The organism is Pseudomonas sp. IT-P171 (assembly GCF_949767765.1).
In the GTDB taxonomy this organism is placed as follows: domain Bacteria; phylum Pseudomonadota; class Gammaproteobacteria; order Pseudomonadales; family Pseudomonadaceae; genus Aquipseudomonas; species Aquipseudomonas fluorescens_B.
In genome coordinates, this window is sequence record NZ_CATKQN010000009.1 from 57,672 (window position 1) to 114,495 (window position 56,824).

The window sequence follows — 56,824 nt, forward strand, 5'->3', positions numbered from 1 at the left end:
CGCCAGGCGCCAACCAATGCGGCCAATCCCAACACCAGCGGCGTCCAGAAACCGCTGTGCGCCAGCGGTTTCAATCCTTCGCTGGCCAGCGGCCCGAGCAGATCCGGCCCTGCTAACAGAAACGCCGTGCCGCCAATCACCTGCAGCAGCAGGCCGAAGACAAAACTTACGCGCTGCTTCAGATACAGGCTCAGCCAGATGATAAACAAACCACTGGCCGCCCACACCGCGCTCGCGGTTTGCCATGGCAGCACGAACAGCACCGCCAGATTGATCAGCACCAGACCGGCCAGCAACACCACCGACAAACCGCGCAACAGCCGAACGTCGCTACGCACCATGTCGTCTCGCGCTGCCAGCAGCATGCCGGCGATCAACGCCAGACCGATCAGGGACGCGCTGAGCAAGCCGCTCCAGCCTGCACTGAACACCGCGCCGGACTCACCGCTTGCGCCTTGCAGTCGCAACAGGAACAACGCGCCCCCCAGCAACTGCACGGCAAACGCGGTAAACAGGAAGGCGCGCGATTGCAGGCGCAGGCCGACAAACAATGTCGCCAGACCGGCCAGCGCCCAACTGATCGCCGTACCGTGGGTGAAGAAAAACAGCGGCGCCAGCAGATAGAGAAAGGTCAGGCCGAGGCACGCCAACACCGGCAAGCTTTTGCGCTCCCACTCCGACGTTTGCTCGGGCAAGGCGTTGCGCAATTGGTAGAAGCTGAACAGCAACGCCACACCGAGCATCAACGCGCCCAGCGGCGCGCCGTCGAGCAGGCTGCTTTCGCCGATCCGCAACTCGCTGAGAAACGCCAGCGCCGACCCCAGTTGCAGCAGCAAGGCAAATGCACGGGCCAGTGGTCGTTGCTGGCGCAGGCCGAGCCAGAAAATCCCGGCGCCTTCAACGGCCCAGGCGGCGGAGGTCCAACGCGCATCGAGGCCCAATGGAATCGCCAGGCTGGCGAAGATCACGCCCAGCGCCAGACAGGTTTCCGCCAGCAGCAGCGCCCGTCCTCCCATCAGCAGACGCGCAAGTCCCATGTAGATCATGCCCAGCGCGAGGGCGCTGAAAGCGGCGGCGAATTCCAGGTGCTGCACCAGCGCGAACTGCAAGCCGAAACCCACCAGGGGCGGGCCGAACAGCATTGTGCCGTCGACGTAATCACCTTTACGCGCCGACCAGCGCAGCAGTGCCTCACGGCTGTCGTCCTCGGGCGCGTCGCTCATTTCCAGCAACTTGCGCCGTGTGAACAGCAGGCCGATGGCCAGGTACATCAGGAAAAACAGAATCAGAAACGGTTCGGTGCTCCACAGCAATTCCGGCGTGTAGGAGCGCAGGCCCCAGGCGAAACCGATGCCGAAGGTGCCGACGAAGCCGATCAGGTTGAGCAGCCGCCAGGCCTTGAACCAGGCGATGGCGAGGATGCCGGCATTGAGCAAGGCGAAGTAGCTGAACAGCGCGACGTGGTTGCCGGCGCCGGTAGACGTCAGGATCGGCGCGGCGAAACCACCCAGCGCTGCGGCGCAGGCCAATGCCAGCGAGTCCTGAGTGATGGCCAGAATGGCCGAGAACACCGTTACCACTACCAGCAACCCAAGCGCCGCCGTCGGATCGAGCAATGGATGCAAACGCATGGCCGCAAACACCGTCAGGTACAACACGGCAATCCCGGTGCCTTGCAGCATCAACGCATAGTGATTGTTGCGATGACGCAGCCACCAGCCCAGACCGAGCAGGCCCAACGCCGCCACTGCCACACCGGCGTAACGCAGCTCAATCGGCACCACCATGCCTTCGGTGGCATAACGCAGCAGAAACGCCAGACCGAGGAACAACAGCACCACGCCGACCCGCAGCACGGTGTTGCCTCCGAACAGCCAGTTGCGTGCGCTGCTGATGGCCCGTTCGATGAAATTTGGGCCGCGCGGAGCGACGGGTTGCTGCGGCTCGCGGGCGACTGGCTCGGCTTTCCAGACATCGTCGGGCAAGGGACGACTGGCTTGCGTCGCCGTCGCGGTGATCGGTTCGAATTCGGGGGGAAGCTCCCAGACCATCTCCGGAGCCGAGACCGGGATTTCTTCGAGAATGAATACAGGAGAGGGGCCGGGGTCGCTGGCAACCGGTTCCTCGGCAACCGGCTCGCTGGCTTCGGGTGTCTTGACGCCAGACACCTCCAGCAAGGCCAGGCGCTGCTGGACCGCATGCAGCGCTACTTGCGCCTGTTCCAGCAGAAGGCGCTGTTCCGCCGCTTGTGTGCCCAAACGACCGATGCGAACGGCTTGGCCGATCCCCAACCCGAGCAACGCGCCCAACAGCGCGTCGCTGAACGACTCGTCGAGTATCCAGCCCAGCACCAGCCCAATCAGCATGAACATCCATTGCATGGTCGATATCCCTAAGCGCAGTGGCCAATCCGAGAAGATTAGCGCAGCCCGTACAGCAAAGATCGCAGCCTTCGGCAGCTCCTAAACCGACCGCGTTCACCCAATGTTAGGTGAACGCCGACTGTAGGAGCTGCCGAAGGCTGCGATCTTTTCCGGCGCGCCAGTATATCGAGCCGATTGAAGACTTACTCCAATGCCTTCCAGATATCCGTGGCGTACTCGCGAATAGTCCGGTCAGAGGAGAACCAGCCCATCCGGGACGTGTTCAACACCGCTGAACGCCACCATTGGTTCGAATCGTGCCAATGGGCTTCCACACGCATCTGCGCCTCCCAGTAGGAATCGAAATCGGCGCAGACCAGGAAGCGGTCGTAGTCAATCAGCGAATCGATCAAGCCGGTGTAGCGGGACGGATCGTCCGGCGAAAACACTCCGCCGCGAATCGCTTGCAGCACGTCATTCAGTCGATGCGACGCGGCAATGTCCGGCACCGCGCTGAACTCGTGGTTCTGCTTGCGAGCTTCAACCTGCTGCGCGCTGAGGCCGAAGATGAACATGTGCTCGGCGCCGATGCGTTCGCACATTTCCACGTTGGCGCCGTCCAGGGTGCCGATGGTCAGCGCGCCGTTGAGGCCGAACTTCATGTTACTGGTGCCCGAGGCTTCAAAACCTGCGGTGGAAATCTGCTCCGACAAATCCGCCGCCGGAATGATGCTCTCCGCCAGGCTGACGTTGTAGTTGGGCAGGAACACCACTTTGAGCAAACCGCGCACGGTCGGGTCGTTGTTCACCACCCGGGCGATGTCGTTGGTGAGTTTGATGATCAGCTTGGCCTGGTGATAACTGGCGGCGGCCTTGCCGGCGAAGATCTTCACCCGTGGCACCCAGTCGATTTCCGGCTCGGCGCGGATCGCCTGGTACAGCGCGACGGTGTGCAGCAGGTTGAGCAACTGGCGTTTGTATTCGTGGATCCGCTTGACCTGCACGTCGAACATCGCTGCCGGGTTGACCGCGACCCCAAGCCGCTCATGAATGATGTACGCCAGGGCTTTCTTGCTGTGCAGGCGCTGCTCGGCGAACGCTTTGCGGAACGCGGCTTTTTCAGCGAAGGGTTCCAGATCGAGCAAGCGCTCTTCCGGGTTATCCAGAAGATCAGGGCCGAGGGCGTCGACCAGCATCGAGGTCAACTCCGAGTTGGCCTGATACAGCCAGCGGCGGAAGGTGATCCCGTTGGTTTTGTTGTTGATCCGTTCCGGGTAGATCTTGTGCAGTTCGGAGAACACGGTCTTGCGCATCAGCTGCGTGTGCAGCCCGGACACGCCGTTGACGCTGTGGGAGCCGAGAAACGCGAGGTTGCCCATGCGCACGCGGCGTCCGTTGTCCTCTTCGATGAGCGACACTGCACGCAGCACGTCGAAATCGTGAATGCCTTTGGCCCGCAGCGAGTCGATGTGCTGAGCGTTGATCAGATAAATGATCTGCATGTGCCGCGGCAGCATCCGCTCCATCAAACCGACCGGCCAGGTTTCCAGCGCCTCCGGCAACAGCGTGTGGTTGGTGTACGAGAGCGTGTCGACGGTGACCTGCCATGCAGCGTCCCACGCCACGTCGTAGACATCGACCAACTGACGCATCAGCTCGGCAACGGCAATGGACGGGTGAGTATCGTTGAGCTGGATCGCCGCGTGATCGCCCAGGGTCAGCACCGAGGTGTGCATGTTGCGATGGCGGCGCAGCAAATCCTGGAGAGACGCCGCGACAAAAAAGTATTCCTGACGCAGGCGCAGCTCCTGGCCGGCTTCGGTACTGTCCGCCGGGTAGAGCACGCGGGAAATACTTTCCGCCCGGGCCACTTCCGCGACCGCGCCCAAGTGGTCGCCGGCATTGAAGCGCTCAAGGTGCAAATCTTCCATCGCACGGGCACGCCACAAGCGCAGCGTGTTGACGCTCGCCCCGCGCCAGCCGACCACCGGGGTGTCATACGCAATGGCGCGCACGGTTTCAGCCGGGGACCAGACTTGCCTGGATTTGCCGCTGTCGTCGGTGACGGTTTCAACGCTGCCGCCAAAGCCGATCGGGTAAACGACTTCGGGGCGCTCGAATTCCCATGGGTTACCGAAATCCAGCCAATGCTCGGTCTGTTCCTGCTGCCAGCCATCGACAATCGCCTGACGGAACAAGCCGTGTTCATACCGAATGCCGTAGCCGTGGCCGGCGATGCCGAGGGTCGACATACTTTCCATGAAGCACGCCGCCAGACGACCGAGGCCACCGTTACCCAGGGCCGCATCAGGCTCCAGCAGGCGGATGCGCTCGATGTCGACGCCGAGTTCGGTCATGGCCTCGCGGGCAACGTCCAGCAGGCCGAGGTTGCTCAGGCTGTCGTAGAGCAGCCGGCCGATGAGAAATTCCAGGGAGAGGTAGTAAACCCGCTTCTGACCTTTGCGGTAGATCTGCCGGGTGTGATCCATCCAGTGCTCGACCATGTGATCGCGCGCGGCCAGCGCAATGGCTTCGAACCAGTCGTGGTCGAAGGCGTGATCCGGGTCTTTACCCACCGCGTAGGTGAGTTTGGTCAAGACGGCGTCGCGAAATGCGGCCACCTCTGCTTCGCGAACAAGTGGTTCTTGAGTCATCGATAAGACCTCGAGCGAGCGTGAAGTAGTTGAGCCTAGACGGTCAGACAGACGGCGTGGGCTCTGGTTCGGCAGTTTTTCCTGTTAGTGCGAGATAGGCCGGCATTACATTGTCGTGTGCCTGAATCAATGCAGGGGCCGTGCCGGATTAACGGTGTTTATTTCACGACCAAGAAAAAATCTGGCGAAAGGTTGTTCAAAAATCCACCAGTCCCGGTATGATCGCGCGCCCTGATACACACGCTGGTAACAACTGATGATGAAGCCCAACCTGATCGCCGCCGCAGAAATCGATCGTCTCGATACCTGGGCCAAATATTCTGCGCCGATGTGCGGCTCGTGTGTATCCAGCTGCTGCACCCTGCCGGTCGAGGTCAAGATCAAGGATCTGATCCGCATCGGTATCGTCGACGAGTTCGAGCGCGGCGAACCGGCGAAGAACATCGCCAAGCGGTTGCAGAAGGAAGGGATCGTCGAGCGCTACAGCCAGAAAACCGAGATCTTCACCCTCCAGCGCATGAGCAATAACGATTGCCTGTACCTGGATCGTAAGAGCCGTCTGTGCACTATTTATGAAAAGCGCCCGGATACTTGCCGCAATCACCCGAAAATCGGACCGCGGCCGGGGTATTGCGCTTACAAGCCAAAGGAAGTGGCGCGCGAGACCAGCAGTAGCCGTCGTACCCTCGAAAAATTTTGATCCTCAGCCTGTGAACTGTGGCGAGGGAGCTTGCTCCCGCTTGAGTGCATAGCACTCAGAAAATCAGCTAGCTGCAAAACTCTGGGGCCGCTACGCAGCCCAGCGCGAGCAAGCTCGCTCGCCACAGTGACCGCACAAACCCCGGACAAACAAAAACGCCCCCGACCTTGCGGTCGGGGGCGTTTTTTTAAGCCTTAACTAAGTCGAAACTCAGTTGCCGCTTTTCTTGGCAGCGCGGGTACGCTCGCTTTCGCCCAGGATCTTCTTGCGAAGACGGATGGACTTAGGAGTGACTTCGCACAGTTCGTCTTCTTGCACGAACTCAAGCGCTTGTTCCAGGGTGAAACGGATAGGCGGAACCAGAGCGATGGTTTCGTCTTTACCCGAAGCACGCATGTTGTCGAGCTTCTTGCCTTTGGTTGGGTTGACGCCCAGGTCGTTGTCGCGGCTGTTGATGCCGACGATTTGACCTTCGTACACGTCTTCACCGTGACCCAGGAACAGTTTGCCGCGAGCTTGCAGGGTTTCCAGCGAGTAAGTCAGAGCCTTACCGGTAGCAACCGAAACCAGCACGCCGTTCTGACGGCCGGACATGTCGCCGGACTTCATCACGTCGTAACGGTCGAAGATCGAGGTCAGGATGCCTGCACCGGAGGTCAGGGTCAGGAACTCGTTACGGAAGCCGATCAGGCCACGGGCCGGGATGTTGTACTCAAGGCGCACACGGCCCTTGCCATCCGGAACCATGTTGGTCAGGTCGCCCTTACGGATACCGATCTGCTCCATGATCGAACCTTGCGATTCTTCCGGCAGGTCGATGGTCACGTTTTCGTACGGTTCGTGCTTGACGCCGTCAACCATGCGGATGATCACTTCCGGACGACCAACACCCATTTCGAAGCCTTCGCGACGCATGGTTTCGATCAGTACCGAGAGGTGCAGCTCACCACGGCCGGAGACTTTGAACTTGTCAGCCGAGTCGCCTTCTTCAACGCGCAGAGCAACGTTGTACAGCAGCTCTTTGTCCAGACGTTCCTTGATGTTACGGGAAGTCACGAACTTGCCTTCTTTACCGCAGAAAGGCGAGTCGTTTACCTGGAAGGTCATGGAAACGGTTGGCTCGTCAACGGTCAGCGGCTTCATCGCTTCGACGTTCAGTGGGTCGCACAGAGTGTCGGAGATGAACAGCTGGTCGAAGCCGCTGATGCAGACGATGTCGCCGGCAGCTGCTTCTTCAACGTCGATACGGTGCAGGCCGTGGTGACCCATCAGCTTCAGGATACGACCGTTACGCTTCTTGCCGTCGGCGTCGATAGCGACAACCGGAGTGTTCGGCTTGATGCGGCCACGAGCGATACGGCCAACGCCGATAACACCCAGGAAGCTGTTGTAGTCCAGAGCAGAGATCTGCATCTGGAACGGACCGTCACGGTCGACTTTCGGCGCAGGTACGTTGTCGACGATCGACTGGTACAGCGGGGTCATGTCTTCAGCCATGTCGGTGTGTTCCAGACCGGCAATACCGTTCAGGGCCGAGGCGTAGACGACTTTGAAGTCCAACTGTTCTTCGGTGGCACCCAGGTTGTCGAACAGGTCGAAGATCTGGTCCAGAACCCAATCCGGACGCGCGCCTGGACGGTCAACCTTGTTGATGACCACGATCGGACGCAGGCCGGCTTCGAAAGCCTTCTTGGTCACGAAACGGGTTTGCGGCATAGGGCCGTCTTGAGCGTCAACCAGCAGCAGAACGGAGTCAACCATCGACATTACGCGTTCAACTTCGCCGCCGAAGTCGGCGTGGCCCGGGGTATCCACGATGTTGATGTGGTAGCCGTTCCAGTTGATGGCGGTGTTTTTCGCCAGAATGGTAATACCGCGCTCTTTCTCCTGGTCGTTGGAGTCCATCACGCGCTCGTCGTTGAGCTCGTTGCGCTCCAGGGTGCCGGATTGACGCAAGAGTTTGTCTACCAGGGTGGTTTTACCATGGTCAACGTGAGCAATGATGGCGATGTTGCGTAGATTTTCGATCACTTGTGTATCTCGATCAGAGGATTCGGTGTGCTGACAAGTCTTGGCAGCGATTAACAGTAGAGTCAGGCCTTGCCGTTACAGCTTGACGGCAGAGTCGGGGGGCCGGTGACGCAGGCCACAGGCAAACAGCCCCGGGCTCTTAGCTCGGTCGATAAACGCGCACATTGGCATGCCCCTCACTGAGCAAATGGTGGGCATGCAGGCGACTCATCACGCCTTTGTCGCAATACAGCAGGTACTGGCGAGTAGGGTCCAGTTCCTTGAAACGAGCGTTCAATGCATAAAACGGCATCGCTTGTACCTCAATGCCAGCGAGTTCCAGCGGCTCGTCTTCAGCGGCATCCGGGTGTCGGATATCGATGATGATCTGGCCCGCCAGTGCTTCGCTGACTTCTTCGATCTGCAAGTCCTGGCCCAATTCGTCGATCACGCGATCGATCGGCACCAGTTTGGCGTTCTCGAGCGCACGCTCAAGGACCGCCATGTCGAATTCTTTCTCTTCATGCTCCACGCGCGGACGCTTGGCGTGGGTCTTGGGGTTCACCGAAATGACCCCGCAATACTCCGGCATGTGCTTGGCGAAGTCGGCAGTGCCGATTTCGTTGGCCAGGTCGATGATGTCCTGCTTGTGACTGGCGATCAGCGGACGCAAGACCAGCTTGTCGGTCACGCAGTCGATCACGGACAGGTTCGGCAGCGTCTGGCTGGAAACCTGGGAAATCGCTTCACCGGTGACCAGCGCTTCGATGTCCAGCCGATCGGCAATACGGGAAGCAGCGCGCAACATCATACGCTTCAAAACTACACCCATATGACTGTTATCGACTTTCCCGAGAATTTCTCCCAGTACTTCCTCGAACGGCACACTGACAAATAACACGCGTTGGGAGCTGCCGTACTTCTTCCAGATGAAGTGCGCCACTTCCATGACGCCCAGTTCATGGGCCCGCCCGCCCAGATTGAAGAAGCAGAAATGGCTCATCAGGCCACGGCGCATGATCTGGTAGGCCGCAACAGTGGAATCGAAGCCGCCGGACATCAGCACAAGCGTCTGTTCCAGGGCACCCAGCGGATAACCGCCGATGCTGTTGTGCTGGCTGTGGATCACAAACAACCGTTTGTCGCGAATTTCGATGCGAACTTCGATTTCCGGCTCTTTCAGCGAGATTCCGGCGGCGCCGCACTGACGACGCAGTTGGCTGCCGACGTATTTCTCGACATCCATCGAACTGAATTCATGCTTGCCGGCGCGTTTGCAGCGCACCGAAAAAATCTTCCCGGCCAGCGAATCACCGAAGTGCAGCTTGCACTTGGCGACGATGTCATCGAAGTCGCCCAACGGGTACTCGTCGACCTGCAGGAAATGCGCGATGCCCGGCATGCAGCTCAGGCGCTCGGTCATGTCCTTCAGGACTTTAGGCTCAGTAACGCGGGTTTCAAGCTCGAGATTGTCCCACACACCGTTCACCACCACGGCCGGGTCCAGGTCACGGAGCACGGTGCGGATGTTTTTGGCCAACTGGCGGATGAAACGCATCCGTACCGGGCGGCTCTTGATGGTGATCTCGGGGAAGACTTTTACGATTAGTTTCATGAAAACAGCGCGCGCTGGGCCAGCCGAAAAAGGGGGGCGCGGATTATAGCGGAAATTGCTCAAGGTTTAACCAGTTAATGTGCAGAAGGTTTTCAGCGCACCAAAACGGGTCGTTTATTGGTTTCGACGCTACATTGTAGGGCGACATTTTGCCCCTCAATGCGATTTGTGCCTTTATAAGCGTGATATTGGGGCAAAAAACCCATGCTGGGGCACTGGCATGCAATTTGCTCCCTTGTGAGGCAGGTTGCCTTGGCAGAGTATTCGCGCCGGCATCACCCACATTCTAAGGGCATCCACTACTAAGCCCGAAGCCACCCGGAGGACACTATGTCGAAGTCGGTTCAACTCATCAAAGATCATGACGTCAAGTGGATTGATCTGCGCTTCACGGACACCAAAGGCACTCAGCACCACGTGACCATGCCGGCTCGCGACGCGCTGGATGAAGCTTTCTTCGAAGAAGGCAAAATGTTCGACGGTTCCTCCATCGCTGGCTGGAAAGGCATCGAAGCCTCCGACATGATCCTGATGCCGGACGACAGCACTGCCGTCCTCGACCCGTTCACCGAAGAGCCGACCCTGATCCTGGTTTGCGACGTGATCGAGCCTTCGACCATGCAAGGCTACGACCGCGACCCACGTGCGATCGCCAAACGCGCCGAGGAATACCTGAAGTCGACCGGTATCGGTGACACCGTATTCGTTGGTCCGGAACCAGAATTCTTCATCTTCGACGAAGTGAAGTTCAAGTCCGATATCTCTGGCTCCATGTTCAAAATCTTCTCCGAACAAGGTTCGTGGATGTCCGACCAGGACGTGGAAGGCGGCAACCGTGGCCACCGTCCAGGCGTCAAAGGCGGCTACTTCCCTGTTCCGCCGTTCGACCACGACCACGAAATCCGTACCTCCATGTGCAACGCCATGGAAGAAATGGGCCTGGTCATCGAAGTTCACCACCACGAAGTGGCGACTGCCGGTCAGAACGAAATCGGCGTGAAGTTCAACACCCTGGTCGCCAAGGCTGACGAAGTTCAGACCCTGAAGTACTGCGTACATAACGTTGCTGACGCATACGGCCGCACCGCGACCTTCATGCCTAAGCCTCTTTACGGCGACAACGGTTCGGGTATGCACGTTCACCTGTCCATCGCCAAAGATGGCAAGAACACCTTCGCTGGCGAAGGCTATGCCGGCCTGTCCGACACCGCCCTGTACTTCATCGGCGGCATCATCAAGCACGGCAAGGCCCTGAACGGCTTCACCAACCCGTCGACCAACTCCTACAAGCGTCTGGTCCCAGGTTTCGAAGCTCCGGTAATGCTGGCCTACTCGGCTCGCAACCGTTCCGCTTCGATCCGTATTCCTTACGTGTCCAGCCCACGCGCTCGCCGTATCGAAGCCCGCTTCCCGGATCCAGCAGCCAACCCATACCTGGGCTTCGCTGCACTGCTGATGGCTGGCCTGGACGGCATCCAGAACAAGATCCACCCTGGCGACGCAGCTGACAAAAACCTGTACGACCTGCCGCCTGAAGAGGCGAAAGAGATCCCACAAGTTTGCGGCAGCCTGAAAGAAGCCCTGGAAGAGCTGGACAAAGGTCGCGCGTTCCTGACCAAAGGCGGCGTGTTCTCCGATGACTTCATCGACGCTTACATCGCGCTGAAAAGCGAAGAAGAAATCAAGGTCCGCACCTTCGTACACCCACTGGAATACGAGCTGTACTACAGCTGCTGATCCGGTAGCGCTGCGGCACGCGGCGTGACAAAAAGAGGCCTCCTTCGGGAGGCCTTTTTTGTGCCCGCAATTCAGCGGCAACGCCCTACTCCTGTGGTGTTTGAGGGATCTCGAAAATCATTCCCGGATGTTTACAGCTTGGGCCAACCGCCGCCACTGACCTATGCTGCAATCCAACGCTTTCGTTTCTGGTCGATTTTATGGGTCGTGGTTTTCTATTGATGCTGCTGTTGATCGCCCTGCCCGCCGCAGCGCAGATCTATAAGTACACCGACGCCGCCGGGAACACCGCCTACAGCAATCAGCCGCCTGACGGCGTGAAGGCGGAGCCGGTCGAGTTACCGCCGCTCAATAGCGTCGAGAGCCAGACACCTGCCGCCCCACCTGTCGAAGCCACCAGCCGCGAACAGCCGCGCAGCGCCTACGAGGTGCTGGAGCTGACCAACTTGCCGACCACCGAGGCGCTGCGCGCCAACAACGGCACCTTCACCGTCAACGTGCTGATCAAACCCCGCCTGCAAGGTCCGCATTTATTCAGGTTGTTGCTGGACGATCAGCCTTATGGCCAGCCGAGCAACGTGCCGATTCTGCAACTGGTCAACATTGATCGCGGCACTCACAGCCTCGCGGTCCAGGTGATCGAGGGGGAAAACGTCGTCCAGCAGAGCCCGGTCCTGACCTTCACCGTCCAGCGAGTGCACAAGCCGTGAGGGGGTGGCTGTTGCTCGCCTGCCTGGTCGTACTGCCCGTGTCGGCCGAAGTCTTCACCTACATCGACGCCCAGGGCAATCGGGTCTTCACTGACCAGCCCGGCTCCCGCAACGCCAAACGCGTGCCGCTGGCGACGAGCAACAGCATGTCCGCCAACCCGACCGGCGCAGCGCCAGTGATTGCCGGAAAAAAAAACGAAACCAAGCCGCTGTTCCGCTACGAACTGCTCAGAGTGCTGGTGCCCGAGCCCGACGCCACGGTTCGTAGCAGCGCTGGCGAGCTGATCGTCAGCGTCACCAGCGAACCCGGCTTGCAACGGGGTCATCGATACCGTTTGTTGCTGGACGGGCAGCCCACCGCAGAACCCGGCCCGAGTCCGGTATTTGCCTTGAGCAACATCGACCGTGGCAGCCATAACCTGTCGGTAGAAATTCTCGATGAGCGCGGCCGCATCGTCGAGCGTACGGCCAATCAGCCGTTTCACATGCTGCGCATCTCCCTCGCGCAGAAACGCCAGGTCAAACCCTGCACGCTGACCGACTACGGCCAACGACCGGAATGTCCGCTCAAAGACAAACCCGGAGAAGAAAAAAATCCCTTCCTGCGCTTCTTCTAACGCCATTCAGCTTTGCGCACTATATTGGTGCAATAGCTTGCACCGTACCCACATTCCAACCCATTTTGGTTCGAAAGTACCCGCAAAAGCTGGCAGAACGCCACGCAAACGAGCGTCAAACGCCCGTTTCAGGCCTTTAACGCTTCTTTTCGGAGCCTTGGTTTGGTTTTTGCATTTTCCTCGCATCAGCGCTTTATTCATGCGCGCGCCCTGCTCCAAAAGAGGTCCCGATGACCATTAGCGACGCACTACACCGTTTGCTACTCGACAACCTCACCACCGCCACCATTCTGCTCGATGCCGAACTGCGCCTTGAGTACATGAACCCGGCGGCAGAGATGCTCCTGGCCATCAGCGGTCAGCGAAGCCATGGGCAGTTCATCAGCGAGTTGTTCACTGAATCCACCGAGGCGTTGAATTCCCTGCGTCAGGCGGTCGAGCAGGCGCACCCGTTCACCAAGCGCGAAGCGATGCTCACGGCCCTCACCGGCCAGACGCTGACCGTCGATTACGCGGTAACACCGATCCTGGCCAACGGCGCCACCATGCTGCTGCTGGAAGTCCATCCACGAGACCGCTTGTTGCGGATCACCAAGGAAGAGGCGCAGCTGTCGAAACAGGAAACCAGCAAGATGCTGGTGCGCGGCCTCGCTCACGAAATCAAGAATCCGCTGGGAGGGATTCGCGGCGCAGCCCAGTTGCTCGCCCGCGAACTGCCGGAAGAGAGCCTGCGCGATTACACCAACGTCATCATTGAAGAAGCCGACCGCCTGCGAAACCTCGTGGACCGCATGCTCGGCTCCAACAAACTGCCTTCGCTGGCCATGTGCAACGTCCACGAAGTGCTGGAACGTGTCTGTCATTTGGTCGAGGCGGAAAGCCAAGGCTGCATCACGCTGGTGCGCGATTACGACCCGAGCATTCCCGACGTGCTGATCGACCGCGAGCAGATGATTCAGGCCGTCCTGAACATTGTGCGCAACGCGATGCAGGCCATCAGCAGCCAGAACGAGCTGCGCCTGGGCCGCATCACTTTGCGCACCCGCGCCATGCGCCAGTTCACCATCGGCCACGTGCGCCATCGCCTGGTGACCAAGATCGAAATCATCGACAACGGTCCCGGCATTCCTGCAGACCTGCAGGAAACCATCTTCTTTCCCATGGTCAGCGGCCGTCCGGACGGTACCGGGCTGGGCCTGGCCATTACCCAGAACATCATCAGCCAGCACCAGGGCCTGATCGAATGTGACAGCCATCCAGGCCACACCACCTTCTCGATCTTTCTGCCACTGGAACAAGGAGCCACATCGACATGAGCCGTAGTGAAACCGTGTGGATCGTCGATGACGACCGTTCTATCCGTTGGGTCCTGGAAAAAGCCTTGCAACAAGAAGGCATGACCACGCAAAGCTTCGACAGCGCCGATGGCGTGATGAGCCGTCTGGCGCGCCAGCAGCCGGACGTGATCATCTCCGACATCCGCATGCCGGGGGCCAGCGGTCTGGACCTTCTGGCGCGGATTCGCGAGCAACACCCACGGTTGCCAGTGATCATCATGACTGCGCACTCCGATCTGGACAGCGCTGTCGCGTCCTATCAGGGCGGTGCGTTCGAGTACCTGCCCAAGCCGTTCGACGTGGACGAAGCCGTGTCGCTGGTCAAGCGCGCCAACCAGCACGCCCAGGAACAGCAAGGCCTGGAAGTCCCGGTTGCCCTGACCCGCACACCCGAAATCATCGGTGAAGCGCCGGCGATGCAGGAAGTGTTTCGCGCCATCGGGCGCCTGAGTCACTCCAACATTACCGTGTTGATCAACGGTGAATCGGGCACGGGTAAAGAGCTGGTGGCCCACGCCCTGCACCGTCACAGCCCACGGGCGGCTTCGCCGTTCATTGCGCTGAACATGGCGGCGATTCCGAAGGATCTGATGGAGTCCGAACTGTTCGGCCATGAAAAGGGTGCGTTCACCGGCGCGGCCAATCTGCGTCGCGGACGGTTCGAGCAGGCGGACGGCGGCACGCTGTTCCTTGATGAAATCGGCGACATGCCGGCTGACACACAAACCCGTTTGCTGCGCGTGCTGGCCGACGGCGAGTTCTATCGCGTCGGCGGTCATGTGCCGGTGAAGGTTGATGTACGAATCATCGCCGCGACGCACCAGAATCTGGAAACCCTGGTGCACGCCGGGAAATTCCGTGAAGACTTGTTCCACCGCCTCAACGTGATCCGCATTCATATACCGCGGCTGTCGGACCGTCGCGAAGACATCCCGACGCTCGCCAAGCACTTCCTCAGCCGCGCCGCGCAAGAACTGGCGGTAGAGCCGAAGCTGCTGAAAAGTGAAACAGAGGAATACCTGAAGAACCTGCCGTGGGGCGGCAACGTGCGTCAGCTGGAGAATACCTGCCGCTGGATCACGGTGATGGCTTCGGGTCGCGAAGTGCACATCAGCGACCTGCCGCCGGAGTTGCTGAGCCTGCCCCAGGATTCAGCGCCAGTGACCAACTGGGAACAAGCGCTGCGTCAGTGGGCTGACCAGGCGCTGGCTCGCGGTCAGTCGAGCCTGCTCGACACGGCAGTGCCGGCCTTCGAACGGATCATGATCGAAACCGCACTCAAGCATACCGCTGGCCGCCGCCGCGATGCCGCCGTTTTGCTGGGTTGGGGGCGTAATACCCTGACGCGCAAGATCAAGGAGCTGGGGATGAAGGTGGATGGCGGGGATGATGATGAAGGAGAAGAGGGTTAACCGGCTGTTAGTACTTCGCTGCCAGTGAGATCCAATCGCGGGCTTGCCCGCGATGCTTTTGGCGGCCGAATGCACCGCCGCAAGGCACCGTGAACCGCAATCGCGCACGCCAACTGATCCGAAATCCTGCCTTCGTTCGCAATCGAACCCTTATCGAAAAAACACGAAAGCCCCGTAATACGGGGCTTTCGGCGTTTCAATCAGTGTTTCTGTTTCAACTTGTTAAAACCTGGCACGCCCCCTGCAATAGTCCATTCAGTGATTCAGTTCACTACCCGGTTTCGGGGACCTTGGTACAGGCAGGCCGGGGATTCCCCTCTTTACATCGGGCTCATACCGCACTTGCGACGAGCCCAAACAGTTTTGGGGCCCTTGATACAGGCAGGTCAGGGGTTCCTTCTTTACACCGGGCTCACGACGCAATGCGCGAGCCCTCCCGTTTTGGGAACCTTGGTACAGGCAGGCCGGGGATTCCCTCTTTTATTGCTCTCGGAGATGGATCTCCAGCCGCCAGCGGTCATCGACCTCGCTACCGGCCCACTCACCCTGCAGTGGCCGGGCCGCCACGACCGACAGCAACAGCCCCCCGTCACTCGAACGCACCCGCCAGTTCACGCTCTTGTCGTTGAGCTTGAGCTGACCTTTCTGCGCCTTGCCCTCAGCCTCGAACAGCAACGCCAGGCTGCCGTCCACAAACTCGCCGTGGGACTTGGGTTCGTTGTTGAACCACACCACCAGCCCGTCGCTCGTCACGTCGACTTGCTGCAGTTCGCTGGGGTCGGGCGTGGTCAGGCGGCCGATCATCAGCCCCACCATCACCCCGACAATCGCCAGCGAACCCATCACCCGCGGGAATAGTTTCGAACGCGGGTCCGCTTGCGGCGTAGAATGCGCGTCATCTTTACCTTCGGAGCCGTGCATGTTTCACGTCATCCTTTTCCAACCAGAAATTCCGCCGAATACCGGCAACGTTATCAGGCTGTGCGCCAACAGTGGCTGCCACCTGCATTTGATCGAACCGCTGGGCTTCGAGATGGATGACAAACGCCTGCGCCGGGCCGGCCTCGACTACCACGAGTATGCCACCCTGCAACGCCATGCAGACCTCGCCAGCTGCCTGGAAAGCCTTGGTCATCCGCGGCTGTTTGCCTTTACCACCAAGGGTTCGCGGCCGTTCCACGACGCGAGCTTTGCCGAGGGCGACGCGTTCCTGTTCGGTCCGGAAAGCCGTGGCCTGCCGGCTGAAGTGCTCGACGCCCTGCCTGGTGAACAACGCCTGCGCCTGCCGATGCGCGAAGGCTGCCGCAGCCTGAACCTGTCGAACACCGTGGCGGTTGCCGTCTACGAAGGCTGGCGTCAGCTCGGTTTCAAGTAACACCCATAACAAATGTGGGAGCGAGCCTGCTCGCGAAGAGGGCGTGTCAGTCGACATCAATACCGACTGAAACACCGCTTTCGCGAGCGGGCTCGCTCCCACATGGGTGTTGCTGAACCGCTTACTGAACGGTCGGAGTCTCGCCCGCCGCCTGCATGCGTTGCAGCTCTTGTGCGTACAGCGCATCGAAGTTCACCGGAGCCAGCATCAGGGCCGGGAACGAACCACGGGTCACCAGGCTGTCCAGGGTTTCGCGAGCGTACGGGAACAGGATGTTCGGGCAGAACGCGCCGAGGGTGTGGCTCATCGAAGCGTCGTCCAGGTTCTTGATCAGGAAGATCCCGGCCTGTTGCACTTCAGCGATGAACGCCACTTCGCCGTTTTCACCGTTCTTCACGGTAACCGACAAGGTCAGTACGACCTCGTGGAAGTCACCTTCCAAGGCCTTTTGACGAGTGTTCAGATCCAGACCGACGCTCGGTTCCCACTGCTGGCGGAAGATCGCCGGGCTTTTCGGGGCTTCGAACGACAAGTCACGTACGTAGATGCGCTGCAAGGAGAATTGCGGTGCGGTGTCTTCTTCGCTGGCTGCAGTGTTCTGTTGGTCAGTCATCTCAGATCCTTTCTGATCTTGGGGTCTTATAGGGAAGGCATTCAGGCCTTGAGCATGGCGTCGAGCTTGCCGGCGCGCTCCAGGGCAAACAAATCATCACAGCCGCCAACGTGGGTGCTGCCGATCCAGATCTGCGGCACGGACGTACGTCCGGCCTTCTGGGCCATGGCGGCGCGCACCTGCGGCTTGCCATCGACCTTGATCTCTTCGAAGGCCACGCCTTTGTTCTCGAGCAAGTACTTGGCTCGCGAGCAGTAAGGGCAGTAATCGCTGGAATAGACGACGACGTTGCTCATATCACTTCACCAGCGGCAGGTTGTCGCCTTTCCAGCTGGAAATACCGCCGGACAGCTTGGCGGCGGTGAAGCCGGACTTCATCAGCTCGCGGGCATGCGTGCCGGCGGTCTGGCCCATGGCGTCGACCAGGATGATGGTCTTGGCCTTGTGCTTTTCCAGTTCGGCGACGCGAGCGGCCAGTTTGTCGTGAGGAATGTTCAACGCGCCAACAATGTGACCGGCGGCGAAATCCTTGACCGGACGAATGTCGATCACAACACCCGCGTCCTTGTTGACCAGCCCGGTCAGTTCACCGGTGCTCAGGCTGCGGCCGCCGCCTTGCATTTGATAAGCGATCAGCAACGCCAGCAGTACGACGAAGATACCGACGAGCAGATAGTGGTTAGTGGCAAATTCAATCAGGTGAGCAACCATCGAAGGAGGTTCCAGGGCGTTAAAATGTCGGCCAGTATACACAGCCACTATGGTGGGCCAAACCCCGTCCAGCGGTGACGCCGTCGGAACTTCGCTTTAAACTGCCACTCCCTTTTCCATTGCCCTCTTTTAACTCAGCCACGAGTGGAATCCATGACTACCACGCCTAAACCTTTGGTCCTGATTATTCTCGACGGCTTCGGTCACAGTGACAGCCCTGAGTCCAACGCCGTGTTTGCGGCCAAGAAGCCCGTACTGGACCGTTTGTGGGCCACCGTGCCGAACGGCCTGATCTCGGGCAGTGGCATGGACGTCGGCCTGCCGGATGGCCAGATGGGCAACTCCGAAGTCGGCCACATGAACCTCGGTGCCGGCCGTGTTGTGTATCAGGACTTTACGCGCGTGACCAAATCGATCCGCGACGGCGAGTTTTTCGAGAACCCGACTATCTGCGCCGCGGTGGATAAAGCCGTAGCTGCCGGCAAAGCCGTGCACTTCATGGGCCTGCTGTCCGATGGCGGCGTGCACAGTCACCAGGATCACCTGGTCGCCATGGCCGAACTGGCCTACAAGCGCGGCGCGGAGAAAATCTACCTGCACGCCTTCCTCGATGGCCGCGATACGCCACCGAAAAGCGCCCAGTCGTCCATCGAATTGCTCGACGCGACCTTCCAGGCCCTCGGCAAAGGCCGGATTGCCAGCATCATCGGCCGTTACTTCGCCATGGACCGCGACAACCGCTGGGACCGCGTATCCCAGGCTTACAATCTGATCGTCGATGGCAACGGTGAATTCAACGCCGCCACCGCTCAGGAAGGCCTGCAAGCCGCGTACGAACGTGGCGAGAGCGACGAATTCGTCAAAGCCACCTCCATCGGTGAGCCGGTGAAAGTCGAAGACGGCGACGCCGTGGTGTTCATGAACTTCCGCGCCGACCGCGCGCGCGAGCTGACCCGCGTGTTCGTCGAAGACGATTTCAAGGAATTCGAGCGGGCACGCCAGCCGAAACTGGCCGGTTTCGTCATGCTCACCCAATACGCCGCCAGCATTCCTGCGCCTTCGGCCTTCGCCGCCGGCAGTCTGGACAACGTGCTCGGTGACTACCTGGCAAAAAACGGCAAGACCCAGCTGCGCATCGCCGAAACCGAGAAATATGCCCACGTGACCTTCTTCTTCTCCGGCGGTCGTGAAGAACCGTTCCCGGGTGAAGAGCGCATCCTGATCCCGTCGCCGAAAGTCGCCACCTATGACCTGCAGCCGGAAATGAGCGCGCCGGAAGTCACCGACCGCATCGTCGATGCCATCGAAAACCAGCGTTACGATGTGATCGTGGTCAACTACGCCAACGGCGACATGGTTGGCCACAGCGGTGTGTTTGATGCCGCGGTGAAAGCCGTGGAATGCCTGGACCTGTGCGTCGGCCGCATCGTCGATGCCCTGGAAAAAGTCGGCGGCGAAGCGCTGATTACGGCCGACCACGGCAACGTCGAGCAAATGTCCGATGCCTCCACTGGCCAGGCACACACTGCTCACACCACCGAGCCAGTGCCGTTCATCTATGTCGGCAAGCGGAAATTCAAGGTGCGTGATGGCGGCGTGCTGGCGGATGTCGCGCCGACGATGCTGATGCTGCTGGGGATGGAAAAACCATCTGAAATGACCGGCACATCGATTCTGGTGTAACCAGATCCATCTGACGACGCCAAACCCTGTGGGAGCGAGCCTGCTCGCGATAGCCATCTGACAGCCAACATCATTGTTGAATGTCAGGGCTCCATCGCGAGCAGGCTCGCTCCCACAGCGGTTTTGGAGTGTTTTCAGAGGCAACACCGCTCCAGTTATCACACAGCCCCAATTGGGCGTTTTTTTTGCAGCGTGGGGCGGGCATACTAGGCCGTCCCTTTCCCTGGTATCACCCGCCTCTATGCTTCGCGTCCTGATAGCCCTTGCTCTGACTTGCCTGCTCCAACCGGCCTTTGCTGACGAGCGCGCGCAAACCCAACAACAGTTGGACGCCACGCGTCAGGACATTGCCGAGCTGAAAAAACTGTTGGGCAAGCTCCAGGAAGAAAAATCCGGTGTGCAGAAAGACCTCAAGGGCACCGAGACCGAGATGGGCAAGCTCGAGAAGCAGGTCGAAGCCCTGCAAAAAGAGCTGAAGAAAAGCGAATCCGAGCTGCAGCGTCTCGATGGTGAGAAAAAAAAACTCCAGAGCGCGCGCATTGAACAGCAACGACTGATCGCCATTCAGGCCCGCGCGGCCTACCAGAACGGCCGTCAGGAGTACTTGAAGCTATTGCTCAACCAGCAGAACCCGGAAAAATTCGCCCGCACCCTCACCTATTACGACTACCTGAGCCAGGCCCGCCTGGAGCAGCTGAAGAATTTCAACGAAACCCTGCGCCAACTGGCCAATGTCGAAAAGGACATTTCCCTGCAGCAAGCGCAATTGCTGGTGCAGAAGAGCAGCCTCGACAGCCAGCGTGATGAACTCGACAAAGTCCGTCAGGAACGCCAGCGAGTCCTGGCCAAGCTGAGTGACGACGTAAAGGCTCGCGACCAGAAGCTGGCCGCCCGCGAGCAGGATCAGGCGGACCTGTCTAAAGTCCTTAAAACCATTGAAGAAACCCTGGCCCGCCAGGCTCGAGAGGCAGAAGAGGCGCGGCAAAAAGCGCTGATCGCCCAGCAGGAAGCCGAAAAAAAGCGTTTACGTGAGGCCGAGGCTCAAGCAAATGCCACCGACGCCCCACGCAAACCCGTTAAATCAACACCCGGTGCGCTGGTTTCCAGTTCAGGCGAAACCTTCGGCGGCCCTTTTGCTTCAACTCGCGGCAAACTTCCGTGGCCGGTTGATGGTCGACTGCTGGCACGCTTTGGCGAAACCCGTGGCGACGACTCCCGAACCAAGTGGGACGGCGTGATGATCAGCGCCTCCGCCGGCAGCCAGGTGCATGCCGTGCATGGCGGACGCGTGGTGTTTGCCGACTGGTTGCGCGGTGCGGGGCTGCTGGTGATTCTCGACCACGGCAACGGTTTCCTGAGTCTTTACGGTCACAACCAGACGCTGCTCAAGTCTGCGGGTGACGTGGTAAAAGCCGGTGAGTCCATCTCCACTGTTGGCAGCAGTGGCGGGCAGGACACACCAGCGCTGTATTTCGCTATTCGTCAGCAGGGTCACCCGAGTGATCCGGCGCAATGGTGCCGCGCGCAAGGATAGGCGTTGAGTCACCTACATTAGGAGTTCGTTCGACATGCTGCATTTGTCCCGTCTTACCTCGCTGGCCCTGACGATCGCCCTGGTGATCGGCGCGCCTCTGGCGTTCGCTGCTCAACCGGCTCCGGCGGTCGCGCCTGCGGGCACTGCTGCGACCACCAAGGCGCCGTTGCCGCTGGAAGAGTTGCGCACCTTTGCCGAGGTCATGGATCGGATCAAGGCAGCCTATGTCGAGCCGGTGGACGACAAGACCCTGCTGGAAAACGCCATCAAGGGCATGCTCAGCAATCTCGATCCGCACTCCGCCTACCTGGGCCCGGAAGACTTCGCTGAATTGCAGGAAAGCACCAGCGGCGAATTCGGCGGCCTGGGCATCGAAGTCGGTGCCGAGGACGGCTTCATCAAGGTGGTTTCGCCTATCGATGACACCCCGGCCTCCAAGGCTGGCATTCAGGCCGGCGACTTCATCGTCAAGATCAACGGCCAGCCGACTCGCGGCCAGAGCATGACCGAAGCCGTGGACAAGATGCGCGGCAAGATCGGCCAGAAAATCACCCTGACCCTGGTTCGCGATGGCGGCACGCCGTTCGACGTGACCCTGGCCCGCGCCATCATTCAGGTGAAGAGCGTGAAGAGCCAGTTGCTGGAGTCCGGCTACGGCTACATCCGTATCACCCAGTTCCAGGTCAAGACAGGCGAAGAAGTCTCCAAGGCCCTGGCCAAGTTGCGCAAGGACAACGGCAAGAAACTCAAAGGCATCATCCTCGACCTGCGTAACAACCCGGGTGGCGTGCTACAGGCGGCGGTGGAAGTGGTCGACCACTTCATCACCAAAGGCCTGATCGTTTACACCAAGGGCCGCATCGCCAACTCCGAGTTGCGCTTCTCCGCCACCGGCAAGGACGAAAGCGAAGCCGTGCCAATGGTTGCGCTGATCAACGGCGGCAGTGCCTCGGCCTCGGAAATTGTTGCCGGCGCCCTGCAGGATCAGAAGCGCGCGGTGATCATGGGCACCACCAGTTTTGGTAAAGGTTCGGTGCAAACCGTGCTGCCGCTGAACAACGACCGCGCACTGAAGATCACCACGGCGCTGTACTACACGCCGAACGGTCGCTCGATCCAGGCCCAGGGCATCGTCCCGGACATCGAAGTACGCAAGGCCAAGATCACCAGCGAGCAGGACGGCGAGTACTTCAAGGAAGCCGATCTGCAAGGTCACCTGGGCAATGGCAACGGCGGCGCCGACAAACCGACCGGCTCCAGTGGCAAAGCCAAGGCGATGCCGCAGGATGATGATTACCAGTTGGCCCAGGCCTTGAGCCTGCTCAAAGGGTTGAGCATCACCTCCGGCCGCTGAGATGCGCCTGCGGCTGGCTCTCGGTCTGCTGTGCTGTCTGGCGGGTGTTGCTCACGCGGCGCCCGCCCCTCAAAAGGCCTACCTCACACTGGTCATCGATGACCTGGGGCAGAACCTGCCCCGGGATCGCCGCGTGCTGGCCCTGCCCGGCCCGGTAACCACCGCGATCATGCCCGACACGCCCCACGCCACCGAATTCGCCCGCGAAGCCCATCGCGCCGGCAAGATCGTCATCCTGCACATGCCCATGGACCCAGCCACGGGCCCGTTCGCCTGGCATCCCGACTTGCCCATCGACGAACTCGAAAAACGCCTCAATGCGGCGTTCAAGGTCGTGCCTTACACCGCGGGCATCAACAATCACATGGGCAGCCGGATGACTGCTCAAACCGCTGCCATGGCCTGGCTGATGGCGGATTTGCAGCGGCGGCACAAGTTCTTCCTCGACAGTCGAACCAGCGCGCAAACCGTGGGGGCGGCCGAGGCGCAGAAGATCGGGTTGGCGAGTGTTTCGCGGGATGTGTTCCTGGATGATGAGCGCACGGAAGCGGCGATTTTCACACAGTTACAGACCGCGATCAGCCTGGCGCGCAAACAGGGTTCGGCGGTAATGATCGGGCATCCGTATCCGCAGACACTGGCGGTGCTGGAGAGGGAACTGCCCAAGCTCAAGGCTCAGGGCATTGAGTGGATCGACATCAAGCAGATGATCAGCGTGCGCAGCAATCGCGCGACGGCTGCGCATGGAAAGGATGGCGTGTACCGCTAATCCGCAACAACACAAAACCACTGTGGGAGCGAGCCTGCTCGCGATGGCGGTGAATCAGCCAACAGTGATGTTGACTGACACTGCCTCATCGCGAGCAGGCTCGCTCCCACACTTGAACACGGTGGTATCAGAGATACCGCGCCATGATCTCGTCCACCACGCCTTCCTTGCGTAATTTATCCAGCGCGGCCTGCAGCTTGGCGACGGTTTCATCTGGCACGTTTTTGTTCAGCGCCAGGTACAACTCGGCGCTGTTGAAGCGCAGTACCGTCTTGAGCCCGGTCACGCCGTCCTGTCGAGCCAGATATCGCCCGGCCGGGTCGCCCGTGGCCCACAAGTCGATTTGACCGCTGGTCAGTTTCTTCGCGTTGTCCTGATCGCGCAGCACGACAATCGGCTTCAACCCTTGCTTGGCCAGCGTCTCGGCAATCGCATCGCCCTTGTACGCGCCAATCTTGTATTTGCGCGCATCTTCCAGCGTTTCCAGGCTGATTTTGCTGTCCGCCTTGGCCAGCATGATCCAGTCATCCGGGCCTATCGGGCCGACCCATTTGAAGAGCTTTTCGCGGTCCGGCAACCGCGCCATCACGAACACGCCATAACCCGGTTTCTCGAGGGCGAGCTTGTAGATTCGCTCCCAAGGGAAACGCAGCGTCAGGCTGTAGGTAATGTCGGCGCGCTTGAACATCTCACGGACGATGTCCACGGCGATGCCGTTGATGTTCTCGTCCTGAGCGAAGTTCTTGCCGTTCTTGGCCATGTTGTAAGGCGGGAAGTTTTCCGTCAGCAACACGAGGTCGGTGTCAGGATTTTCTGCAGCGTGCACTCCATTGATAAGCAATAGAGAGGCACTGGCGAGGGCAAGAAGAAGGCGTTTGAGCATATCTGGCTACCGAAATCCATGGCGTGCCCAAGAGTGCCCTGAGCCCGCCATGATGTCCACTGGCCTGTATCGGTTTGTTTAGCGCATCACGATGCCGCGATGAGCCATGTAGGCCTTGGCTTCCTGCACGGTGTATTCGCCGAAGTGGAAAATACTCGCCGCCAATACCGCGCTGGCGTGGCCTTCGAGAATGCCGTCTGCCAAATGCTGCAGGTTGCCGACACCGCCGGAGGCGATCACCGGAATACCCAGCGCATCGCTGATGGCGCGGGTCACGCCCAGGTCGAAACCGTTTTTCATGCCGTCCTGATCCATGCTGGTCAGCAGGATTTCACCGGCACCCAGGCCTTCCATCTTCTTCGCCCACTCGACGGCGTCGAGACCGGTTGGCTTGCGCCCGCCGTGGGTGAAGATTTCCCAGCGCGGGGTTTCGCCCGGACCGGAGACTTTCTTGGCATCGATGGCGACGACGATGCATTGCGAACCGAAATGCTGCGCCGCTTCGCCAACGAATTCCGGATTGAAAACCGCAGCGGTGTTGATCGAAACCTTGTCCGCGCCGGCATTCAGCAGATTGCGAATATCCTGCACAGTGCGCACGCCACCGCCCACAGTCAGCGGAATAAACACCTGGCTCGCCATGCGTTCAACGGTGTGCAACGTGGTGTCGCGACCATCGACACTGGCGGTGATGTCGAGAAAGGTAATCTCGTCGGCACCCTGCTCGTCGTAGCGACGGGCGATTTCCACCGGGTCACCGGCGTCACGAATGTTCTCGAACTTGACGCCCTTGACCACCCGGCCGTTGTCCACGTCCAGGCAAGGGATGATGCGTTTGGCCAGCGCCATGGTCAGTCCTCAGCCTTTGTACGAATCGCAGAAAGCTTGCGCTTCAGCAACGTCGAGGGTGCCTTCGTAGATCGCCCGGCCGGTGATCGCGCCGATGATGCCTGGCGCCTTGGCGTCGAGCAGCGACTTGATGTCACCCAGATTGTGGATACCGCCGGAAGCGATCACCGGAATGCGCGTGGCAGCAGCCAGCGCTGCGGTGAACGGTACGTTGCAGCCCTGCATCATGCCGTCTTTGGCGATGTCGGTATAAACGATCGCGGACACGCCGTCGGCTTCAAACTGCTTGGCCAGGTCAATGACCTGAACGGTGCTGATTTCAGCCCAGCCGTCGGTGGCAACAAAACCGTCCTTGGCGTCCAGGCCGACGATCACCTTGCCCGGGAACGCGCGGCAGGCTTCAGCCACGAAAGCCGGATCTTTCACGGCTTTGGTGCCGATGATCACGTAGCTCACGCCCGCTTTCACGTAGTGCTCGATGGTTTCCAGGGAGCGGATACCGCCGCCGATCTGGATCGGCAGGTTCGGGTAGCGCTTGGCGATGGCCGTGACCACTTCGCCGTTGACCGGCTGGCCTTCGAAGGCGCCGTTCAGGTCGACCAGATGCAGACGACGGCAACCGCCCTCCACCCACTTGGCAGCCATGCTCACCGGGTCATCGGAGAACACTGTGGAATCTTCCATGCGGCCCTGGCGCAGACGAACACAGGCACCGTCCTTGAGATCGATAGCGGGAATAATCAGCATCTGGCAAACCTTCAAATTCGATTGTTCAGCTTCGCTCGAAAATCAGTTTTTCTCGAGCGCCCACAGGTCGCTTTCGATGCTTTCGAACCTCTCTTTGAGGTGCGTCTGCACATCGAAAATCGCCCTGTTGTAATAGTGCGGAGCAATTTCGCGAGTAAACAGCTCAAGAATTTCGGCCGCCTCGAACGAACCCAGGTCCAGTTCGAAGCGATCCTCCATGAAGCGTTTGATCTTGTGATTGGCCTCACTCTCCTGTTCGGGAGTGAGGGTCAGGATCGGCGGCTTCTTCTTGACAGCCATTTACCAGCGACCATCCCACGCAGCGAAGTTCTGCAGCAATTGCAGGCCATGGGTATGGCTCTTCTCCGGGTGGAACTGCACGGCGAAACGCGAGCCATCGGCCAGCGCCGCAGCGAAATCGACACCGTAGTGCCCGCCACCCACCACCTGCCGCGCATTGCCGGCAGCGATGTAGTAGCTGTGCACGAAGTAGAAACGCGCCAGGTCCGGAATGTTGTGCCACAGCGGATGCGAGATCGTCTGCTTCACTTCGTTCCAGCCCATGTGCGGGACCTTCAGGTGTTCGCCGTCTTCATGCAGGTCTTTGCCGAAGAACTTCACCGCGCCCGGGAACAGGCCGATGCAGTCGACGCCGTCGTTCTCTTCGCTGCTGTCGAGCAAGGCTTGCATGCCGACGCAGATGCCGAGGAACGGACGGTCCTGGCTGACTTCACGCACCAGCGAATCGAAGCCCAGGCGACGGATTTCCGCCATGCAATCGCGAATCGCGCCGACGCCGGGAAAAACCACCCGGTCGGCTTCGCGAATCACGTCGGCATCGCTGGTGATCAGGACCTTGCCGGCACCGACGTGCTCGAGGGCCTTGGCCACCGAGTGCAGGTTGCCCATGCCGTAATCGATAACCGCGACCGTCTGCATTACAGAACGCCTTTGGTCGACGGCATCTGACCGGCCATGCGGTCATCGAGCTCTACGGCCATGCGCAGGGCGCGGCCGAATGCCTTGAACACGGTTTCGATCTGGTGGTGGGTGTTGGTGCCACGCAGGTTGTCGATGTGCAGGCTGACCAGCGCATGGTTGACGAAGCCCTGGAAGAATTCCTGGAACAGGTCAACGTCGAAACCGCCAACGGTGGCGCGGGTATAGGGAACATGCATCTGCAGGCCTGGACGGCCGGAGAAGTCGATCACCACGCGCGACAGCGCTTCATCGAGCGGCACGTAGGCATGGCCGTAGCGACGGATGCCTTTCTTGTCGCCGATGGCTTTGGCAAAGGCCTGACCCAAGGTGATACCGACGTCTTCCACGGTGTGGTGGTCGTCGATATGCAGGTCACCCTTGCTGACGATATCCAGGTCGATCAGCCCGTGACGGGCGATCTGGTCCAGCATGTGCTCAAGAAAAGGAACACCGATATCAAATCGGGCCTTTCCGGTGCCATCCAGGTTGATCGAGGCTTTGATCTGGGTTTCCAGAGTGTCGCGCTCGACTGACGCCTTACGTTCGGCCATCACCAGCTCCGCAAAATCATTGGGCGAAAAAGGCAGCCATTATAGGGGCGCGGGCGGGAAACAGAAACACGGGAGGTGATATCACTGACGGAGTGAATCCGGGCGTGTCGGGGATAGACATGTCCATACAAGCCAATCGGACGGAATACAAAACAAATGTGGGAGCGAGCCTGCTCGCGATGAGGCCATGACATTCAACATCTCTGTCGACTGTCAGACCGCTATCGCGAGCAGGCTCGCTCCCACAGGGGTGATGCGCTTGCCGTTTACTTAGTGGAACAGCACTGCCGTCTTCTGCAGGGTCACCCAGACACCCCACGCCAACGGAATCCCCACCACCAGCCACGCAGCAATCGCCAACGGCTTGGTACCCGGCGCCGCTTTCCACTCCAGCACAGTGCTGGCGTCAGCGCCCTTGTCATGGCCCAGCGCCTGTTCGGCGGCCAGTTCGGCGTCGGTCATAAAGTACTTATCGGCGACCGGACGCACCAGCAGGTTGCAGATGAAACCCAGCACCAACAGGCCCGCGAGGATGTACAAGGTGATGTCATAGGCCGCGGCGCGTTCAACGCCGATGCTCAGTTGATATTCACGCAGGTAGTTCACCAACACCGGACCCAGCACGCCTGCGGCAGCCCATGCCGTCAGCAGACGACCGTGGATCGCGCCGACCATTTGCGTACCGAACAGGTCTGCCAGGTAAGCCGGCACCGTCGCGAAACCACCGCCGTACATCGACAGGATGACGCAGAACGCCGCCACGAACAGCGCAACGTTGCCCAGGTGACCGAGGTTCGGGATCAGCGCGTACAGCGCGAAACCGAGAGCGAAGAACACAAAGTAAGTGTTTTTGCGGCCCAGGTAGTCCGAGAACGACGCCCAGAAGAACCGGCCGCCAATGTTGAACAGGCTCAGCAAACCGGTGAAACCGGCAGCAATCGCCGCGATCGAGGCCAGTTGCCCGGCATCCAGCTGACCAAACGTCTGGTCAGTGCCCAGCAATTTGCCCGCGAACACTTCCTGCAACAGTGGCGAAGCCATGCCGAGAATGCCGATACCGGCGGATACGTTCAGGCACAGCACCAGCCACACCAGACGGAATTGCGGGGTTTTCCACGCCACATTCACGTGCACGTGACGATGGGTGATCATCGCGTTCGAAGCTTTCTTCGCCGGAGCGGTCCAGCCTTCAGGCTTCCAGCCGGTTGGCGGAACGCGATAGGACAGTGCGCCGCCAATCATGAACACGAAGTAGATCGCGGCCATCACCAGGAAGCTCTGCCACACGCCCACGCTTTCTGCCGATGCGAAGTGACCCATCAAGGCCGCCGCCAGCGGAGCACCGACCATCGCGCCGCCACCGAAACCCATGATCGCCATGCCGGTCGCCATGCCGCGCTTGTCCGGGAACCACTTGATCAGGGTCGAAACGGGCGAGATGTAACCCAGGCCCAGGCCGATACCGCCAATGACCCCGGAGCCGATCCACATCAGCCAGATCTGGTGCGTGTACACGCCCAACGCCGAAATCAGCAGGCCACCACACCAGCACAGAGCCGACACAACGCCAGCTTTGCGCGGCCCGGCGTGTTCCAGCCAGCCGCCCCAGATCGCTGCGGAACAGCCGAGGAAGATGAAGAACAGGGTGTAGATCCAGCCGAGCATCGAGATCGGCCAGTCGCATTGCGATGAGAAAACCTGCGAGATGAAGCTCATGTCCGGCGCGCAAGCCACTGCCTTGGTCACGCCCAGTGCCTTTGACAGCGGCAGCCAGAACACCGAAAAGCCGTAAGCCATGCCGATGCAGAGGTGGATGGCCAACGCGGCCGGTGGTACCAGCCAGCGGTTGAAACCGGGCTTGGCGATGATGCGCTCCTTGGACAGGAACGAGGGCTGGTCGGCGTTGAGGCCGTCCGCCGTGATGCTCGTGGTCATTGTGTATCCCCCAATTATTAGTATGGTTCGCCAGCACTCTTCACCCCCCAGCCTTATGCGCACGCATGACTGTTTTTAAGGTGAAGCTCCATTTTGGTGCGACATCACGTCGCAGAAGGACGGACGAACTGGCAGAGGTTACCATTTGCACGTGACAGAAAAACCAAACTGATATCACCTTTTCTAAAGTCGTCTGTTCTCGTACCACTGAAGGAACCGCCATGCCTATCATCGTCGAGCTGCTGAACGAAGCCACCTATCAGGATCAGCAGGATCTACAGAAAATCTACCGTGACGCGCCCGAATGGCTGTTCGCCCCGTTCGCCGGCGATGTGCAGTTGATTGAAGGCTGCCTGCGGGACGGTTCGCTGATCGGCGGGCGTTTCAACGATCGCCTGTTGGGGGCCGCACGCCTGCAAAGGCACCAGGACGTCTGGCATCTTTCCCAGCTATGCGTGAGAAAAATCACCCGTCGTCGCGGGGTAGCTGAACGGCTGGTGAACGAAGCCCAGGCAATGGCGTCCCAATCGGGCGCGACATTACGCCTGCTGGCGCCTGCCGGGCACCTTGAGGCACAAGCCCTGGCGGCCAAGTTGAAAGTGCCGCTGGATACACTGCCGGACTGATCGCTGACCGGTCGTCCGCTTCGGGGCGCTATACTCCCCGGCTATATTCGAATTCGACTAACTACAAGGACTCGCCCATGAAAGCGTTCGGCAAAATCCTGGGTCTGGTACTTCTCGGGCTGTTGCTGATCATTGTGGCGCTGGGCTTTGCCCTGACCCACCTCTTCGATCCCAACGACTATAAAGACGAGATCCGCCAGATTGCCCGCGACAAGGCCCACATCGAGCTGACGCTCAATGGCGATATCGGCTGGAGCCTGTTCCCGTGGCTCGGCCTGGAATTGCACGAAGCCAGTGTCGCGACCCTGGCCAAGCCCACTGAACCGTTCGCTGACTTGCAGATGCTCGGCCTGTCGGTGCGCGTGCTGCCACTGCTGCGCCGTGAAGTGCAGATGAGCGATGTTCGCGTCGAAGGCCTGAACCTGCGCCTTAACCGTGACAAGGATGGCCACGGCAACTGGGAAGACATCGGCAAGGCTCCCACGACTGCCGCTCCGACTGCGCCTCCCGTCACTCCCGGCAAACCTGCACCGGAAACCACCGTCCAGGTGGAAAAACCGGCGCAACCGATTCGCCTGGACATCGACAGCCTGACCGTCAATAACGCCCGCGTTGAATACAGCGACGAGAAGACCGGAAAGCAGTTCAGCGCCGAAAGCATCCAGCTGAGCACCGGGCCGGTTCACGATTCCACCAACATCCCGGTCAAACTCACCGCGTTCCTCGGCACCAACCAGCCGGTTCTGCGGGTGCGTACCGAACTCAGTGGCGAGCTGCGTTTCGAGCGCGCCCTGCAACGCTACAAATTCGAAGATATGAAGCTGTCCGGTGAAGTCGCCGGCGATCCGCTGCAAGGCAAAACCGTGACTTTCGCCGCCCAAGGGCAGTTGTTGCTGGATAAAGCGGCAAACGTCGCCGAATGGACCGGCATCAAGATTTCTGCCAACCAGCTGCGCGCACTGGGTGAGCTGAAGGTCAACGACCTCGACAAGACACCGCAAATCAACGGCGGCATTTCGATTGCCCAGTTCGACCTGGCGAAGTTCGTCGACAGCATCGGCCAGACACTCCCGGCCATGGCGGAGGGTAGCCTGAGCAAAGTCGAACTCGTCAGTCGCGTTGCCGGTACGCCGACCAGCGTGGTGTTCGACAGCATCAACCTGAAAGTCGACGACAGTACCTTCACCGGCCGCATTGCCGTCGAAGACTTCGCCAGGCAATCGCTGCGAGCGGTCCTCAAGGCTGACACGTTCAACGTCGACCGCTACCTGCCGCCAAAATCCGCCGAAGCCGACAGCGCAACCCAAGTGCGCAAGGCTGAAGTCGCCAGCACCGAAGCCGACGCCATGGCCGGCGCAGGTAGCACGCCGCTGCCGGACAAGCCCACCAAAGACGCGTGGAGCAGCGAGCGCCTGTTGCCGGTGGAGCGCCTGAGCAAACTCGACGTGGACGCTGACCTGACCTTTGGCCAGTTGACCCTCCAGAAACTTCCGATCCAGAACGCGGCACTCAAGGCCAATGGCAAGGAAGGCCTGCTGACCCTCGAGAATCTGCGCGGCGACCTGTACGACGGCACCTTCGAATCCAAGGGCACCCTCGATGTGCGCCAACAGACACCGGCGCTGAACATGCAGACGAGCATCCGCAAAGTGCCTGTGGAAAAAATCCTCGAAAGCCAGGGTAAAAATCCGCCGGTCAAAGGCCTGGTCACGCTCGACAGCAACCTGACCGGCAACGGCAACAGCCAGAAAGCGCTGATCGAAACCCTCAACGGCAACGCCAGTTTCGTCATCAACAACGGCGTGCTGCTCAATGCCAACCTCGAACAGCAACTGTGCAAAGGCATCGCCACGCTCAACCGCAAAACCCTCAGCGGCGAACCGCGAGGCAAGGACACACCGTTCCAGGAACTCAAGGGCAACCTGACTTTCCGCAATGGCGTGGCCAGCAACCCAGACCTGAAAGTGCGTATTCCGGGCATGACCGTGAAGGGTGACGGCGACGTCGACCTGCGGGTGCTGGGCATGGATTACCGCGTGGGCATCATCGTCGAAGGCGACACCAGCGCCATGCCGGATCCAGCCTGTCAGGTCGGAGACAAATTCGTCGGCATCGAATGGCCGTTGCGCTGCCGCGGCCCGCTGGAACTCGGCGCCAAGGCTTGCCGCCTCGACAATGAACGCATGGGCCAGGTCGCCACCAAAATGGCCGGCGACAAGATCAGCGAAAAGATCGACGAGAAGCTGGGCGACAAGGTCAGCCCTGAGCTGAAAAACGCATTGAAGGGGCTGTTCAAGCGATGAGAACCGAGCAGTTTTCATCGGCGGTGCTGGACTGGTACGACCGCCACGGCCGCCACGACTTGCCTTGGCAACAAGGCATCACACCGTATCGGGTGTGGGTCTCGGAAATCATGCTGCAGCAGACCCAGGTCAGCACCGTGCTGAATTACTTCGACCGTTTCATGGCCTCGCTGCCGACGGTCGAAGCGCTGGCCGCTGCGCCGGAAGATGAAGTGCTGCACCTGTGGACCGGCCTCGGTTACTACACCCGCGCGCGCAATTTGCAGAAAACCGCAAAGATCGTCGTTGCCGAGTACGGCGGCGAGTTTCCGCGGGATGTGGAAAAGCTGGTTGAGTTGCCGGGGATCGGCCTGTCCACGGCGGGCGCCATCGCCAGCCTGAGCATGGGCCTGCGGGCGCCGATCCTGGATGGCAACGTCAAACGGGTGCTGGCGCGGTTTACAGCGCAAGAGGGTTATCCCGGCGAGCCGAAGGTCGCCAAACAGCTGTGGGCGAACGCTGAGCGCTTCACGCCCCATGATCGGGTCAACGCCTACACCCAGGCGATGATGGATCTGGGCGCCACGCTTTGCACCCGCAGCAAACCGAGCTGCCTGCTCTGCCCGCTGGAAAAGGGCTGCGAAGCACACATGCTCGGCCTGGAAACCCGCTACCCGATCCCCAAACCGCGCAAAGCCGTGCCACAGAAGCGCACGCTGATGCCGATGCTCGCCAACGACGAGGGTGCGATTCTGCTTTACCGCCGCCCCTCCACAGGCTTGTGGGGCGGTCTCTGGAGCTTGCCGGAACTCGACGACCTCGATGACCTGCAGCATCTGGCTTCGCAGCACTCGCTGGAGCTGGGCAGCCAACAGGCGCTGCCGAGCCTGGTGCACACCTTCAGCCATTTTCAGTTATCCATCGAACCCTGGCTGGTTCAGGTCCAGGAGGCCGGCCATCACGTGGCCGAGGCCGACTGGCTCTGGTATAACCTCGCCACCCCGCCGCGCCTGGGCCTTGCCGCCCCGGTCAAAACCTTGCTCGAACGCGCGGCCGCCGTATTGAACGCAGGAGAGTCGTCATGACCCGCACCATCATGTGCCGCAAGTACAAAGAAGAACTGCCCGCCCTGGAGCGCGCGCCATTCCCGGGCGCAAAAGGCCAGGACATTTTTGACCACGTCTCGGCCAAGGCCTGGGCCGACTGGCAGAAACACCAGACCCTGCTGATCAACGAAAAACGCCTGAACATGATGAACGCCGAAGACCGCAAATACCTTCAGGGCGAGATGGACAAGTACTTCTCCGGCGAGGAATACGCCAAGGCTGACGGCTACGTTCCGCCGGCTGAATAATTCCGTTTTTTCGAGGGTCGGAACGTAAGCGACGGTAATAATTAAAATTTTTTTGAAAACTTTCTTGACGACCCCCTGAAAAACCAGTTTAATGCGCCCCGTTGCCCAGATAGCTCAGTCGGTAGAGCAGGGGATTGAAAATCCCCGTGTCGGCGGTTCGATTCCGTCTCTGGGCACCAAATACCGAAAACCCTGAATCGCAAGATTCAGGGTTTTTTTATGCCCGGGATTTGGTGATCACTGTCCCAGTCACTATCGAAGCGCCGGACAAAGCATCAATTCCCCACGCCCTGCCACTACGCCAGCCAGCGCCTGTAAAGCTTTCAAGAGCTGAGTCTCGACAGTCTCTCGGGTCTACCGGAACGCTCCGCATGCTTTAACGGAAATGGATGACATACGCTGACCATCGGATTGGGCAGTATCGGAGGAGGCGCTGCCGCATAACCGGGAGCAAAGACACAACAGGGATGTAGACAATGACTGACGCCATCAAACAGGACGTCGAAAACGCTGAGTTTTTTACTGAACAGGACATCAGGATTTTCAGCTTTGATATTCGGCAGTCGATGTTGCTGCACAGACTCGCCGAAGAACTGGCCGCCATCGGCGGGCCGCAGGTGCCAGGCGCCCAGTCCAAAGCCTCTCTGGCAGCCAGCGAATTAAAGCTCTCGCTTTCGACAGACCAATGCGAACTGCTGGCGACCTTCTCCAATGGCCTTGTTTGCGTGTTGATCTTTGAAGGGCTGCAAAAAATCACCGATGCCAGCCCACCAAATGAACTGCCAGACCTGGCATCCCTGGAAAATCGATACGACGTCCTTTGCCTGGCTGCCCGTAATCAGATCTTGTTGAAACTGGTGGATAACAGTGCCTTTGCCTATGACATGGACAACGAAGGAAAGCTGGTTCGATTGGTCGCCAACTTCAAGGGTGGCGGACTTACCAAAATCAATGCCGAGCCGGAAATCAAAGAACTGAGCTCCCATTCCGGCCTCGCGCTTGGCCCGCACACCGAGGCGCCTTACTGGTGCGCTGTGAACGCGAAAGACGGGCACTCGCCCTCTCCGTCGTCGCTCATACTTTCCGCCCTGTGGAACCCGAGCCTGGAACCTACACGGGTCATTCCGCTGCCTCCCATTCTGGAAAAAATCGGCGTCACCCACTGCCTGGCAGAAGGACGGTCATGTGATTACGGGCCAATAACGATAAAAGAGGGAATGAAATGTCTTGGGATTTAATAGGCATGTTGGCGCTTGTCGCTTTTTGCGCCGGTTTTTTTGATGCAATTGCCGGTGGTGGAGGCTTGATCACCTTGCCTGCCTTGTTTCTGGCCGGTGTAGATCCGATCAGCGCCATAGCAACGAACAAGTTCCAGGCCGCTTCGGCAACTGTTTCGGCCACTGTCACCTTTGCTCGCAAAGGAATGATCGAGTGGCGCGAAGGCCGTTTCCTGGTGATCTGCGGATTTATTGGCGGCGCCAGTGGTGCCTTGCTGGTCAGCTCTATTGATAAGCGCTATCTGGAAGTTTGCGTGCCGGTCATGCTGATTCTGGTGGCTATCTACTTTGCTCTCTCTCCCAAGCTGGCCAATGAAGATCGACGCAAGAGAATCGGCATTCTGCTTTTTTCGTTTACCGTCGCGCCGATCCTGGGCTTTTACGACGGCATATTTGGCCCCGGCGTGGGCTCTTTCTTTATTGTCGGGTTTGTACTCCTGTGCGGCTTGGGCATGATGCGGGCCATGAGTTTTACCAAACTGGCCAACGCCTCATGCAACCTGGGTTCTTTGTCGGTCTTCATTACCAAGGGTGTGATTATTTGGCCGATTGCCATAGCCATGGCATTGGCAGCCTTCATCGGCGCTCAATTGGGCGCACGAGCCGCTGTTCGCGTCGGTCCACGGCTGATCAAACCCATGTTGATCGTGGTCTGCTGCGCTTTGGCCATCAAGCTGCTAAGCGTGGAAAGCAATCCTTTGCGCGTTGCGGTCCTCGAGTCGTTGGCTTGGTTGTGATTGCCGGCTATTCGGCGCTATTCCAATGAAAGACCAGATTGCGAGCCGCTCCGCTTCCCACATCCGCCGTATCACGTCGCTCCTCGCCATTGCGCGTTGCGATAACGGTGTACTTGCCAGGCGGCAATTGAACGTATACCAGCGGGCCAGCCTCACTCAGGGTCAGCACGGTTGGCCCTTGGGCTTTCTGAATGGCCACCTGAACATCGGGGACGTATTTGTTCTCGGGCCCAATCGCAAAAGTCATGTGCAGGTTGTAACCGGTGGCCTGCTGGATAGCCTTCGCCTCATCCTCGCCGACGCCACCGGAAAGATAGGCAACCCCGTTTTGCTCTTGCCGCTGAATTTGAACGCCTGAACTGTCGATCGGCTCCAGACTGGCCGCCTGCAGCATGACGGGAAACATCAACAGCCCCACGGCGGCGAGCGGCAGAATGAATGCATGGACGTGTTTCATGATGGGTACTCCCGGGCTCCGCAGAACCCATTCGTTACCTGATTTTGATTTCCCTGAGTGCGGGCGGTTTTAGATTGATTGGATCTTGCGGTCACTGCGAAATGGACTACACGATGTATTCCCCCAGCATGGATCGCCGTCGGAGCGATCCCGCAAAACCAATCGGGATTTCCTTCTGATTTACCAGCAGCGCCCGGCATCAACGCGCCTGCCTCTCCTGCAATCCTCTTCTGCCTGTTCACATCGACGCGGAAGACCTCATGAGCGCACTTAAACCCGATAACTCTCAAGACCCACAACTCGCCTCGCTATTAGGCAACCTTGGCGAACTGATCCGTGAGGCACGGCAGAAGGTGCTACGGGTGGTCGATACGGTCCAGGTGCAAACCTGCTGGCAGATTGGGAGGCATATTGTGGAGTTCGAGCAGGAGGGGGCCCGGCGGGCGGCATACGGAAAACGTTTACTTTCGACGCTCGCACAAGGCCTCACTGCCCAGTATGGAAAAGGTTTCGATGAGCGCAACCTGCGCTATATGCGGGACTTTTATCAGACCTTTCCAATTTGGGACGCAGTGCGTTCCGAATTGAGTTGGACCCACTATCGCCGATTGCTGCGTGTCGATAACGACCACGCCCGTCACTGGTACATGAACGAGTCAGCCATTCAAAACTGGTCATCCCGCGCCCTGGAACGCCAGATCAACACTCTCTACTACGAACGCTTGCTGACAAGCCGCGACCGACCTGCAGTCCAACAGGAAGCCGCTACTAATATCCAGAAAATGAAAGCACAGCCACGGGATTTCATCAGGGATCCGGTGATGCTGGAGTTTCTTGGCTCGACCAACGCGGGGCTAACTCAGGAAACCAATCTCGAACAGGCACTGATCCATCAGCTTCAAGCCTTTCTGCTTGAACTGGGCAAGGGCTTTGCCTTCATCGCTCGCCAACAACGCATCAGCACCGAAAGCAAAGACTTCTACATCGATCTGGTGTTCTACAACTACCTGCTGAAGTGTTTCGTCATCTTCGATCTGAAGCGCGGCGAACTGACCCATCAGGATGTCGGCCAAATGGACATGTACGTACGCATGTATGACGACCTCAAACGCGGACCGGAGGATGGCCCCACCGTTGGCATCATTCTCTGCGCGCAAAAAGATGAATCGGTGGTCCGATACTCTGTACTGAAAGACAACGAACAACTTTTCGCCAGCAAATACAAAACAGTCCTGCCCAGCGAAGACGAACTGCGCGCGGAACTGGACAGGGAACAGGCTGCAATCGAAGAGCGACTGCTCGATCAGATCCCCTTATAACCGCGGATGGATTGTTCATAAGCGGTGTGAAGACTATCGTTGGCAGCTACCCGCAAAGGTCCGAAGTCGATGAATTTGCAGCAGGACACGTCACCGGCCCCCACTCAAATCGAGTTGCCGCTGCCAACCTCCGTTTCTGGCGAACCGTTCAGGGAGCCCGCTGCAGACGGCTTCAACCTTGGCGGCTTCACTTGGCGGCATGCCTCTCAGGACATTGCGCGCCCGGTCGTAATCATCAACGCCGCCACCTCGGTCCGCTGCAGGCATTACTCACGATTCGCCGAATACCTGCTCGCCAACGGCTTCGACGTGATCACCTACGATTACCGCGGCATTGGCGAGTCACGCCCTGCATCATTAAAAAATCTCGACGCCTCATGGACCGACTGGGGCGCGCTGGATTTCGAGGCGATGCTCAAGCGCGCTCAGCGCGAATTTCCCGGCCAGCCCATCGATGTCGTCGGACACAGCTTTGGCGGCTGTGCGGCGGGCCTGGGCGCTTCAGGGCATCTGATCCGGCGCCTGGTGACCGTCGGTGCGCAATTCGCCTACTGGCGCGACTATGCGCCTGCTCATCGTTGGCGGATGGTCGGCAAATGGCATGTGGTGATGCCGCTGATCACGCTGGTCTGCGGATATTTCCCCGGAAAGCGCCTCGGCTGGCTGGAAGACACGCCCGCGGGCGTAGTGCGCGATTGGAGTACGCCCACCGCCCGGTACGAAACGCGCCCCAGCGGTCGCACGATCAGCACGAAAACAGGCTCGCTTCCCTTCGCGGCGATGACAGCCAAGACCCTGGCCATCAGCATCACCGACGATCCTTACGGCACGATCCCGGCCATCGAACGCCTGCTCCGTTACTTCAGCGGCGGCACAAACACCCACTTGCGAATCGCCCCCGAGGACATCGGCGAAACAGTCGTCGGACATTTCGCCTTTTTTCGTAGCGCATACCAAGCCACACTATGGCCCATTGCATTGTCCTGGCTGCACAGCGGCGAACTGCCCCCCGATACCCCCGGGCGGACAGTACCGCGCAGCGAGCCCTTTTAACGCACCACGGATCAAAACCCATGGCCTCCGCCAACAAGCAGCAAAAACGCGCCACCCGCGCCAAAGCCAAGGCCAAGCAGAACCGCACCCAACGGGCTGCTGCGCCGGTCGAGCTGGACCCGAACGACGATCGCATCGACTTCGAATCGGTGGACCTCACCGAACTGTTCAAAGAAATGATCGATGCCGAAAAAATCAGTCAGCAAGCCATGTGTGCAGCCTTCCTCGAACACCCGTTGCTCGCGCTGGTGCTGGAGCAGGAAGGCGAAGAAACCGCCACAGACTTCATCATTGCCGCGCTGATCGAGTATCGCCAATGGTCCACCGAAGTGGACGAAGCGGGCGCCCTGGCGTGGATCGAGTCCCCAGCCTTCCAGGTTGATTACGTGGCGGCTTCCGAAGCCATCGCAGCCCAAACCCAACAGAAACCGAACTGAGTTCCCATGGCCTCCCTGAACAAGCAACAGAAACGCGCCAAACGCGCCAAGATCAAAGCCCGCCAGATCAATATCCACGGCAGAAAACCCGCCGCGCTGGACGATGACATCGAAGACATCGGCGAGCCGATCCCGGAATACACCCTGGCGATGTTCAGCAAAATGCGCGACGCGGAAGCCACCAGCCGCAACGACATGCTGCTGACCCTCCTGACGAACCTGGCGCAGATCATCAGCGACCAGCCTGAACTGCTGGACATGGAAAACGCCGACAACGAAGCCATGGCCGCCACCCACCTGGCCGCCGACATGCTGATCGACTACCGCATGTGGGCCGACGGCATGGACCGCGATGCCGCCCAGGCCTGGCTGACCGATCCGCAGTTCATCACCGACTTCGGCGATGCGCTGGACAGCTACCGCCAGTCGCTGGACGCGCAGGAAGAAAAAGCCGAGTAAGCACCGTCGTCAAAAACAAGACGGCCGCCTGTCATCACTGACAGCGGCCGTTTTTTTGGAAGCCATCTCTCAAAAATCTATATGACCTCTCGTCAGAGGCTGCGTATATCCCATTGACATATCCCAAGAGGATTCTATTCTTTGGGTTCACAACAGCCGCAGAAATGCAGGAGGCCAAAATGGAACAGACCACCCTTTTCATGAGCAATCGAAGCCAGGCTGTTCGCCTTCCGAAAGCTGTGGCAATGCCGAGCGATGTAAAACGAGTCAACGTAGTTGCCATCGGCAGGGCTCGTATCATCACCCCGGCAGACGAAACATGGGACAGCTGGTTCGACGGTGATGGAGTGAGCACGGACTTTATGTCCCACCGCGACCAACCCGCTGATCAGGAGCGTGAGTCGTTCTGATGATCAAGTTCATGCTCGACACCAACATCTGCATCTTCACCATCAAGAACAAACCGCAAATCGTAAGAGAAGCTTTCAACCTTCATGACGGACAGTTTTGCATCAGTACGGTGACGCTGATGGAGCTGATCTACGGCGCCGAAAAATCTGCGACTCCCGAAAAAAACATCGCCGTGGTTGAGGGGTTCGCGGCACGTCTTGAGGTTTTGTCTTTCAACAATGAAGCCGCTGCGCACACCGGAATGATTAGATCCGAGCTGGCAAAGGCTGGAACACCTATAGGCCCCTACGACCAGATGATTGCCGGGCACGCGCGCTCACGCGGATTAGTTGTCGTAACCAACAACCTGAAAGAGTTCGAGCGGGTTTCTGGATTACGCGTAGAAGACTGGGTTCACCCTGATAGAATTGAAAAATAACTGACGAAAATAAAAACGGCCGCCTGTCATCACTGACAGCGGCCGTTTTTTTGCAAACCTGAAAACAACAATCAGGCAGCGACAGCATCCAGACGCGGGATTTCCATCCCGACCTTGGCACTGGCGTAGCTCAGGTCACCGCTGGCGATGGACTGAGCCTTGAAGCCGGCGCCAATCAGGTCGCGCACGTACAGCTTGTTGTAGATGAACATGAACACGAAGTTGCTGAGGCCAAACGTGAAGCAGGCGACGATGAACATGATCGCTGCCCACTTGATGTCGCCACGGAACAGTGGCGGCAGGAAGCCAAAGAAAAACACGGTCCACGAGAAGCCGATCGGGGCTTCCTTCATGGCTCCGGTGTTAGGGTTTTTGAACACAACCGATGTAAACGCCATGCCTGTCTCTCCTTGATGCCCCAATGGGTTGGCTGAATGGCCGGGCTAACTCCATGCAGCGTTGGCTCGTGACTGCCGTGTAAACGGCAGGCGCACGCAAATGCATCGTTGACTCGCGCCAGATGAGGGAGCAGGCAAGAAAGGGTCGAGTGGCTTTAGCCAGGAAGGCTGGGGGCGTCGAACAATCCATGTCCTGAAACTCCATTGCATCCCGCAACAGCGAGATACACATTCGGCGGGAAGGCTACTATCTCGACATCATCGTGTCCATCAAAGAGCCGACCGAGAAAAACCCTGAATGAAAGCAAAAACGACCGCGATCATTTCTGATGGCGGTCGTTTTCGGTACATCGACAGTGGACGTAGATCCTAGCGCGCCACTGCACCAACCAGTTGCTCATTGCGACGACGACGTGCCACAAGCAACCCGGTAGCCACCACACAAAGACTCAGCAGACCGGTCGCGAGGATTTCCACGCGGTGGGCGTCCTGGAACAGCATGATGGTCAGGGCCGCGACGATGAAGACGATCACCGCGTAGGTCAGGCCCGGGAACAGCCACATGCTGAAGACGATTTTTTCACCACGAGCCATACGCTTTTTGCGCATGCGCAGTTGCGAGATCGCGATCACCAGGTACACCAGCAACGCGATGGCGCCGGAGCTGGCCAGCAGGAACTCGAACACGGCGGCCGGGGCCACGTAGTTGGCGAATGTGGCCAGGAACGCTGCGCCAGTGGACAACATCACCGCCCAGTATGGCGTGCCGCTTTTGTTGGTGCGCGTGGACACGGCCGGTGCGTCACCGCGTTTACCCAGGGAAAACAACATGCGCGACGAGGTGTACAGCGCCGAGTTCAGGCAGCTGGTCACAGCGACCAGTACCACGATGTCGACGATCATCTTGGCGTTCGGGATGCCCATGCGCTCAAGCACGGTCTGGTAGGAACCGAGGCTGGCCAGTACCGGGTCGTTCCAGGGCACCAGAGCCACGACGATGAAGATCGATACGAGGTAGAACAAACCAATCCGCCAGATCACCGAGTTGGTGGCCTTGGAGATTTGCTTGCCAGGGTTCTTCGATTCCGCGGCCGCGATGGTCACGATCTCAGTGCCCATAAAGGAGAACATGGTCGTCAGGATAGCGCCGAGTACCGCCCCCATACCGTTAGGCAGGAAGCCTTGGGTGTCGAACAGATGCGACACACCGCTGACCTGACTGGTCGGCAGGAAACCGAAAATGGCCAGAAGGCCAAGGCCGATGAAACCGATGATCGCCACGACCTTGATCAGGGCGAACCAGAATTCAAACTCACCGTAGTTCTTCACGCTGAACAGGTTGGTGACAGTCAGCAGCATCGTGATGACCAGGGCGAACGCCCAGATGTCCACGCCAGGGAACCAGGCATGCAGGATGGTTGCGGCGGCGTTGGCCTCCAGCGGGATGACCAGCACCCAGAACCACCAGTACAACCAGCCGATGGTAAAACCGGCCCAGTGACCAATCGCACGATCGGCGTATGTCGAGAAGGAGCCAGTGTCCGGCGAGGCAACCGCCATCTCACCCAGCATGCGCATCACCAACACCACCAGCATACCGGCGGCGGCGTAGGCCAGCAGCACGGCCGGGCCTGCTGCCGCGATGGCGTGGCCCGAGCCAACGAACAGGCCGGCGCCGATAACCCCGGCGATCGACAGCATGGTCACATGGCGCGGTTTGAGCCCCTGTTCGAGGCCGTTAGAGCTTTGGGTATTGCTCATTGAAACTACCTTTGTAAGGAAAAGCGAATGCGTGCATCCCATCGTGAAGTTTCTTCTGTAAAAAGAAACAAACAGGGCGTTCCGGAATCTGCACGCAATAATTGCGCCAAAATATTTCAAGTCTTTCTAATCCGGCGGTTTCACCCTGACCGGACAGTCATCGCAAGTCATTGAAAATAATGGCACTTTGCCAAAGCGTTACCCCGCGACTCACTTGAGGAACGAATCTGCGCACCGGAAACACACCCAGGAAATGCTCAACGCACAATAAAAGTGCAGATCAGGAACGTTTGGCCGGTTAGCGCTTCCAACACCCCGCCAAAGCTGGCAACATCGCGCCCTTTTTTACGGGACAGCCGCACCACACAGGGTTCAAACGGCTGTTCGGTTGATAGCAGCGCGACAGTCTGCTGTACCGATGCGACAACCTGCCACATGCCACCCGTTTACCGCCCGTAGCGCTGTTGGCTGCCATTCAGACGCTATGCTAGGTTGGCCGCCTCGCCAGGAAGGCCAACCAACAGCAGGAGCGAAACACTATGAGGAACGCACATGGCTGAGGCCACGCCCGCGCTTGAAATCCGCAACTTGCACAAACGCTACGGACAGCTTGAGGTGCTCAAAGGCATCTCGCTGACCGCCCGCGACGGCGATGTGATCTCGATCCTGGGTTCCTCCGGTTCCGGCAAGTCCACGTTCCTGCGTTGCATCAACCTGCTGGAAAACCCGCACCAGGGCCAGATCCTGGTGGCCGGCGAAGAACTCAAACTCAAAGCCGCCAAGAACGGCGAACTGGTCGCGGCCGACGGCAAGCAGATCAATCGCCTGCGCAGCGAGATTGGTTTTGTGTTTCAAAACTTTAATCTGTGGCCGCACATGAGCGTGCTCGACAACATCATCGAAGCGCCGCGTCGCGTGCTCGGCCAGAGCAAGGCCGAAGCCATCGAAGTCGCCGAAGCCTTGCTGGCCAAGGTCGGTATCGCTGACAAGCGCCACGCCTATCCAGCGCAACTGTCCGGCGGCCAGCAACAACGCGCGGCCATCGCCCGCACGCTGGCGATGCAACCCAAGGTGATCCTGTTCGACGAACCCACCTCCGCCCTTGACCCGGAAATGGTCCAGGAAGTACTTAATGTCATCCGCGCACTGGCCGAAGAAGGCCGCACCATGCTGCTGGTCACCCACGAAATGGGGTTCGCCCGTCAGGTGTCCAGCGAAGTGGTGTTCCTCCACCAGGGCCTGATAGAAGAGCAAGGATCGCCACAGCAGGTGTTTGAAAACCCGCTTTCGGCGCGCTGCAAACAATTCATGTCCAGCAACCGCTAACGGAGCTACCCGCATGCAGAACTACAAAAAGGTCTTCCTGGCAGCCGCCGTCACCCTGGCCTTCAGCGCCGGTGCCATGGCCGAAACCCTGAAGATGGGCATCGAAGCGGCCTACCCGCCGTTCAACAACAAAGATGCCAGTGGCAATGTCGTCGGCTTCGACAAGGAAATCGGCGACGCCCTGTGCGCCAAGATGAAAGTCGAATGCACCGTGGTCACGTCCGACTGGGACGGCATCATCCCGGCCCTGAACGCCAAGAAGTTCGACTTCCTGATTTCCTCGATGTCGATCACCGACGAGCGCAAGCAGGCGGTCGACTTCACCGACCCGTACTACTCGAACAAGCTGCAATTCATCGCGCCGAAAAACGTCGACTTCAAAACCGACAAGGCTGCGCTGCAAGGCAAGGTGATCGGCGCTCAACGCGCGACACTGGCCGGCACCTGGCTTGAAGACAACATGGAAGGCGTTGAAGTCAAACTCTACGACACCCAGGAAAACGCCTACCTCGACCTGACATCCGGTCGCCTGGACGGCATCCTCGCGGACAAATACGTCAACTACGAGTGGCTGAAAAGCGACGCCGGCAAGTCTTACGAGTTCAAAGGCGACCCGGTGGAAGAAAGCGACAAGATCGGTATCGCCGTTCGCAAGAACGACCCGATCCGCGAGAAGCTGAACGTCGCACTGAAAGAAATCGTTGCTGACGGCACCTACAAGAAGATCAACGACAAGTACTTCCCGTTCAGCATCTATTGATACTGACCTGCCTGACTGGCGCCGTTCGCTGACGGCGCCCGTCTCTGGCATTGCCTGCCGCGATTTGAAAAGAAATCCATGATTATCGACCTCTACGGATTCGGCCCGGCGCTCGCCGCTGGCGCGCTGATGACTGTGAAACTGGCACTCTCGGCCCTGTGTCTCGGGCTGGTGCTCGGTTTGCTCGGCGCCTTGGCCAAGACTTCCCCGTACAAGCCGCTGCAATGGCTTGGCGGCACTTATTCGACACTGGTTCGCGGCATCCCGGAATTGCTCTGGGTGCTGTTGATCTACTTCGGCACGGTCAACCTGATGCGTGCCTTGGGCGAGTTTTTCGGCAACCCCGACCTCGAACTCAATGCCTTCGCCGCCGGCGTGATCGCGTTGGGCCTGTGTTTTGGGGCCTACGCCACGGAAGTGTTTCGGGGTGCGATCCTCGCCATTCCCAAAGGTCACCGTGAAGCAGGCGTTGCGTTGGGCCTGTCGAAATTTCGCATCTTCACCCGGCTGATCATGCCGCAGATGTGGCGCATCGCCCTGCCCGGCCTGGGCAACCTGTTCATGATCCTGATGAAAGACACCGCGCTGGTGTCGGTGATCGGCCTGGAAGAAATCATGCGTCACGCGCAGATCGGCGTGACCGTGTCCAAGCAACCGTTCACCTTCTATATGGTGGCGGCATTCATGTACCTGGGCCTGACGATTCTCGCCATGACCGGCATGCACTTCATGGAAAAACGCGCCGCTCGCGGCTTCGCGAGGAGCACCCAATGAACTGGGAAGTCATCATCAAGTGGCTGCCAAAACTGGCCCAGGGCGCAACGCTGACCCTGGAGCTTGTGGCCATTGCCGTGATCGCCGGCCTGTTGCTGGCGATTCCGCTGGGCATCGCGCGCTCGTCGCGCCTGTGGTGGGTGCGCGCATTCCCCTACGGCTACATCTTCTTTTTCCGTGGCACGCCGTTGCTGGTTCAGCTGTTTCTGGTCTACTACGGCCTGGCGCAGTTCGATGCGGTCCGTAACAGCTCGATGTGGCCATACCTGCGCGATCCGTTCTGGTGCGCCACGGCGACCATGACGCTGCACACCGCGGCCTACATCGCCGAGATCCTGCGCGGTGCGATTCAGGCGATTCCGCCGGGTGAAATCGAAGCGGCGCGCGCCCTGGGCATGTCCCGGGCCAAGGCGCTGTTCTACATCATCCTGCCCCGTGCGGCGCGCATCGGTTTGCCGGCGTACAGCAACGAAGTGATCCTGATGCTCAAGGCCAGTGCCCTGGCCAGCACCGTGACCCTGCTGGAATTGACCGGCATGGCCCGCACCATCATTGCCCGGACGTATCTGCCGGTGGAAATCTTCTTCGCCGCGGGCATGTTCTATCTGCTGATGGCTTACGTGCTGGTTCGCGGCTTCAAGCTGCTGGAGCGCTGGTTGCGCGTCGATGCCTGCCAGGGGCGTTGATTCCCGCGTGTTGACGGGCGAGGACTTGCTCGCCCGTTTCACGGCGCTGGATGCTTTTCTGATTGAGCATCAGGCGTTGTGGAAGCCTCGACCGTTTACTCATCTGCGGCTTCCTTGGGAAGCGTCCTACCCGGAGTTGGCGGTATGGCTACGCGGACGTTCGCTGGAAGACGCGGAAAACAGCCATAACCACCCTTGTCTGCTGGATGCACCGGAGCCATTTGCTTCGCTGGCGGCGTTATCCCAAGAGCTGGGCTCCGTGGGCGAGCTGCCGGCTCATGCACTCGAAGCGGCCGGACATCGCTTGAATGTCGATGTGCCGGGACGCAAGTGGCAGCAGATCGAGGCGTTTGCCAATCGGTTGTCGTTTGCTGTGCCACCCAAACATTGGCTGGACTGGTGTTCTGGCAAGGGCCACTTGGGGCGACGGTTGCTGCAAACCGGCCAATGGCTCACTTGTCTTGAGCACGATCCCGCATTGGTCCTCAGTGGCCAGATGCTCAGCCAGCGTCATCAACTGCATGCACTGCATGTCGAGCAGGATGTTCTTGCGCCTGACGCCGCCACTTTGCTGAACGCCGATCACACTCCTGTCGCACTGCACGCCTGTGGCGATCTGCATGTGCGATTGATTCAGCTCGCCAGCGCCGCCGGGTGCAAACAAATGGCGATTGCGCCGTGTTGCTATAACCGGATCAGTCTTCCTGCGTACCAGCCCGTTTCCTCTGTCGGATTACGCTCCGACCTACAGCTGTCACTCGATGATCTCTCACTCCCGATGAGCGAAACCGTCACCGCCGGTGCCCGCGTCCGACGTCAGCGCGATACGTCCATGGCCCGACGCCTGGCGTTCGACCTGTTGCAACGACAAGTGCGCGGCGTTGATGAATACCTGCCCACGCCTTCCCTGCCCAGCGCCTGGCTGGACAAATCCTTTGCCGATTACTGCCATCATTTGGCCGCACTTAAAGAGTTATCCACAATCGGCTCGCAGGATTGGTCAGGGCTCGAAACCGCCGGTTGGAAGCGACTGGCAGAGGTTCGTAATCTGGAGCTGCTACGCGGACTTTTCCGACGCCCGTTGGAGCTCTGGCTGAACCTTGATCGAGCACTTTTCCTCGCCGAGCAGGGTTACACCGTTCGACTCGGCACCTTCTGTGAAACCCCACTCACACCGCGTAATTTCCTGTTGCTGGCGGAACGCATCTAAATGGCCACAGCCTGTGGATAACTCTGTTGATGAAATATCGTGGATCCAATATCCACGGCTGTTTCAGGGCTGAAACCAAACTGTTCAATTTTCGTACACTCGAATAAAAAACCGGAAAAACAGGCATTTGCGAGAAAATGCGAATGGATCCACATTTTCGATCCTAACCACGTGCATCGAAGGCGCCGTTGTGCATAAGCATTAAGCCAAAAGAACATAAACGCTCCTGAAATCCTCGACTATCTTTGCCATGCGCCAGAATTCTCTGGCGTCAGGGACAGCAAGGAGCTGGGAAAACATGAGCACATTGAACAGTGCGCAGGAAGCCGTCGATACCGTCGCCAACGAAGCCATTTACGCTGCGCTGCAGCAAACCTTCGCAGTGGGCGGCGCCATCATCAACAACGCAACGGGCGAGGTCATCGCTGCAATGCACAACAACGTGCTGATGCCTTTTCCCGGCAGCGGCTCGACTTACTTTCTACCCCACGACCCGACCGCCCACGGCGAACGACAGTTGGTCGACTGGTACTACGAAAACGTCGCCCCACTGAACCTCCCGCCACCCAATCAACTGACCGTTGTCACCACGCTCGACCCGTGCGCCATGTGCGCCGGTTCGCTGCTGACCGCAGGATTCAACGTCGCAGTCAGTGCGATCGATGACTACGCGGGCATCAACTACAACAGCCTGTTCAACTTTCCGTCGCTGCCGCCGCAAATCCGTCAGCAAGCGCAGAGTACGTGGGGCTATTACGCGATTGCAGCGCCGGTCAGCCGCACCTATCAGGGCTCGAACAGTCCTGTTTTTGCCAACCAGACGATCGATTCTGCAGCGTACTTCCTCTGCAGTTCGATCTTCTCCGCCAGCGTCAACACCGTGCGCGATGCCAGTAACAACAGTGGCCTGCCGCCGGATCAATTGAAAAACCCGGCCACCCTGCCGGCCAGCAGCAAAGTGCGCCAGGCACTCACGGCGCTCAGCCCGTTTGCGCTGACCGTGCAATCGTCGAACCCGCGTGATCCCGGCGCCGAGCTCGCGCCTCCCCTGCTGAAAACCGCGCAACAAAGCACGGTGTTCAACTCGGTGGCGCTGATCGATCCATTCGGCAACCTGCTGGTGTGTATGGGAGGTGTCGAGAACCAGTCGCCGATTCGTACAGCGTTCATGGAAACGACCCGCGGCTACGCCGTCATGCGCTGGACCCTGATGAACGACCCCGACCCGGCCGTACGCGCTGAAGCCACGCAATACCTGACCCATCCGAAGTACGGCACCTTCGTCTTCCTCTACGCCCCAGACCCGACAACGCCGCAAGCCGTGATGACCTTCGGCGCCTACGGTTCGACCATGGAAGGCCCCGTGCCGCAGAGCTATCCGTCCAACCTGCAATACGTGTTGCTGCCGGGCAATACCACCCCGCAAGCGTTGTCGACACTGGCTCAGAACCTGCCGCCGTTCTATACGCAAAGCGTGCAAGTGGCACCGGCGCAGGTGCTGAGTCAGGACTTGATCAACGCGGTCAAAAACGGCGTGTAAGGCGTCAAAACATCCACCCGTTCCAGCCCCGCAGAAGCGTCTGCGGGGCTGGTCTTACGCCTGCGCAAAAATAGTCTGAATTCAGGGGTTTACAGAACCAACCCAATCGCTATAATCATCGCCCTAACACGCCGGTATAGCTCAGTTGGTAGAGCAACTGACTTGTAATCAGTAGGTCCCGGGTTCGACTCCTGGTGCCGGCACCATACAAGGTTCCAGAGAAGGCTTTCAAAATCTCTGGAACTCCCGAAAAACCCGCCTTCTGGCGGGTTTTTTCGTTTTGGCGTTCCATCGGTTTCCGTCAGAAACTGGTGGATTCCAACCGTTTTAGGGGTAGTGTTAGGGGTAAGGTAATTCGATAAAAGGGGAGTACCCTTATGTCGCGCACCACTGCTCCACTCTCCGATTCGGCTTGCCGCTCAGCCAAGCCCACCGACCGCGATTACAAGCTTTTCGACGGCGACGGCCTCTACCTTCTAGTCCAATCCAATGGCCGTAAAGGCTGGCGTCTCAGGTATGTAAAACCTGATGGCCGCGAAGGACTGACCTCGTTCGGCAGCTACCCCGTGGTCGGCCTCGCCGATGCTCGAAACAAGCGCCTGGAGGTCAAGCGGATGCTGGCGAAAGGCATCGACCCCATAGAGGCCAAACACCAAGCCAAGACGCAGGCCGCAATCAAAGGCCGAACCTTTGAAAGCGCCGCACTGGACTGGCACAAAGCGATGTCTGCCAAATGGGCTCCGGGCCATGCCAAGACCGTCCTGAGCCGCCTCAAAACCCATGTTTTCCCGCTGATCGGCGCTCGCTCTATTGTCGATCTGGACACCCATGATCTGATGCAACCTCTGGAAGCGATCCAGAAGCGCGGCACGATTGACGTCGCTTTAAGGGTACAAAACTACCTGCAAAGCATCATGCGCGAGGCAAAACGTTCTCGGCACATTACGGCAAACCCTGCCTACGACCTTGAAGGCTTGATCAAAGCCCCGAGAGTGATTCATCGCCCCGCTCTACCCTTATCACGTCTGCCTGAATTGCAGGAGCGTATCAACACCTACAAAGGCCGCACACTTACCCGACTGACAGTCATGCTTTCGCTGCATGTGTTCGTGCGCTCCAGCGAACTACGCTTCGCCCGCTGGAGCGAGTTCGACCTAAAGCGCGGCACCTGGGAGATACCGGACACTCGACCCGCGTTGGACGGAGTACCCTTTTCCACAAGGGGTACGAAGATGGCCGGGGACATCCACCTTGTACCCTTATCGCCGCAAGCCGTGACCCTGCTTGAACAGATCCGCACCCTCACCGGCGAATTCGACCTGGTATTTGCAGGCGATGCCAACCCGTCGAAACCGATGTCTGAAAACACGGTGAACAGCGCGCTTCGAAATATGGGTTACGACACCAAAACCGAAATCTGTGGCCATGGCTTCCGCTCGATGGCATGTAGCGCACTGATTGAGTCAGGACTGTGGTCCGAGACCGCCATTGAAAGGCAGATGAGCCACAAAGAACGCAACAACGTCCGCGCCGCTTACATCCACAAGGCCGAATTCATTGAGGAGCGCAGATTGATCATGAACTGGTGGAGCCGGTACCTGGAGACGAATCGACAGGAGCATGTCACCCCCCACGAATTCGCCAACCAGACCGGACCAAACGTCACTCGCTTAAAAGCAAAACGTGGCGCAAATGAGTAAGCGCTCGGTCTTTATATCTCAGTGATCCCGCTTGTCCACGCGGGTCCATCCAAACAGGGCTGCAAAGCCGCCCTTGCTTGGATGGACCTCACTTAAAAAATCTAAAGCCCACGCAACTATCTGTGGAAAACCACTGATTTCCACCGATGGATAATTTCATCCACAGCCTCAGAACTCCCGAAAATTCGAGCCTTGACTCGAATTATCCACAGGCGTAGAAAAGATCGGGCAAAGCGCTGTCGTTGACAGCAACCCAGGTAGCCAGAGCCTTTAAGGCTACGCCACATCTGTGGTGGTTCTCCCAAAGTGCGATTAGCGTCCGGCGGCTCGCACGGTCACAGCGATGTGATGGATGTCTACTTTTACCAGTGTGCCCACTGCGGCAACTCATCCCTTTCATAGCTGCCCTGCAGCAACCTATCCGCTTGGCCATTTCCTTGCGCCAACCTGCGCCCGTCTCTTTCTTCTGGAAAGAGACGGGCGCTCGTACCGCTACTGCAGCCCAACTCGTACAAGGCTTTGCGGCATTCCCCCTCGTGACAATCGGCGTGACAAACACCGAAGTCACCAGCAACAGCGATGCAGATGATGGTGCCGCAGCCCAAGGAATTGACTGCACCTGACTGACAGTCAGGCATGCCCCGGTCATCGCATCATTGCTTTTACCTAACTCAGGATCTCGCGGCGTTGGTCTCGTCAGCCAGCGCAGCCTCCACCCGCCCACGTCTTCGGAAGTGTTCAGGAGGCCAGATCATGAGATGCCCAAGCTCCCGGTCGTAAAGAGCCGCCAGTCCCGCGTTAGAGGACAACCCTCACAGGTCGCAGGGGCCTTGATCCCAGATAACACTAAACATTCTTTGGCGGGATGACGTGGGGAAAGGTTTTAAGGGTTTAGCTTCGAGAGGAGTTTGATCATGGCATTGGTAGGCAAAAGGGATGGACGGAATTTTGGCTATGGCCGCCAACTGAGTTATGCCGGGCCACAGGCGTTGAAAGACCTGTTTGGCGGCGGGCATTACGGCACGGTCAAGGCGCACAGTGACCGTTGGCGGGCGTTTGCATGCTGGTGTCGATCAGACGCTGGACCTGGGTTTAATGATGCGCGGCAGATTGATCGACAGACCTTGCGCGACTATGCCCAACATTTACGGCAGCAGGTCGAGCGCGGCGAGCTAGCCATAGCGACGGCGCAAAATCGGCTATCCACAGTCAACCGCACCCTGGCCGCGCTTCGCGGTGATCAGGCAGTGAAAACGCCAAGCCCGAGCAAGGCGCTGGGCTTACAGCGGATGGCAGTTCGCACGTCCGCGCCACAAGGTCAAAATCGTGAGCGGGTTGAAGACATCATCAAGACCCTCGGCGAGCATCAGATGCCGCGTGCTACGGCCATTGTCAAACTGGCGAGAGCGACCGGGATGCGCTTGCGCGAAGCAATCCTGGCAGACCTAGTGCGCTTGAAACGAGAAGCGGAACAACTTGGCAGGATCAATATTCAGGAAGGCACCAAAGGAGGTCGTTCGGGAGCAACAGCACCTCGCTGGATAGTCACCAGTTATCATGTTTGCGAAGCATTGGGCTACGCCGAATATGTCTCACCCGTTGGTAGTCGTAATCTGCTGGCGCCTGGCGAAAGCTACCGGGATTTTCAACGGGCAGTCGTCCGGCCCGTGCGGGACATTCTGCATGCACATAATCTCAGAGGCTTCCACGAATTACGGGCGGCCTATGCGTGTGAGCGCTATGAGCAAATCACACAATATCTTGCGCCCGTTAATGGCGGTCATTACTTTCAGCTAGACCCACGTTTAGATCGTCAGGCTCGTATGCAAATCAGTTATGAGTTGGGTCACGGACGTATCGACATAACATCGACGTACATCGGTGGACGGGCATGACCATAGCGTTCGATATGGAGCTGTTTTTGGCAGGCGGAGTGGGTCACATGCCACGCGCTTCCGCCATATTCGGCAAGCCAAGGCCATCCAGGCCGCTATTACCGATCGCTGGCATCGAGATAGTCCGTGGACGTGGCAGCAGAAGCATCTTGTATGGTTTTTAAATCACCGCCTGAATGGGCATGCGCAATCAACCCGCTATTATTTTGTGCTGACTATGCGGTTGCTCACGAAGCGGCTGGGAAGATCGTGGCAGTTCGGCCTCTAGGCAATACCGAGCGAAGCAAGGGGAAGCACTTCGTTCCGTTCAGCGGCGCGCTACTTCCCGTCACCACTTGGTGCGAGGACGTTGCCGCATGTGTCTATCGAAACACCGTGGCCTGGCCCCGTTTTTATAATAAATTTTGAGGGATTGATAAATATGAGTCGCAGAAAAGCATAACTTCATGGCCACTTGAATGCGCGGACGACAAATCCGACTCCGTATAGCCTGCCGCATCAAGCTCCTGATGAACCCTGCGGATAACAACCCCGCCGATGAATAATTCCATCATATTTCTCAGTTGTTTTGACTAGCAAAAACTATAGTTATCAATTGGCACTACTCTCGCAACATGCGCTGGAGAGTCTGCATATGCAATAGCAACATTTAAATCTGAAGTCACAAATACTGACTGGCTCCGGTAGAAAACACCGAAATTTTTCATGAGCCACTCGTCTGCAGAAGCATGAATTTCCGGTGATAAATCCCTAGGACGTCGGTCTTTGCGCGTTACATGCACTTGGCGCAGACTCATATCCGAGTGATGCACCGAACGTTGCTCCGTTGTCCGCTGCTTGAGGGCTTTGTTAAACGCCTGGATCACCGATTCGGTGTGCAAGCCTTCATGGACATGGTGCCCTACGATTTTTCGGGAGTACGCATCGGTGATCAAACTCAGATAGGCCACACCCGTTTGCGTCGGTAAGTAGGTGATGTCCGCATCCCATACTTGCTCTGGCGCCTTGGCGACTACCTGAGTCGGCCCATCTTTGAGCAGGTTTGGATGCCGGCGGAAGCGATGATGGCTGTCTGTCGTTCTGTGATAGGCCCGTCTGCGGGGAACCAGTTCGCGCCGATCTCGCAAGATATCGAATAAACGGTCTCGACCCACCTTTACAGACACTTCTGGCTCAGTGCGGATTAGATTGTGACGTTTTCGGGTGCCAAGGCGCGGCTGCCTAAGTCGCTTTTCCCTCACGAATCCCATCACGTCCTGGGCATGACGGGCCCGGGCATCACACGCCCGGTTGCGCTTGTAATAAGCCTGACGGGAAATCCCCATGAACTGGCAATCCCGACTGATGCTCAGGTCTTGGATCTGCCCTTGGGAGAGGACTTGCCGGATCGCTTTTTTACGACAGAAACACCGAAGTTGTTCTTCAAAAAATCAACGACTGCTTCGAAAAACTGAGCTTTCTGGTTGGCTTGAGCAAGCCTTTCTTCAAGCTCTTTGATTCGCTGTTCGGGTGTCAGCGGTTTACCGGGCTCATCCATGGAACGGGGTCTCTTGGAGTGAATGGACGCGCCTTGACTCCAGTCCTCCCGACCATGCCTGCGTAACCAGTTCAGTACGGTGGTTTTACCCTGAATGCCATAGCGCTCTTGAGCCTCTTTATAACTTGGGTAATTGCACGGACTTGCCCACCCATTTGCATTCGACCTGACCAGTCATTTGCATCGGATTTGACCAGCACGATTAGTGGAAATGACCGGCGGAGAACGACCCAGGCTGTGTGAAAACGTTTTAGAGCACGTTTGATAGTCAGGATGGGGCCGAAAATCGCGGTCCTATGCAACTTTTCGGTCTGCTGGTTAACCAAACGCTGGCAGATTTTATGTAGCGACGCAGACTTCAAAACGGCGCATGCGTTTTCACACAGCCTGGAGCCAAAGCGGCCTGTTATGGCAGACAAAAATCGGTCGAGACGGAACTAGGGCTGCGCCTGTAATCTACGGGAATTTCACTCAACTGCTGCTGGCGTACGGTTGTCTACATATCGGCCGGCTAACATGATCAAAACCAGAAAGGATCTCACATGAACTTCGGCGTGATTGCTACAACCGTTTTTTCCTTGGCCGTCCTCAATGGAGCCTACGCGGAAAACGACAAAAATAGAGTATTGGTTGAGGCTCGATGGTATACAGAGGCGTATGTAAAACAGAGTCTCGCCAACAGCAATTCACGTTTATTGGCCTCAACTTTTCACCCGATGGTTACCTATGTTTTCGCTGCGGATGCCCCTGGATTTCGACCAGAAGGTGCAAATTTGCTAAAGAAAGAAGTTTCAACTCTTCAAGGAGACTTTGTGCGGTGGCCCCCCAGGAAGGATGGCAAAACGCTCAAGACGCAGGTGGATGAGATGTGTGTGAGTCTGATTGCCCGGGGACTCAATTCTTTGTACCAACAAACAAGGCAAAGGTCGTTCGCAACGATACCGAGGGATCTTGTGATTGCCAAGATTGAGACGGGAGAGCTGGTTTCTGCGCCGTTGGACCTAGGTCGAACCAAGAGCCGGAATGGAGGGGATATTAAGGTAATTCCTCTTCGGGGAGAGGGAAAAATGCGCTGTAATATCTATAAAACAACGAGAGGTGGCGATGTAATGTACGACATTTCCGTAGTGTTTATTGCAACGGCTGCTTACCAGAGAAGCAACCAAACAGGCAAGCCGTTCGATAGTAATCATCAGCGCAATCAATGAAACAACCTGAGCAGAGTGTCCGCGGGAGGACGAAGCAGGATTTCGTGAAAGGCAGCTGAGGCCGCTTTGCAGCGTGCTTTTCCTCAGCGAGGGTAGCGAAGCTGGAGAACGCAACCATTGCTGACTGGCCACTTTTGGCCGTTCTCTGCCGATCATGGTTACAACGCGTGTTGGTCAAATCCGATGCAATCGCTGGTCAGAACGAATGCAAGTGACTGGTCAGGTCGAATGCAAACGGGTGGTCAAGTGGAGCGCAATTTCGCATAACTCAACTCGCCTTTTTCGACCTGAGCGACGACCGACAATTTAAAGGTCAGCGTGTAATCACGCTGACTGCGCCTTTCTCGCGTACTCATTACTCCCTCCTGAGAATGGGTCAGAAGGTGTAAACCTTATTCAGGACGGGACACAGCTTAGATATAAAGATGTGCACCAGCGCGTCATGGGCGGCGACATCGGAGCAGACAGCGAACAGGGGAGAGTGCCCGGTCTGGCAATTGCCGAAGACGGTGTAGGCAGTTTCTATGGGTTTTTCTAGCGGTGGGTCGAGGACGATTTTCTTCATGTCGAGATTCCATAAGTGGAGCTGACACATTCATCCATTACCACACGAATGGGTGGCAGCTGCACGCGGAGTGGTAAACCGGGGGAATCCCGAACCCGGTAGGCTCGAAAGCCTCCCGCGCACAACTGCCATAGGCCGCATGGGATTGAACCACTCCGGGTTACCACACCCGATCGCTAAGATGTCGGCGACGCGCAGCAGCCTAGAGTCAAGATTTCCCAGGGACGATCAGATGGGCATCGACAGATCGAGTAGGGTATTTCCCAAGACGTCTAAACGGCCAGTAATTTCAGGCATACGACAAAAAATCTGGCACTCATCGCCCCTTGGCCTACGTACAGCAGGTGCACTGCGCATACGTTGCTTCAGTTACAGCCCGACGAGCTTGAAACCTCCTGGCTGGCTTCCTGTAGTGCGCTAGCCACGGCGGCGGCATCATTGGCGGTGTAGACCCGCCCGCCGGTATTTTCTGCGGCGCAATTGGAGCCGGTGCTGACGCTGATGTTGACTACGTTGATTCGCAGTCGTGGTTGTGTCTGGGCAATCTGTTGCGACACTTCACACACGCTCCGTCCGCAACTGTCGCGTCCGTCGACGAACATGACGATCACGCCGTCGCGATCGTGACCGTTCATCTGCCTGGCAGCCTCTTCAAGACTAATGCCCAGCCCGGTACCGCCGGACGGTCGCAGGTGGTTGATCCGCTCGATCAGGTCATTGCGCTGAGACGGATCAAATACGCCATGGTTCACGGGAGTTCGGCAACCATCGAAGGTGACCAGGCGCATGTTGATGCCCTTGTCCAGATCGCCAATCACGCTACCAAGGGCGGTTTTAGCGACATCCATGCGTGTCACTCGCTGACGCTTGTCAGAAGGCAGAAACTCTTCCAGAAACGGCACTTTGCTTAGCAGGCTGATGTACCACTGTTCGTCTTCACGCTTGACCCGGATCCGCGTATCCATCGAACCGGACGTGTCGAGTACAACGGCAAACTCCGACGGCTGGAAAGCCTGGCCTGGTGTACAGGCGGTTGGCGCCGTTGCCGTTTGCCAGTATTGACGTAGCGTGGGCCAGTAGAGGTACAGCCAATACAGCAGAGCCAGCAGCAACAACGCCAGCAACCACGGCCAGAGCACCACACGCCGACGGCGCGCTACCGGGCGCGCAGTGATCGGTTTTGGGGCTGGCGCGGGAATGGCGACAACGGGTTCAGGTGTTTTGGACGACACGGGGGCGGGCTTGGGGGCCGGAGCCGGAGCGGGTTGCCCCCAGCGAATGACCAGTGGCTCGCCATTAACGCTGTACAGGTTGTTCAGGTCCGGTGGGCCTACCAGCGAGTTAAGCGCTGCAGCGGAGCCAGCCTGACCGCGCCTAGCGAGCTCCTGGGCAAGCTGTGCCACGGCGGCCTGACGTTCTTCATAGAGCTGCAGCAGGGTTGCCTGTTGCTGACGATCAAGGCTGGTATACAGGTGCGGTTGGCCTGCCAGTTCC

The 56,824-nt window shown here is 58.6% G+C and carries 52 protein-coding genes, 2 tRNA genes and 1 pseudogene (2 of these 55 only partly in view); 34 read left to right on the plus strand and 21 right to left on the minus strand.

Translation table 11 applies throughout. The features are described from left to right. Together ACM6I5_RS07490 and ACM6I5_RS07495 are read right to left on the minus strand one after the other, a co-directional pair. Positions 1 to 2,381, minus strand: partial view of a DUF2339 domain-containing protein gene (locus ACM6I5_RS07490; protein WP_414883479.1) — the 5' portion only. The gene continues 1,222 nt to the left of window position 1, outside the view; only the first 2,381 of its 3,603 coding nucleotides appear in the window; its start codon is at positions 2,379 to 2,381; the stop codon falls past the left edge of the window. Positions 2,382 to 2,566: 185 nt separating this feature from the next. After that, positions 2,567 to 5,017 (minus strand): glycogen/starch/alpha-glucan phosphorylase, encoded by a 2,451-nt coding sequence (locus ACM6I5_RS07495; RefSeq protein ID WP_017336072.1) that lies wholly within the window; start codon positions 5,015 to 5,017, stop codon positions 2,567 to 2,569. 259 nt (positions 5,018 to 5,276) lie between these two features. On the opposite strand from ACM6I5_RS07495, the gene ACM6I5_RS07500 reads away from it, so the two are divergent. After that, positions 5,277 to 5,717, plus strand: coding sequence for a YkgJ family cysteine cluster protein (locus ACM6I5_RS07500; protein ID WP_027922155.1), 441 nt, complete (start codon positions 5,277 to 5,279; stop codon positions 5,715 to 5,717). A 210-nt stretch (positions 5,718 to 5,927) separates the two neighbouring features. On the opposite strand, the gene typA is transcribed toward ACM6I5_RS07500, so the two are convergent. Together typA and thiI are read right to left on the minus strand one after the other, a co-directional pair. Further along, entirely contained in the window at positions 5,928 to 7,748 is a 1,821-nt protein-coding gene (gene typA / locus ACM6I5_RS07505; RefSeq protein ID WP_017336070.1) for a translational GTPase TypA, read from the minus strand. A 139-nt stretch (positions 7,749 to 7,887) separates the two neighbouring features. After that, positions 7,888 to 9,342 carry a tRNA uracil 4-sulfurtransferase ThiI gene (gene thiI, locus ACM6I5_RS07510; RefSeq protein ID WP_017336069.1) on the minus strand — a complete coding sequence of 485 codons (1,455 nt, stop codon included), beginning with the start codon at positions 9,340 to 9,342 and terminating at the stop codon, positions 7,888 to 7,890. Between the two features lie 330 nt (positions 9,343 to 9,672). On the opposite strand from thiI, the gene glnA reads away from it, so the two are divergent. The 5 genes from glnA (at position 9,673) to ntrC (ending at position 15,155) form a co-directional block, all read left to right on the plus strand. Then, complete coding sequence (gene glnA, locus ACM6I5_RS07515; protein WP_017336068.1) at positions 9,673 to 11,079, plus strand: glutamate--ammonia ligase; 1,407 nt, start codon at positions 9,673 to 9,675, stop codon at positions 11,077 to 11,079. Between the two features lie 200 nt (positions 11,080 to 11,279). Beyond that, positions 11,280 to 11,789, plus strand: a complete 510-nt coding sequence (locus tag ACM6I5_RS07520; RefSeq protein ID WP_017336067.1) for a DUF4124 domain-containing protein — start codon at positions 11,280 to 11,282, stop codon at positions 11,787 to 11,789. Beyond that, positions 11,786 to 12,406: a DUF4124 domain-containing protein gene (locus ACM6I5_RS07525; RefSeq protein WP_414883480.1), complete on the plus strand. Its 621-nt coding sequence runs from the start codon at positions 11,786 to 11,788 to the stop codon at positions 12,404 to 12,406. The genes ACM6I5_RS07520 and ACM6I5_RS07525 overlap by 4 nt, the downstream gene beginning before the upstream one ends. Before the next feature lie 230 nt (positions 12,407 to 12,636). Further along, entirely contained in the window at positions 12,637 to 13,722 is a 1,086-nt protein-coding gene (gene glnL, locus ACM6I5_RS07530; RefSeq protein WP_017336065.1) for a nitrogen regulation protein NR(II), read from the plus strand. Next, a complete protein-coding gene (ntrC, locus tag ACM6I5_RS07535; protein WP_017336064.1) occupies positions 13,719 to 15,155 on the plus strand; it encodes a nitrogen regulation protein NR(I) in 1,437 nt (478 codons plus the stop codon). Before glnL ends, ntrC begins: the two co-directional genes overlap by 4 nt. A 480-nt stretch (positions 15,156 to 15,635) precedes the next feature. Here ntrC and ACM6I5_RS07540 read toward each other — a convergent pair whose 3' ends face one another. Beyond that, a complete protein-coding gene (locus ACM6I5_RS07540; protein WP_017336063.1) occupies positions 15,636 to 16,076 on the minus strand; it encodes a hypothetical protein in 441 nt (146 codons plus the stop codon). Between ACM6I5_RS07540 and ACM6I5_RS07545 the strand changes: the two genes are divergently transcribed. Next, positions 16,075 to 16,530, plus strand: coding sequence for a tRNA (cytidine(34)-2'-O)-methyltransferase (locus ACM6I5_RS07545; RefSeq protein ID WP_007949025.1), 456 nt, complete (start codon positions 16,075 to 16,077; stop codon positions 16,528 to 16,530). The two genes, ACM6I5_RS07540 and ACM6I5_RS07545, sit on opposite strands and share 2 nt — an antisense overlap. A gap of 121 nt (positions 16,531 to 16,651) precedes the next feature. Here the strand turns inward: ACM6I5_RS07545 and secB are convergent, their stop codons facing one another. From secB to ACM6I5_RS07560, 3 genes are read right to left on the minus strand one after another with little or no spacing between them, the layout of a single operon-like run. Next, entirely contained in the window at positions 16,652 to 17,143 is a 492-nt protein-coding gene (gene secB / locus ACM6I5_RS07550) for a protein-export chaperone SecB (RefSeq protein WP_017336062.1), read from the minus strand. Positions 17,144 to 17,184: 41 nt separating this feature from the next. Next, on the minus strand, positions 17,185 to 17,439 hold the full coding sequence (gene grxC, locus ACM6I5_RS07555) for a glutaredoxin 3 (protein WP_008149430.1): 255 nt from the start codon (positions 17,437 to 17,439) through the stop codon (positions 17,185 to 17,187). A 1-nt stretch (position 17,440) separates the two neighbouring features. Further along, on the minus strand, positions 17,441 to 17,854 hold the full coding sequence (locus ACM6I5_RS07560; protein ID WP_008024918.1) for a rhodanese-like domain-containing protein: 414 nt from the start codon (positions 17,852 to 17,854) through the stop codon (positions 17,441 to 17,443). A gap of 153 nt (positions 17,855 to 18,007) precedes the next feature. Between ACM6I5_RS07560 and gpmI the strand changes: the two genes are divergently transcribed. From gpmI to ACM6I5_RS07580, 4 genes are all read left to right on the plus strand, one after another. Then, positions 18,008 to 19,537 (plus strand): 2,3-bisphosphoglycerate-independent phosphoglycerate mutase, encoded by a 1,530-nt coding sequence (gene gpmI / locus ACM6I5_RS07565; RefSeq protein WP_414883481.1) that lies wholly within the window; start codon positions 18,008 to 18,010, stop codon positions 19,535 to 19,537. Between the two features lie 241 nt (positions 19,538 to 19,778). Then, positions 19,779 to 21,071, plus strand: coding sequence for a murein hydrolase activator EnvC family protein (locus ACM6I5_RS07570; RefSeq protein ID WP_017336060.1), 1,293 nt, complete (start codon positions 19,779 to 19,781; stop codon positions 21,069 to 21,071). Between the two features lie 34 nt (positions 21,072 to 21,105). After that, a complete protein-coding gene (locus ACM6I5_RS07575) occupies positions 21,106 to 22,425 on the plus strand; it encodes a S41 family peptidase (RefSeq protein WP_017336059.1) in 1,320 nt (439 codons plus the stop codon). A gap of 1 nt (position 22,426) precedes the next feature. Further along, positions 22,427 to 23,194, plus strand: coding sequence for a divergent polysaccharide deacetylase family protein (locus tag ACM6I5_RS07580; protein ID WP_414883482.1), 768 nt, complete (start codon positions 22,427 to 22,429; stop codon positions 23,192 to 23,194). A 127-nt stretch (positions 23,195 to 23,321) separates the two neighbouring features. On the opposite strand, the gene ACM6I5_RS07585 is transcribed toward ACM6I5_RS07580, so the two are convergent. From ACM6I5_RS07585 to ACM6I5_RS07615, 7 genes are all read right to left on the minus strand, one after another. Then, complete coding sequence (locus ACM6I5_RS07585) at positions 23,322 to 24,077, minus strand: substrate-binding periplasmic protein (protein WP_017336057.1); 756 nt, start codon at positions 24,075 to 24,077, stop codon at positions 23,322 to 23,324. Positions 24,078 to 24,155: 78 nt separating this feature from the next. After that, positions 24,156 to 24,926, minus strand: a complete 771-nt coding sequence (gene hisF / locus ACM6I5_RS07590) for an imidazole glycerol phosphate synthase subunit HisF (RefSeq protein ID WP_007897430.1) — start codon at positions 24,924 to 24,926, stop codon at positions 24,156 to 24,158. 9 nt (positions 24,927 to 24,935) lie between these two features. Beyond that, positions 24,936 to 25,673 (minus strand): 1-(5-phosphoribosyl)-5-[(5-phosphoribosylamino)methylideneamino]imidazole-4-carboxamide isomerase, encoded by a 738-nt coding sequence (gene hisA / locus ACM6I5_RS07595; protein ID WP_017336056.1) that lies wholly within the window; start codon positions 25,671 to 25,673, stop codon positions 24,936 to 24,938. 42 nt (positions 25,674 to 25,715) lie between these two features. After that, the gene (locus tag ACM6I5_RS07600) at positions 25,716 to 25,973 is read right to left on the minus strand and encodes a DUF2164 domain-containing protein (RefSeq protein ID WP_008005317.1); all 258 of its coding nucleotides are present in this window, start codon (positions 25,971 to 25,973) and stop codon (positions 25,716 to 25,718) included. Beyond that, a complete protein-coding gene (hisH, locus tag ACM6I5_RS07605) occupies positions 25,974 to 26,612 on the minus strand; it encodes an imidazole glycerol phosphate synthase subunit HisH (RefSeq protein WP_084318199.1) in 639 nt (212 codons plus the stop codon). Next, entirely contained in the window at positions 26,612 to 27,205 is a 594-nt protein-coding gene (hisB, locus tag ACM6I5_RS07610) for an imidazoleglycerol-phosphate dehydratase HisB (protein ID WP_003218037.1), read from the minus strand. The genes hisH and hisB overlap by 1 nt, the downstream gene beginning before the upstream one ends. 270 nt (positions 27,206 to 27,475) lie before the next feature. Next, entirely contained in the window at positions 27,476 to 29,140 is a 1,665-nt protein-coding gene (locus tag ACM6I5_RS07615) for an OFA family MFS transporter (protein ID WP_017336054.1), read from the minus strand. 221 nt (positions 29,141 to 29,361) lie between these two features. On the opposite strand from ACM6I5_RS07615, the gene ACM6I5_RS07620 reads away from it, so the two are divergent. From ACM6I5_RS07620 to ACM6I5_RS07650, 7 genes are all read left to right on the plus strand, one after another. Further along, complete coding sequence (locus ACM6I5_RS07620; protein WP_414883483.1) at positions 29,362 to 29,766, plus strand: acetyl-CoA sensor PanZ family protein; 405 nt, start codon at positions 29,362 to 29,364, stop codon at positions 29,764 to 29,766. 77 nt (positions 29,767 to 29,843) lie between these two features. Continuing rightward, positions 29,844 to 32,069 carry an AsmA family protein gene (locus ACM6I5_RS07625; RefSeq protein ID WP_414883484.1) on the plus strand — a complete coding sequence of 742 codons (2,226 nt, stop codon included), beginning with the start codon at positions 29,844 to 29,846 and terminating at the stop codon, positions 32,067 to 32,069. Further along, the gene (gene mutY, locus ACM6I5_RS07630) at positions 32,066 to 33,133 is read left to right on the plus strand and encodes an A/G-specific adenine glycosylase (RefSeq protein ID WP_414883485.1); all 1,068 of its coding nucleotides are present in this window, start codon (positions 32,066 to 32,068) and stop codon (positions 33,131 to 33,133) included. Before ACM6I5_RS07625 ends, mutY begins: the two co-directional genes overlap by 4 nt. Next, positions 33,130 to 33,402 (plus strand): oxidative damage protection protein, encoded by a 273-nt coding sequence (locus ACM6I5_RS07635; RefSeq protein ID WP_010464608.1) that lies wholly within the window; start codon positions 33,130 to 33,132, stop codon positions 33,400 to 33,402. The genes mutY and ACM6I5_RS07635 overlap by 4 nt, the downstream gene beginning before the upstream one ends. Positions 33,403 to 33,505: 103 nt before the next feature. Continuing rightward, positions 33,506 to 33,581, plus strand: a tRNA-Phe gene (locus ACM6I5_RS07640). A 297-nt stretch (positions 33,582 to 33,878) separates the two neighbouring features. Next, positions 33,879 to 34,640, plus strand: a complete 762-nt coding sequence (locus ACM6I5_RS07645) for a hypothetical protein (RefSeq protein WP_414883486.1) — start codon at positions 33,879 to 33,881, stop codon at positions 34,638 to 34,640. Beyond that, complete coding sequence (locus tag ACM6I5_RS07650; RefSeq protein WP_414883487.1) at positions 34,625 to 35,416, plus strand: TSUP family transporter; 792 nt, start codon at positions 34,625 to 34,627, stop codon at positions 35,414 to 35,416. The genes ACM6I5_RS07645 and ACM6I5_RS07650 overlap by 16 nt, the downstream gene beginning before the upstream one ends. Before the next feature lie 7 nt (positions 35,417 to 35,423). On the opposite strand, the gene ACM6I5_RS07655 is transcribed toward ACM6I5_RS07650, so the two are convergent. Continuing rightward, entirely contained in the window at positions 35,424 to 35,873 is a 450-nt protein-coding gene (locus ACM6I5_RS07655; protein ID WP_414879909.1) for a carboxypeptidase regulatory-like domain-containing protein, read from the minus strand. Positions 35,874 to 36,133: 260 nt separating this feature from the next. Between ACM6I5_RS07655 and ACM6I5_RS07660 the strand changes: the two genes are divergently transcribed. The 6 genes from ACM6I5_RS07660 (at position 36,134) to vapC (ending at position 39,970) form a co-directional block, all read left to right on the plus strand. Beyond that, positions 36,134 to 37,192 carry a PDDEXK nuclease domain-containing protein gene (locus tag ACM6I5_RS07660; protein WP_414883488.1) on the plus strand — a complete coding sequence of 353 codons (1,059 nt, stop codon included), beginning with the start codon at positions 36,134 to 36,136 and terminating at the stop codon, positions 37,190 to 37,192. Positions 37,193 to 37,261: 69 nt separating this feature from the next. Beyond that, positions 37,262 to 38,245 carry an alpha/beta fold hydrolase gene (locus ACM6I5_RS07665; RefSeq protein ID WP_414883489.1) on the plus strand — a complete coding sequence of 328 codons (984 nt, stop codon included), beginning with the start codon at positions 37,262 to 37,264 and terminating at the stop codon, positions 38,243 to 38,245. 20 nt (positions 38,246 to 38,265) lie between these two features. Continuing rightward, positions 38,266 to 38,682 carry a hypothetical protein gene (locus ACM6I5_RS07670; protein ID WP_017336023.1) on the plus strand — a complete coding sequence of 139 codons (417 nt, stop codon included), beginning with the start codon at positions 38,266 to 38,268 and terminating at the stop codon, positions 38,680 to 38,682. Positions 38,683 to 38,688: 6 nt separating this feature from the next. After that, positions 38,689 to 39,141 carry a hypothetical protein gene (locus ACM6I5_RS07675; protein ID WP_017336022.1) on the plus strand — a complete coding sequence of 151 codons (453 nt, stop codon included), beginning with the start codon at positions 38,689 to 38,691 and terminating at the stop codon, positions 39,139 to 39,141. 179 nt (positions 39,142 to 39,320) lie between these two features. Next, positions 39,321 to 39,551, plus strand: coding sequence for a type II toxin-antitoxin system VapB family antitoxin (vapB, locus tag ACM6I5_RS07680; RefSeq protein ID WP_017336021.1), 231 nt, complete (start codon positions 39,321 to 39,323; stop codon positions 39,549 to 39,551). Continuing rightward, positions 39,551 to 39,970, plus strand: coding sequence for a type II toxin-antitoxin system tRNA(fMet)-specific endonuclease VapC (gene vapC / locus ACM6I5_RS07685; RefSeq protein ID WP_414883490.1), 420 nt, complete (start codon positions 39,551 to 39,553; stop codon positions 39,968 to 39,970). Before vapB ends, vapC begins: the two co-directional genes overlap by 1 nt. 71 nt (positions 39,971 to 40,041) lie before the next feature. Here the strand turns inward: vapC and ACM6I5_RS07690 are convergent, their stop codons facing one another. Further along, positions 40,042 to 40,368 (minus strand): hypothetical protein, encoded by a 327-nt coding sequence (locus ACM6I5_RS07690; RefSeq protein ID WP_017336019.1) that lies wholly within the window; start codon positions 40,366 to 40,368, stop codon positions 40,042 to 40,044. Between the two features lie 369 nt (positions 40,369 to 40,737). Beyond that, positions 40,738 to 42,129 carry a GABA permease gene (gabP, locus tag ACM6I5_RS07695; protein ID WP_414879905.1) on the minus strand — a complete coding sequence of 464 codons (1,392 nt, stop codon included), beginning with the start codon at positions 42,127 to 42,129 and terminating at the stop codon, positions 40,738 to 40,740. Between the two features lie 552 nt (positions 42,130 to 42,681). On the opposite strand from gabP, the gene ACM6I5_RS07700 reads away from it, so the two are divergent. The 9 genes from ACM6I5_RS07700 to ACM6I5_RS07740 all read left to right on the plus strand — a co-directional run bounded on the left by ACM6I5_RS07700 (position 42,682) and on the right by ACM6I5_RS07740 (position 52,020). After that, positions 42,682 to 43,455 (plus strand): ABC transporter ATP-binding protein, encoded by a 774-nt coding sequence (locus ACM6I5_RS07700; protein WP_017336016.1) that lies wholly within the window; start codon positions 42,682 to 42,684, stop codon positions 43,453 to 43,455. A gap of 13 nt (positions 43,456 to 43,468) precedes the next feature. Continuing rightward, positions 43,469 to 44,215 (plus strand): ABC transporter substrate-binding protein, encoded by a 747-nt coding sequence (locus ACM6I5_RS07705; RefSeq protein WP_017336015.1) that lies wholly within the window; start codon positions 43,469 to 43,471, stop codon positions 44,213 to 44,215. Positions 44,216 to 44,293: 78 nt separating this feature from the next. Beyond that, a complete protein-coding gene (locus ACM6I5_RS07710) occupies positions 44,294 to 44,989 on the plus strand; it encodes an ABC transporter permease (protein WP_017336014.1) in 696 nt (231 codons plus the stop codon). Continuing rightward, on the plus strand, positions 44,986 to 45,675 hold the full coding sequence (locus ACM6I5_RS07715; RefSeq protein WP_008024975.1) for an ABC transporter permease: 690 nt from the start codon (positions 44,986 to 44,988) through the stop codon (positions 45,673 to 45,675). The genes ACM6I5_RS07710 and ACM6I5_RS07715 overlap by 4 nt, the downstream gene beginning before the upstream one ends. Then, positions 45,656 to 46,885: a methyltransferase gene (locus ACM6I5_RS07720; protein WP_414883491.1), complete on the plus strand. Its 1,230-nt coding sequence runs from the start codon at positions 45,656 to 45,658 to the stop codon at positions 46,883 to 46,885. Before ACM6I5_RS07715 ends, ACM6I5_RS07720 begins: the two co-directional genes overlap by 20 nt. A gap of 298 nt (positions 46,886 to 47,183) precedes the next feature. After that, positions 47,184 to 48,425, plus strand: a complete 1,242-nt coding sequence (locus ACM6I5_RS07725; RefSeq protein ID WP_414883492.1) for a nucleoside deaminase — start codon at positions 47,184 to 47,186, stop codon at positions 48,423 to 48,425. Positions 48,426 to 48,555: 130 nt separating this feature from the next. Continuing rightward, positions 48,556 to 48,631 (plus strand) — tRNA-Thr (locus ACM6I5_RS07730). 171 nt (positions 48,632 to 48,802) lie between these two features. Further along, the gene (locus tag ACM6I5_RS07735) at positions 48,803 to 50,125 is read left to right on the plus strand and encodes a tyrosine-type recombinase/integrase (protein WP_149416713.1); all 1,323 of its coding nucleotides are present in this window, start codon (positions 48,803 to 48,805) and stop codon (positions 50,123 to 50,125) included. A 914-nt stretch (positions 50,126 to 51,039) separates the two neighbouring features. Beyond that, positions 51,040 to 52,020, plus strand: coding sequence for an integrase domain-containing protein (locus ACM6I5_RS07740; RefSeq protein ID WP_149416712.1), 981 nt, complete (start codon positions 51,040 to 51,042; stop codon positions 52,018 to 52,020). Positions 52,021 to 52,805: 785 nt separating this feature from the next. On the opposite strand, the pseudogene ACM6I5_RS07745 reads toward ACM6I5_RS07740, so the two are convergent. Then, positions 52,806 to 53,683 (minus strand): annotated as a pseudogene (locus ACM6I5_RS07745) (IS3 family transposase); the annotation flags it as partial. 416 nt (positions 53,684 to 54,099) lie between these two features. On the opposite strand from ACM6I5_RS07745, the gene ACM6I5_RS07750 reads away from it, so the two are divergent. After that, positions 54,100 to 54,765 carry a hypothetical protein gene (locus ACM6I5_RS07750; RefSeq protein ID WP_149416711.1) on the plus strand — a complete coding sequence of 222 codons (666 nt, stop codon included), beginning with the start codon at positions 54,100 to 54,102 and terminating at the stop codon, positions 54,763 to 54,765. A 376-nt stretch (positions 54,766 to 55,141) separates the two neighbouring features. On the opposite strand, the gene ACM6I5_RS07755 is transcribed toward ACM6I5_RS07750, so the two are convergent. Both ACM6I5_RS07755 and ACM6I5_RS07760 read right to left on the minus strand, forming a co-directional pair. Beyond that, entirely contained in the window at positions 55,142 to 55,330 is a 189-nt protein-coding gene (locus ACM6I5_RS07755) for a hypothetical protein (protein WP_149416710.1), read from the minus strand. A 365-nt stretch (positions 55,331 to 55,695) separates the two neighbouring features. Beyond that, a protein-coding gene (locus tag ACM6I5_RS07760) for a VWA domain-containing protein (protein WP_149416709.1) crosses the window boundary here: on the minus strand, positions 55,696 to 56,824 show its 3' portion. The gene runs 155 nt beyond the window's last position; 1,129 of the gene's 1,284 nt are visible here — the last part of the coding sequence; its start codon lies beyond the right edge, outside the window; the stop codon is at positions 55,696 to 55,698.

Bases quoted from the DNA above. Each gene is read 5' to 3' on its own strand.
- ACM6I5_RS07495 (WP_017336072.1), bottom strand. From the start codon at position 5,017: ATGACTCAAGAACCACTTGTTCGCGAAGCAGAGGTGGCCGCATTTCGC.
- ACM6I5_RS07500 (WP_027922155.1), top strand. From the start codon at position 5,277: ATGAAGCCCAACCTGATCGCCGCCGCAGAAATCGATCGTCTCGATACC.
- thiI (WP_017336069.1), bottom strand. From the start codon at position 9,342: ATGAAACTAATCGTAAAAGTCTTCCCCGAGATCACCATCAAGAGCCGC.
- glnA (WP_017336068.1), top strand. From the start codon at position 9,673: ATGTCGAAGTCGGTTCAACTCATCAAAGATCATGACGTCAAGTGGATT.
- ACM6I5_RS07520 (WP_017336067.1), top strand. From the start codon at position 11,280: ATGGGTCGTGGTTTTCTATTGATGCTGCTGTTGATCGCCCTGCCCGCC.
- glnL (WP_017336065.1), top strand. From the start codon at position 12,637: ATGACCATTAGCGACGCACTACACCGTTTGCTACTCGACAACCTCACC.
- ntrC (WP_017336064.1), top strand. From the start codon at position 13,719: ATGAGCCGTAGTGAAACCGTGTGGATCGTCGATGACGACCGTTCTATC.
- ACM6I5_RS07545 (WP_007949025.1), top strand. From the start codon at position 16,075: ATGTTTCACGTCATCCTTTTCCAACCAGAAATTCCGCCGAATACCGGC.
- ACM6I5_RS07540 (WP_017336063.1), bottom strand. From the start codon at position 16,076: ATGCACGGCTCCGAAGGTAAAGATGACGCGCATTCTACGCCGCAAGCG.
- secB (WP_017336062.1), bottom strand. From the start codon at position 17,143: ATGACTGACCAACAGAACACTGCAGCCAGCGAAGAAGACACCGCACCG.
- grxC (WP_008149430.1), bottom strand. From the start codon at position 17,439: ATGAGCAACGTCGTCGTCTATTCCAGCGATTACTGCCCTTACTGCTCG.
- ACM6I5_RS07560 (WP_008024918.1), bottom strand. From the start codon at position 17,854: ATGGTTGCTCACCTGATTGAATTTGCCACTAACCACTATCTGCTCGTC.
- gpmI (WP_414883481.1), top strand. From the start codon at position 18,008: ATGACTACCACGCCTAAACCTTTGGTCCTGATTATTCTCGACGGCTTC.
- ACM6I5_RS07570 (WP_017336060.1), top strand. From the start codon at position 19,779: ATGCTTCGCGTCCTGATAGCCCTTGCTCTGACTTGCCTGCTCCAACCG.
- ACM6I5_RS07575 (WP_017336059.1), top strand. From the start codon at position 21,106: ATGCTGCATTTGTCCCGTCTTACCTCGCTGGCCCTGACGATCGCCCTG.
- ACM6I5_RS07580 (WP_414883482.1), top strand. From the start codon at position 22,427: ATGCGCCTGCGGCTGGCTCTCGGTCTGCTGTGCTGTCTGGCGGGTGTT.
- ACM6I5_RS07585 (WP_017336057.1), bottom strand. From the start codon at position 24,077: ATGCTCAAACGCCTTCTTCTTGCCCTCGCCAGTGCCTCTCTATTGCTT.
- hisF (WP_007897430.1), bottom strand. From the start codon at position 24,926: ATGGCGCTGGCCAAACGCATCATCCCTTGCCTGGACGTGGACAACGGC.
- hisA (WP_017336056.1), bottom strand. From the start codon at position 25,673: ATGCTGATTATTCCCGCTATCGATCTCAAGGACGGTGCCTGTGTTCGT.
- ACM6I5_RS07600 (WP_008005317.1), bottom strand. From the start codon at position 25,973: ATGGCTGTCAAGAAGAAGCCGCCGATCCTGACCCTCACTCCCGAACAG.
- hisH (WP_084318199.1), bottom strand. From the start codon at position 26,612: ATGCAGACGGTCGCGGTTATCGATTACGGCATGGGCAACCTGCACTCG.
- hisB (WP_003218037.1), bottom strand. From the start codon at position 27,205: ATGGCCGAACGTAAGGCGTCAGTCGAGCGCGACACTCTGGAAACCCAG.
- ACM6I5_RS07615 (WP_017336054.1), bottom strand. From the start codon at position 29,140: ATGACCACGAGCATCACGGCGGACGGCCTCAACGCCGACCAGCCCTCG.
- ACM6I5_RS07620 (WP_414883483.1), top strand. From the start codon at position 29,362: ATGCCTATCATCGTCGAGCTGCTGAACGAAGCCACCTATCAGGATCAG.
- ACM6I5_RS07625 (WP_414883484.1), top strand. From the start codon at position 29,844: ATGAAAGCGTTCGGCAAAATCCTGGGTCTGGTACTTCTCGGGCTGTTG.
- mutY (WP_414883485.1), top strand. From the start codon at position 32,066: ATGAGAACCGAGCAGTTTTCATCGGCGGTGCTGGACTGGTACGACCGC.
- ACM6I5_RS07635 (WP_010464608.1), top strand. From the start codon at position 33,130: ATGACCCGCACCATCATGTGCCGCAAGTACAAAGAAGAACTGCCCGCC.
- ACM6I5_RS07645 (WP_414883486.1), top strand. From the start codon at position 33,879: ATGACTGACGCCATCAAACAGGACGTCGAAAACGCTGAGTTTTTTACT.
- ACM6I5_RS07650 (WP_414883487.1), top strand. From the start codon at position 34,625: ATGTCTTGGGATTTAATAGGCATGTTGGCGCTTGTCGCTTTTTGCGCC.
- ACM6I5_RS07655 (WP_414879909.1), bottom strand. From the start codon at position 35,873: ATGAAACACGTCCATGCATTCATTCTGCCGCTCGCCGCCGTGGGGCTG.
- ACM6I5_RS07660 (WP_414883488.1), top strand. From the start codon at position 36,134: ATGAGCGCACTTAAACCCGATAACTCTCAAGACCCACAACTCGCCTCG.
- ACM6I5_RS07665 (WP_414883489.1), top strand. From the start codon at position 37,262: ATGAATTTGCAGCAGGACACGTCACCGGCCCCCACTCAAATCGAGTTG.
- ACM6I5_RS07670 (WP_017336023.1), top strand. From the start codon at position 38,266: ATGGCCTCCGCCAACAAGCAGCAAAAACGCGCCACCCGCGCCAAAGCC.
- ACM6I5_RS07675 (WP_017336022.1), top strand. From the start codon at position 38,689: ATGGCCTCCCTGAACAAGCAACAGAAACGCGCCAAACGCGCCAAGATC.
- vapB (WP_017336021.1), top strand. From the start codon at position 39,321: ATGGAACAGACCACCCTTTTCATGAGCAATCGAAGCCAGGCTGTTCGC.
- vapC (WP_414883490.1), top strand. From the start codon at position 39,551: ATGATCAAGTTCATGCTCGACACCAACATCTGCATCTTCACCATCAAG.
- ACM6I5_RS07690 (WP_017336019.1), bottom strand. From the start codon at position 40,368: ATGGCGTTTACATCGGTTGTGTTCAAAAACCCTAACACCGGAGCCATG.
- gabP (WP_414879905.1), bottom strand. From the start codon at position 42,129: ATGAGCAATACCCAAAGCTCTAACGGCCTCGAACAGGGGCTCAAACCG.
- ACM6I5_RS07700 (WP_017336016.1), top strand. From the start codon at position 42,682: ATGGCTGAGGCCACGCCCGCGCTTGAAATCCGCAACTTGCACAAACGC.
- ACM6I5_RS07705 (WP_017336015.1), top strand. From the start codon at position 43,469: ATGCAGAACTACAAAAAGGTCTTCCTGGCAGCCGCCGTCACCCTGGCC.
- ACM6I5_RS07710 (WP_017336014.1), top strand. From the start codon at position 44,294: ATGATTATCGACCTCTACGGATTCGGCCCGGCGCTCGCCGCTGGCGCG.
- ACM6I5_RS07715 (WP_008024975.1), top strand. From the start codon at position 44,986: ATGAACTGGGAAGTCATCATCAAGTGGCTGCCAAAACTGGCCCAGGGC.
- ACM6I5_RS07720 (WP_414883491.1), top strand. From the start codon at position 45,656: ATGCCTGCCAGGGGCGTTGATTCCCGCGTGTTGACGGGCGAGGACTTG.
- ACM6I5_RS07725 (WP_414883492.1), top strand. From the start codon at position 47,184: ATGAGCACATTGAACAGTGCGCAGGAAGCCGTCGATACCGTCGCCAAC.
- ACM6I5_RS07735 (WP_149416713.1), top strand. From the start codon at position 48,803: ATGTCGCGCACCACTGCTCCACTCTCCGATTCGGCTTGCCGCTCAGCC.
- ACM6I5_RS07740 (WP_149416712.1), top strand. From the start codon at position 51,040: ATGGCATTGGTAGGCAAAAGGGATGGACGGAATTTTGGCTATGGCCGC.
- ACM6I5_RS07750 (WP_149416711.1), top strand. From the start codon at position 54,100: ATGAACTTCGGCGTGATTGCTACAACCGTTTTTTCCTTGGCCGTCCTC.
- ACM6I5_RS07755 (WP_149416710.1), bottom strand. From the start codon at position 55,330: ATGAAGAAAATCGTCCTCGACCCACCGCTAGAAAAACCCATAGAAACT.